We start from the raw sequence: 57671 nt of genomic DNA on the forward strand, positions 1-57671 counted from the left end.
CGCTGCCTTAGAGTAAGGCTAGCATTTTTATGGAGTTTCATAACCAACATAAACTATAAATTTTATACCAAATATTCTATAACCTTAGTAACCAGTACAGTTAGCTATTAGCTTTAAGTATTTAAGAGTTAGGGAGGAGTAGAGTAAGTGAGGGATAAGAAATTGAGTGTTTCAATTTTAAAAATGTTAGTTATTGCACATAGATAAAGAATCATTTGTCAATGGAGCTAACAGCTAATAACTAACAGCTAACAACTTAAAATGAAAGATAAAGTCAGAATTGGTTGTGGAGCCGGATTTTCGGGAGACCGGCTGGAGCCGGCCGTCATACTTGCCGAAAAGGGGGAACTGGATTACCTGGTACTGGAATGTCTGGCTGAGCGGACTATTGCCCTGGCTCAAAAGCGAAAAAGGCAGGATGCCTCTCTGGGATATGATCCTCTTCTTGAGCGACGAATGGAATCTCTGCTGCCGTTACTCAAAAAGAATGGCATCCGGCTCATTACCAATATGGGGGCGGCTAATCCCGTAGCCGCGGCTAATAAAGTATGTGAGATTGCCGATCGGCTCAACCTGTCCGTGACCGTAGCGGCCGTGACCGGCGATGATGTATTCAGTCAGCTGACGGGTGAGGAGACCGCCATAGAAACGGGTAAGCCATTGGCCGATTCGGGACCACTCCTTTCGGCCAATGCGTACCTGGGTACTGACGCTATACTACCCGCCCTAGAGTTGGGAGCCGACGTGATCATTACGGGTCGGGTAGCCGATCCTTCCCTGTTTGTGGCGCCCCTGGTGCATGAGTTTGGCTGGTCGCTGGATAATTTTGATCAGATAGGTCAGGCCACGGTCATTGGTCACCTGATGGAGTGTGCCGGTCAGTTGACGGGTGGCTACTTTGCCGATCCGGGTAAGAAAGATATACCTGACCTGGCTAATCTGGGGCATCCGTTCGTGGATGTGAGTCAGGATGGCAGGGCGGTTTTTGGAAAGGTGGCGGGTACCGGCGGAGCTATCCGGCTGGAGACGGCTAAGGAGCAACTCCTGTACGAAGTGATGGACCCCAGCCAGTACTATACCCCCGATGTAGTGGCTGATTTTACTGGGGTGAAGCTACGGGTAGCAGGCCCCGACCAGGTGGAGGCCACCGGCGGACGAGGATATGGGAAGCCCGAAGAATTAAAAGTAAGCGTCGGGTATGGGGCCGGGTACATTGGTGAAGGGGAAATATCCTACGCGGGTTCCAATGCACTGGCACGTGCCCAACTGGCCGGAAGTGTGATCGAGGAGCGACTGAGGGACCGCTTTGCTGACCTGCGGGTGGACTATATAGGAAGTACCTCCGTACATCGGACCCAACTGGGTACCTGGCCGGAGCCGTACGAAATCCGGCTACGCGTAGCGGGTAGAGCGGCTACGGCTGCTGAGGCCGCTTTGGTGGGTGAGGAGGTAGAGGCCCTGTATACCAACGGTCCAGCCGGAGGGGGAGGCGCCCGAAAATATGTCCATGAAGTAGTAGGCATTGTATCTACGCTGCTGCCAAGGGAGCAGGTACAGCCGGCACTAACCATTCGAAACGTATGAAAAGGAAACTCTACGAAATAGCCCACAGCCGGGCCGGTGATAAAGGCAATACGTTGGTATTGTCCCTGATCCCGTATAAGGAGGAGGATTACCCACTCCTTAAAGAAAAAGTAACAGCCGAAGCCGTAAAGACGCATCTGCAGGACATTATAGCGGGCGAAGTAGAGCGTTATGAACTACCCAACCTGCCCGCGCTGCAGTTTGTGTGCAGGCAGGCCCTGCTGGGTGGTGTAACCACCTCCCTGGCCATGGATACCCATGGTAAGAGCCTGAGCTATGCCTTGCTGGAAATGGAAGTAGAGCCGTAAGCAATAGGCTTTATGCTTGGTGACTTTCATTTTAAATGAATTCAAATTATAACATAATTTATTTCCACTCATCCTGTTGTTTAGCACGTAGTGGCGGCACTTTAGTAGCAAAATAGAAGTACAACCTTTTTAGCCCCAGCGGGAGGTGCTCCTCCGGGGCGGCATTAATCTATTATTTAAGATCATGAAACGTATCAACCCTTACCTGTTCCTATTCGGATGCCTCCTTTCGCTGACCTCCATGGCGGCCAAAGTAGATACCCTCGACATTCAAAGCCAGAAAATGAACCGGACGCTGAAAGCGGCCGTGGTACTTCCCGAAAGCTACCAAAGAGCCAGTAAGCCCTACCCGGTGCTGTACCTGCTCCACGGCGGTACCGGAGGTTTCCGCGACTGGCTCACCAAGGTACCCGATAAGACGCTGCTGCACCGGATGGCCGATCAGTACAACCTGATCATCGTGACGCCCGACGGAGACCCTACCAGCTACTACTTTGATAGCCCACTGGTCAAGACCAGTCAGTTTGAAACCTTCATTACCAAAGAGCTGGTGGAAAGAGTTGATAAAAGCTACCGTACCGTGAAAGACAAAAAAGGCCGTTTGATAGCCGGTTTGTCCATGGGAGGCCACGGGGCTATGTACCTATCGAGCCGCCATCCTGAACTGTACGCTGCGGCTGGAAGTATGAGTGGGGTAATGAATATCAACACTGCGACCTGGAGGGTACCTGCCGAGTTTGCAAAATCCCGGGCCGATTATTTTCTGAAGCTGCTGGGCGAGCGCCAGTCGGGTGAGCACCCGTACCCCGGCTATACCATGGTTACCCTGGTGGATCGGCTCAAAGCCAACGGACTGCCGTTTATCCTGGACATTGGTGTGGATGACTTCCTGATCGATACCAACCGCGACCTGCACGCCCGTCTGTTGGCGAACGGGGTACCCCACGACTACATCGAGCGCCCCGGCGCCCATACCTGGGAGTACTGGGAAAACGCCCTGCCTTTCCAGCTGATGTTCTTCAATAAAATACTAAAAGCAAACGGCGTGGCGGTACAGTAATAGTTGATATACTTTATTGACCTGATGCAGGCAAAAAGAGCTAACGCCTAACCAGCTAATCGCTAAAAGCTATTTATGAAAAGAAGACAGTTTCTTAAAAATACAAGTGCCGCTGGTTTGCTGACCCTGGTTACTCCGGCCGGGATATTCCAGACCCTACGCCATACAGCAAACCTGAGTCTGGAAGAAAGCTTTGTCAATCCGCCCGTGTCGGCCCGTCCGCATACCTGGTGGCACTGGATGAACGGCAACGTCACCAAGGAAGGGATTACCCTTGACCTTGAGGCCATGCAACGCGTGGGAATCGGGGGCTTCCAGAACTTTGATGCCGGTACCGGTATTCCCGAAGGTCCCATCAAGTACCTGAGTCCCGAGTGGCTGGAGCTGAAGAAGCACGCCATTCGGGAGGCGGATCGCCTGGGACTGGAGTTTACGATGCACAACTGTCCCGGCTGGTCGTCGAGCGGTGGTCCCTGGATTACGCCGGAGCTATCCATGCAGCAGATCACCTGGAGTGAAGCCGGGGTGAAAGGAGGAAGTACAACTAAAGTGGGCCTGCCGCAGCCCTTTACCAACCTCAACTTCTACCGGGATATAGCCGTGCTGGCTTTTCCGGCCCTGAAAGGCGGGGCGGACCTGGTTACGCAACTGAGGAGTGCCAGTAGCAGCAAAGGAGCCATTGACCTGAAACAATGGGCGAACCTGGATCAGCAGGGCATAGCTGTTCCCAAGGGTTCAGGTGATCAGCCAGGCTTTATACTGTTGGAGTTTAAAGAACCTTACGAAGTACGCTCGCTGTCCTTTATCGCAACGGTCGCGGCTGGAGGAGGCTTTGGTGGCCCCGGAGGGGGTATCACGCTGGAGGCTTCTGACAATGGTACTCAGTACAGTAAGGTTGCTACCATTTCCAATGGTCAGCAGCTACTCCGCTCCACCGGCGAAGCCTTTTTTGCGGCGGATCTACCGGCTACGAAGGCCCGCTTTTTCCGCCTGTCGGCACCGGATGAGAAGCAGTACCGGCAGATCCGTTTTTCGGGCGCGGCTCGTCTGGACGATTGGCTGAAGAAGGCGAACTACCGCTTCACGGGTAGTGGAGTAACGGAGAAGTTGAGTGATGGTGCCGAGGTAGCGGGCTCAGTGATCCGGCCGGAATCCATTGTAGACGTTACGCAGTACATGGATAAGAACGGGGTACTCAACTGGAAGGCTCCCGCGGGTGACTGGACGGTCATGCGTATAGGCTATACCTCCATGGGTACCCTCAACCGCTCTGCTCCTGATACGGGCGTAGGACTGGAATGCGATAAGTACAGCGCGGAGGCCATTGAGTTTCATTTCAACAAAATGATGGAGAGCCTGCTGCCCACGCTACGCCCGCTGGGAGCCAAGGGTAAGGTAGGCCTCTTGATCGATAGTTACGAGGTAGGTATGCAGAACTGGACGCCCCAGTTCCGGCCCGAATTTCAGCGGCGCATGGGCTATGACCTCATCAAGTACCTGCCCGCTATGACCGGACGTATCGTAGGTAGTGTAGACCAGACGAACCGCTTCCTGTGGGACCTGCGTCGCTCGCAGGCCGACCTGATGGCCGACAACTACTACGGTAAGTTTACGGACCTCTGCCATAAGAATAACATCATCTCCTACACGCAGCCCTACGACCGCGGGCCCATGGAGGAGATGCAGATAGGCTCCCGTATTGATACCATGGTAGGAGAGTTCTGGAACAGCCTGTCGGCCATTTTTCAGAACAATTGGACCATGCGCCGGACCATGAAGCTATCGGCCTCCATTGCTCACGTCAACGGTCAGAAAGTAGTGGGAGCCGAATCCTTTACCGGTGAGCCTGAGTCGGCTCGCTGGCAGGAGTACCCCTTTGCTCTCAAAGGCCTGGGAGATAAAAAAATGACAGAAGGGCTCAACCGTTTCGTCTTCCACCGCTTTGCGCACCAGCCGCACCCAACTGCCAAGCCCGGTATGACCATGGGCCCCTGGGGTATCCACTTCGATCGCACCAATACCTGGTGGGAGCCGGGCAAGGCCTGGCTTACCTACCTGACGCGCTGCCAAAGCCTACTTCAGCAGGGGCTGTTCGTGGCGGACCTGGCTTACTATACCGGCGAACATCCGAACGGCTACACTGAGGTGAGTCCGGAGGAGTTAGATCCCAAGCCACTGGCCGGATTTGACTATGATGTGATCAATACGGAGACCATCATGAGGCGGGGTAGCGTAAAGGACGGGCGCCTTACCCTGCCCGATGGCATGAGCTATCGCATCCTGATTCTCCAGAACCAACAGGGTATGCAGCTAAGTCTGCTGCGCAAGTTACGCGATATGGTTGGTCAGGGGCTGGTACTGTACGGGCCCAGGCCTGAGGCAATTCTGGGCTTGAAAGGAGCTAAACAGGAGGAGCGAACTGCCTTTGAGCAGATTACCAATGAACTTTGGGGCTCCGACGCTGGTACTACTGCACAGGGGCATAGCGTGGGTAGTGGTAAAGTATTCTGGGGGCAGCCTATTCAGGCGGTACTGTATGCCGTTGGCCTCAAGCCTGACTTTACCTACTCGTCGCTCTCCGGTGATGCACCAGTTTCGTACATCCATCGCCGCATCGGGGAGGCGGATGTGTACTTCATCGCCAACCAACGCCGAACGCAGGAAGACCTGGTATGTTCGTTCCGGGTAACAGGAAGACAGCCGGAACTATGGGATGCCGATACGGGAAAGACAACTACAGTACCTGTATTCGAGCAGAAAGCCGGGGAGACTAGTGTACCCGTACAGCTAGGTCCCTACGGTTCAGCCTTCGTGGTGTTTCGATCACCGGCGCCGGCTACCTACCTGCAGGCAGTGCAGCACAACACCGATAAGGTGCCGGCGCTGGGTACCAGTCCGTTCCCCCACATGCCCCGTCAACTCTACCATGAGCGGGCCAATACGTTTACCATGCACTTCTGGGCCAAGCCGGAGTTTAACGCCATGCTCAATCCCCGCGGCTTCCTGGAAAATATTCCCAACCCCTGGACCGACTACTATGCCGTTTATCCGGCAGCGGGGGAGGAGCTCTACGGCAAGGGCTACGCCACGGCCGGTGTGGCGGTAGGTCGTAACGGTGTGGCCGTTTGGGAGAATGGGTCGGGTGTGCCTGTATTTACGCTGGCCGCTCTGGCTTCTATTTCGGGCTGGAGTCACATAGCTGTGGTGTATTCGGAGGGAGTACCTTCGGTGTGGGTCAACGGCCACCTGATTGAGAAGGGTAAAAAGTCTGAAAACAACGTAGTGCCCGGTATGGGACTGGCTTTCCAGGCCGAAGGCGCTTCGTACTACAACGGCGATATGACGGAGCCGGAACTTAATAGATTCGCTTTGGGGGAGGCTGAACTCAGGCAACTGGCTGCTAAGCAACCACCCGTTCGGAATGAGTTGCCCGTGGTGCAGGTCAGTGGTGGAGCCAGGCCTTCCCTGCTGTTCTGGCAGGACGGACTCTACACACTCCGGACCCATACCGGACAGAGAAGTTCCGTTCACATTAAGGCACTACCGAAGCCACAGGTGCTATCGGGTCCTTGGCGAATCTCCTTCCCACCGGATCTGGGTGCTCCCGCGCAAATAACGCTTCCCGAGCTGCAGTCGCTCCATAAACACGAGCAGGCAGGAGTGAAGTACTTCTCCGGTACGGCTACTTATACAAAGCAATTTGAAATACCGGCCAGTACGCTAGTAGCTGGTGCGAATGAGAAGCGCCGGATCTTCATGGATCTGGGGCAGGTAGAGGTGATCGCCGAAGTGAATGTAAACGGAAAGGATCTGGGGACGCTCTGGAAGCGGCCTTACCGGGTGGATATAACGGATGCGGTACGGGCCGGATCTAATACCGTAGAAATCAAAGTAACTAATCAGTGGCCCAACCGCCTGATCGGCGATGAGCAGCAGCCCGACACGGTGAAATATTCATCGGGAGGAGCGGGGCCTTTTGGAGCCTTATCCATTGGAGCCATCCAGGAGCTGCCGGACTGGTACAAGCAGGGTAAACCCAAGCCCAATAACGGCCGCGTAGCCTTTACTACCTGGAAGCACTATACCAAAGATTCGCCCCTGCTGGAGGCTGGTCTGATAGGTCCGGTACAGGTGATCACGGTGGTAGAGAAGCCGGTGGTGTTGGCGTAGATTATTCATAGTTATCAGAATAAATCAGAAAGGGCAGTAGTATCAACCTGATACACTGCCCTTTCTGATTTACGTAAATTTCTATCCCTTACGAGCTGCACGACAGCATGGAGCAGCCCGCTTTCTGACTAGCCCAGTCGGGACGCTTGGCGAAGAACTCATCGAAGTTCCTTGAGTAGGGATCCTTCATCGCCTGCTGTAATTTGACAAACAGTTGATCATCGCCCTTTTCCAGCCCTTCGATAGCCTGATGGAGCAGGTAGTTGCGGAGGATGAAGCGTGGATTGCTCTTTCTCATCAATTCCTGCGACTCCTCTCGCGTACAGGAATTAGCCTCTATCCGCTCCCAGTATGCTTTTAGGGTGTTGAACAGCAGCTCCCGGTCAGTAGCCTTGGGCTCACGGTAGTAGCTCTCCCTGAAATGCTCCACTACCTGCTGCTCCGATTCTACCGCTGTGAGATCCATAAGTAGCTGGAAGAAAATCGCCATATCGGGCTTGAGGGTAGTCAGTACTTTCTCTACCTCACCGATCAGCTCTTTATCCTCTTCCCGAAGCTCATCCAGTCCCAGCTTGTTCGCCATCATGACGTAGAACTTGCCGTAGAACAGGTCACGGTACCCATCCAGAACTTCCTGTAAGGGCTGAGTATTCTCCTGATACAGCGGCGCAATGGCACTGGCCAGACAACCCAAGTTCCAGTAGGCAATGCTATGCTGGCGACCAAAGGCGTAACGGCGGCCCGGCAGGTCGGTGGTATTGGGCGTAAAGTTAGGATCGTAGTCGTCCAGGAACGAGTACGGACCGTAGTCAATAGTCAGTCCCAGGATGGACATATTATCGGTGTTCATCACCCCGTGTACAAAGCCCACCCGTAGCCACTCCACCATCAGGCCAGCAGTGCGCTCCACTACTTCTCTGAACCAGGCGGTGACGCGCTCAATACCTTCGCCCTGGATGTGTGGGTAGTAGCGGCTGATGGTCCAGTCAACCAGCTTTTGCAGGTTTTCGTCCTCCTGGCGGGAGGCCAGCATCTCGAAGTTACCGAAGCGCAGGAAGCTCGGCGCTACGCGCATCACGATGGCTCCCGGCTCCATGGCTGCATTGCCGTTATAGAACATATCTCGTAGTACCTGATCACCTGTACTGACCAGACTCAGCGCCCGGGTAGTAGGTACGCCCAGGTAGTGCATGGCCTCGCTCATAAGGTACTCCCGCACCGACGACCGCAGCACCGCCCGGCCATCGGCCCGGCGTGAATAGGGGGTAGGTCCGGCACCTTTTAGCTGAAGTTCATAGGAGGTACCAATAGGAGCTACCCACTCGCCCAGTGTAATAGCCCTACCGTCGCCCAACTGACCGGCCCAGTTACCAAACTGGTGCCCGGCGTAGCAGGCGGCATAGGAGTACATAGTGGGGGTGACAAGATTACCGGCGAGTACGGCTACTTCTTCATCGGTGGTAGGCTTTTCTACGCCCAGCTCCTGAGCCAGTTCATCCGACCAGGCTAGTAGTTTGGGATTACTAACGGGCGTAGGTACCGCCTTGCTGTATAGCACACCAGGCGTTTGCCGGGGGCGGAGGTTGCCGCTTTCATCACCGGGGAACTCTTCTACAAATTGTTTTTTGTATGTATGTGAAACCAGATTCTGCATCAGTTTATCATTTAAATTTCTGGGGTACAATACCTATCATCAGGTACCGTACCTACTATTTATTTAACAACAATTCTACTATAAAGATTTAGTGCCAAAGGAATATACGCGATGACCTGCCCAAAAGGAAGGAGCCGTGTAAGGGGCTGGCATCAGAATTATGGAAGGTATATGAATAACTGTAATCAGAGAAAGGAGAATCTATGATCACCAATCGGGATACTTATACTACGGGGCGTCTTACGGCCAGACCGCCTCAATCTACTACTAAAGATACCTGGACAGCGGGAGTACAGCCTCTTGATCTGGATGGGGACAAGGATGGATTAGTCTATGTTCCTAAAGGCTATCGTCCTGATCGCCCGGCTGCGCTGGCTCTCATGCTGCACGGGGCTGGAGGCATTGCCGAACACGGGCTGTCGTACCTGAGAAGCTATGCCGACGACAATAACATCCTGCTGATAGCACCGGCCTCACGGTCTTCAACTTGGGATATTATATCATTCAATACCTTTGGGCCGGACGTGCTTTTTATTGATCAGGCGCTGAATCTGGCTTTTGAACGGTATGCCATCAATCCCGAGCACATGGCTATTGGTGGCTTCTCCGATGGAGCCTCTTACTCCCTGAGTCTGGGCCTGACCAATGGTGATCTGTTTACGCACATCATTGCTTTTTCACCCGGTTTCGTTCATACCAAAGAAAAGGTCGGCCAGCCTTCGATATTTATTTCGCACGGTACTCAGGATCCCATACTTCCCATTGATCCCTGTAGCAGGCGGGTGGTACCACAGCTGAGGCGGCAGGGCTACGACACGAGCTATATCGAATTTGCTGGTAAGCATGAGATTCCCCATAACCTCTCAGAGCGAAGTATCCACTGGTTTATACGAGGAGGACTGGACTAAGCTGATCACTCAGCTTAGTCTATCTCCTGTACTGCTCTTCCATTTCCTGCAATACCTCTGCTTTGGGACAGTTAATAGCTTCTTCCATGTCACGGTCTTCGATTTGCTGACTCACCTCACGGGCGTGCTGTACCAGAGCTTTGAAGAGCCGGCGGTGCCATTTGCTTTGGGGCAGGTACTCGGGGTGCCATTGCACCCCGATCATGAAGGCATGGTCGGTACTTTCGATGGCCTGTACGACCTGGTTTTCCTCCTGCGCTACTATATCAATGGTATCGCCCGGGTCTTTCACGGCCTGGTTATGTAGCGCATTCACTTCAAGCTGATCGGCCCGAAGTACACGTTCCAGCTTGCTCCCTGCCTTTATGAATACATTCTTCACCGGGAAAATACTGGCCGGATTGGGCTCTTCGGTATAAAAAGTATTAATGCTTTTGTAAAGGGTACCTCCGAAGTACACGTTCATCAATTGCGAACCGCGGCATATACCCAGCACCGGCAGATCCTTTTTGACGGCCTGATCGATCAGTTGGAATTCCAGATGATCGCGGTCACGGTCCAGACCGAACACTAGTTTGCGGCTGAATACCTTTCGGATAAAGAACAGGGCCGGGTAGTACAGCTGTGTGGCAAAGCGGCCCAGCTTCTGAAAGGGGTTCAGGCGGGGCTGCCGCAGGGTTCTTTGCAGATACTGGTCTATCACGTGGTCCTGTTCGTAGGTACTGGGATCCACGTCGGCCCCACCACCAATGATCAGCCCCTGCAGACCATCGGCCGTTCTGGGGTTGGAGGGGGTGATACGAACCGGTTTGCCACCCGCCAGCCATACCCCCAGGGCCGTAAAAAACCAGGCGGAACCACCACCCCGGTCGGGGCCGGTAATCCCGATGGTGGGGCGGTCACGATTGATTTTGAACTTCTTCTTCAGGATAGCCATTGTTCAGTACGTTTGATCCACTTACCATCAAAACCGATCAGGGTATGTTCTTTCAGGTACCTGTATTCCTGACTCATTTCGGCGAGTCGTTGTGTATCGGTAGCCACCTCTTCAATAAGTACCCACAGATTCCACTCCTGAGCCAGTGACCAGTCTGGCAGTGAAATAGAGCTATTGGGAAGCCGGTAGTGAAATGTACGGCGGGGCTTCACCTTACCCAGATCATCAAACTGGTTCAGTAAGTCAGGATTGATATGTGCAAATACCGGATACATATCCAGAGGCCGGTTGCGGTCAGGATTGTACCGGTGGTAATCATTAATGAGCTCATCCAGATCGGGCTCATAACCGGGAGCCAGTATCAGTTCGGCGTATTTGGCCGGATAGGGTACTATAAACGGACTAATCTTCCGGGCCAGGTCCGTTTGTCCGGCCTCCAGCAGCCAGGGATGCAGCAGGATCACGGCCCGTATATAGTTAAGTAGTGTTTCTGGTTTGGTGTCAGGTACCTCTACATTGATATGGGTACCAAAAGCATTGGTCGGAAAGGCCTGGGTACCTTCTGCCCGGTGCTTATACAATTCGATCCTGAGCTTTTCGACCTTGTCCAGTTCCGTAAAAGGTACCGGAGGGCAGGCTATCTCATAGGGAAGCAGCTTACCTACTATGCCCTCCAGAACGGTCTCTACTCCTTCTTCGAGGGTATATGTACCCAGGTTTACTTCTTCCGGATGAATGTTAAGGGTATCAAATATGGTCTTGTAGCGTTTCTCGGTCAGAAGTACCGAATCAAATTCTACGGTAAAATCACCGATGGAGGTGTTAAGTACTTTATGTCTGAATCGTCCCTCTATCTCGATTTCTCCTCCGTAAAGTTCTCTGATAATTTGTACGGCCTCCTCAATCCCCACATTGGAAAATTCCAGCTCAAAACCAGCTGTTCGTGTTTCTCCTCTTTCGTTATACAACAAGGGAGGTTGCTTAAACTGCATAGATCTATTTTTTAGAATGGGTTGTGTAAACATTTACTTTTCGAAGCGGTTCAGGTAGTAATGTGCTAATCGCCCAGCTTCCTCTCCGTACCGACGTACGGCCTGATTTCTTCCATCCGACTGTATTCAAAAAACAATACCTGAAGCCTGTGCCGGTGAAGGGAATCAGGTGAGAACTACTCACTGAAGCAGGGGGATTTTTGTTAACCAAAATAAAGACTGAATGATTAGAAGAGTATCGCTGCTATTTATAAGTATCTGGTTGCTGGGCTGCTCTAACCGGAGCATCCGGGAAACCGGACTCGTTACGGAACGGGCTATGGTGGTATCGGCACATCCGCTGGCCTCGGCGGTAGGCACCGAGATATTGAAAAGGGGAGGTAATGCCGTAGATGCCGCCGTGGCCGTACAGTTTGCGCTGGCGGTCGTATATCCCGACGCCGGTAATATCGGAGGTGGGGGATTTCTGGTACTGAGGCAGAAGGACGGAAGTACGGCTGCCCTAGACTATCGGGAGAAAGCACCCGCTGCCGCCCATCGCGATATGTACCTTGACGAGAAGGGGGAGGTAATAAAGGAATTGAGCCTGAAAGGGCACCTGGCGGCAGGAGTACCGGGAACCGTAGATGGCATGGTAGTGGCCCACCAGAAGTACGGCAGTATGCCCTGGGCTGAACTGGTACAGCCGGCAGTACAGCTGGCAGCAAAGGGCTTTCCGCTCACCAAAAAAGAGGCAAAAAAGCTGAACGAGGAGCGCAAAGACTTTCTGAAATACAATACCCGCCGTCCTGAATTCATACTCAAAAACCGCTGGAAGGAAGGAGACACCATCAGGATGAAATCCCTGGCCCTGGTCCTTACCCAGATCAGGGACCGGGGCCGGGCCGGTTTCTACGAAGGACTGGTGGCCGATAGTATCGTAGCTGAGATGAAGCGTGGCGGTGGCCTGATTACCCATCAGGATCTGGCCGCCTACCACTCCGTCTGGCGGAAGCCCATTGTAGCCAATGTTGGGGAATACCGGGTGATCTCCATGCCACCTCCTTCCAGTGGTGGTATTGCGCTGGTGCAGCTACTGACCATTTCTGCTGACTATCCGCTGGGAGAGTGGGAGTATAAAACTGCCAAAACCACTCACCTGATGATCGAAGCCGAAAGACGCGTATATGCCGACCGGGCTGTGCACCTGGGGGATCCAGACTTCTACAAGGTACCCGTGGAGGGGCTGCTGGATACAGCCTATATCAAGCGCCAGATGGTGGGATTTTCCCCCGGTAGAGCTACCGATAGTGATGAGGTATCGGCGGGTACACCGGCTCCTGCCGAGAGCCCCAACACTACCCACTACTCCATAGTAGACTCCCAGGGCAATGCGGTATCCGTGACGACTACGCTCAACAGTAGCTTTGGCGCCAAGGTGTTCGTGGCGGGGGCAGGATTTCTGCTCAACAACGAGATGGATGACTTCAGCGTTAAGCCCGGAGCGCCTAATTCATATAGATTAGTAGGGGGTGAGGCCAATGCCATTGCTCCCGGCAAGCGTATGCTCAGCTCAATGACGCCTACCATACTCGAAAAGAACGGAAAGCTCTATATGGTAGTAGGCAGTATGGGAGGCTCTACCATCATTACGACTGTATACCAGATTATCCTCAACGTAATAGCCCATGGTATGCCCATGCAGGGAGCCGTCAATGCGGGACGTTTTCACCACCAGTGGAGGCCCGACTGGGTCCTGTCGGAGTGGGGAGCGCTGGGGTTTGGTACGGGAATACGCCTGTGGCTGATGGGGCATAAGATAGCCCCCAAAGTGAGCGGTGGCATTGGTCGGGCGGCCGGTATACTGGTACGGCCGGACGGCCGTCTGGAAGGTGGAGCCGACCCGAGGGGTGATGACGCTTCGGCTGGTTTTTGAAAGGATGCCTATGCTACACTGGATCGATGTTATCAAGTACGCCAGGTACGCTACTATGGAGCCTACTTATCGGGTAGAGAAGTCGGAGGAGGAGTGGAAGCAGCAGCTCACGCCTACCCAGTACCAGGTCATGCGCGAGAAGGGTACCGAGCCGCCCTACCGCAATGCCTACTGCCGCACCTACGATCCGGGGCGGTACGCCTGCGCCGGCTGCGGTCAGCCACTCTTTGACGCTACTACTAAGTACCACGCCATCTCAGGCTGGCCCAGTTTTACCCAACCCATCACCCGGGGAGCCATCAGGTATGCCTACGACTTCAGCCATCGCATGGAGCGGATAGAGGCCCTCTGCAATAGGTGCGGCTGTCACCTGGGGCATGTATTTCCAGATGGGCCTGAACCGGGCGGATTGCGCTACTGCATCAATTCGGTAAGCCTGGTGCTGATAGGTGAGGGAGGAGTGGAAGATTAAGCGTATATATGATAAGTAGCATTAGAACGGATCCGGATTTTAGTAACAGTAACCATGACCAATGCTATTCCTACACTCCAATGAAACGATTTGCTACTACTGCTAAGATTCAGATTCTTCCACTCCTCCTTGTTTTCCTGTTGACCCAGTGCCTTATACCCATGGTCCGGGCTCAGGATGTCAATAATCTTAAACTCAAAGACTATCGGCCGGTATCTATTTACAAAGTACCTCAGTCCAGGATTGAGAAAGCAAAGTACCCCGCCGTGGACCTGCACGCGCATGACTATGCCAAAACGGACGCGGAGGTAGACGCCTGGGTCAAAACCATGGATGCGGCAGGCATTGCCAGGTCAGTAGTACTGGCTTATGCGACGGGGGAGAAGTTTGATGCCATTGCTAAAAAATACGCCCGCTACCCCGACCGCTTTGAAGTATGGTGTGGCTTTGACTACACCGGCGCCGACCAACCGGGCTGGTCGCAACGGGCCGTGGCGGAGCTGGAGCGTTGCTACAAAATGGGAGCCCGGGGCGTGGGCGAACTGGGTGATAAAGGTCTGGGTGAATTGTATTCACAACCTACACCTGGATACGGTATGCACATCGATGACCCGCGCATGAAGCCCCTGCTGGCGAAGTGTGCGGAACTACGTATGCCCATCAGCATCCATGTGGCTGAAGACGAGTGGATGTACCAGAAGCCCGACTCCACCAACGATGGACTAATGAACTCGGCCAAATGGAACGTGGACATGAGCAAGCCGAACATTCTGGATCATGATCAGCTGGTAGCAACGCTGGAAAATGCCGTACGGGATAATCCCAAAACAACCTTTATTGCCTGTCACCTCGCCAACTGCAATTCCAACCTCACTATGCTGGGCCGTTTGTTCGACAAGTACCCTAACCTGTACGCGGATATCTCGGCCCGCTACGGTGAGTTTGCTCCCATTCCCCGCTTTGCCGGCGCCTTTATGGAAAAGTACAGCGACCGCATTGTGTACGGTACCGATATGGGAACATCAGCGGATATGTACCATACTACCTTCCGGATACTGGAGTCGGCGGATGAGCACTTCTACGAGCACGACCGCTTCGGTTACCACTGGCCTCTGTACGGACTGGCGCTTTCTAACGCTACCCTTCGCAAGATTTACAGTACCAATGCCCGCAAGATTCTTTCCCGTTAAGCAACGTATACGTTTAGAGTGGTAGACCGGCTTTGGAAAGTGTTGATTTTAATCAACGATTTTGTTGCTGCAACAAGAATATCAGCCGGTACTTTCCTATCCTTTATCTTTATTTTTCCTTTTAGATAGCAGAGGCGTGATGTATATATATTGTGCGTAAATGCCTTGTAGATAACGTCTTACCGAATTATTTGTGCTCTTAGTACCGCTACTAACTGTGGATTGGTATATTTATTTTATATACCATTAAAACAGAAAAATACTCCACTTAAGGCTATTGAGGTAGGTAGTTTGACATTCACTGTTAAAACTGATACTTCAAGAAGAGGAGAAATCAGTGAGCAGCTGTCTATTTTCGAACCGGTGAGAAACCTAGTCCGAAAATGGGTGAAAGAGCAGATAAAGAATAGCATATATCCACGCAAAACAAGAAGCAAGATGAAGTTACCTCACGAACTCCAACCCGGCGACCGCTTCTACTATCGCCATAGTATAGGTGAAGAAGTAAAGCTATGGAAAGTAGTCGCCACTGGCCTCAACAGCCTGATTGCTACCAGTGAGCATATGTACAGCAACGTGCCCCTGTACTACGATCAGATGACGGAGCCCGACCGGCATTTTTGCTATGTACCAAACCAGCCAGGTTTGATAACGATTATACGTTCGGCATTTAGTACAAGAGCAGCTGATAGTGAGGTCGCTTAGGTAGCAGATACAGGCATACGTCATGAAACAGAAAATTTACTAGCTGCAGGTAACGTATTCTATCGGATCAGGTACCGGATAGGTACAGCTGATTGTATGGCTTTATTGGGGGGAGGCTAGGAGCGGGACGATGGAATAACCATATGCAGTAGCTACAATACCGGATTAATTATACTATATATAGCAAAGGCTCTACCAGGCGGTAGGGCTTTTTTTGTGCCTGCCAATGCTGTGGAGATAAAGGTGTAGAAAATATAAGGTGCATCTGCACCAAGTGTAGCCGGTAATACACAACCGTAGTTAACCCGATTTTATTTCCAAATTTTTACTAATCTAAAAGTTGACTGTCTATCAGCATGTTAGCGTATAGGGGCTTGTACTTTGTTACTGCGTAAATATACTTATATGTAACTCAGGTATAATACTTATATAAGTAGGATTACCCGTAAATAAATGTTGAACATAAAAGTTTTTGAATATCAGATAATTACCTGAAAGCTAGGATCAGGTAAAGTATAAAAGAGCTGGCAGCGAATAATGGAGCATTCGCTGTAGGATGTTGGAGTCCTGAACCAACCTAAAAAACGGGGGCGTAATTCTGAAAAGCCTTATGAGTAAGAACTATCCACAACACAAAGAACTATGAAAAAGACAATTAGCACACTATGTTTGGCTGCACTTGCCTCTGTAGCCCTTATTGCCTGTGAAAAAGAGGAAAACGCAATGGCACCTATGAATGGTCCCCAGAAAACTCTGGCTAACGCAAAGAATGGCTCTGACAAGGTTACGATCTGCCATGTGACCGGTAATGGCTCTAGCCATACGTTAACCATCAGTATCAATGCCTGGGCCGCCCACGAAGCCCATGGTGATAAAATGGGTGGCTGTGATATGACTGCCACCAAGCAGTAAGTTTGTTTAGTGTTTGATTACGGGTTGGAAAAGTACAGTGATATGATGCCTTGTCATATCCTGTACTTTTTTAATTCGTACCTATCTATTTGCCATGCGTACAGGCCAATCCGACAGCATAGCCAAAACCGGTGTTGAGAGGGTACTGGTAGGAGGGCTATTACTAATCATCCTTACTCCGCTGGTCTTTGATCCCCAGGTGGAGTATGGATTCAGAGTACCCCGCTATATCTACTTTTCTTCTCTGACTATTTTGCTCAGCATAGTAGTCTATAAGGTCAGGAAGTCCATCCAGGGCATCAGGTACAATAGCCTCAGCCTGTGTTACCTGTTGTTTTTGGGCTCGCTTGGTATAGCTCAGGTCGCAGCCTATGATCGGGCTATGAGCCTGTATTCTACCTTTGAGCGGATGGAGGGCCTCTTGTACTACCTGGTACTCATGCTGTTTCTCGTCATCCTGAGTACTATCCGATTCAGCCCCACCGACTGGATCAGACTCTTCACCGCCTGGGTGGTAGTGGCCGTTGTGGTGGCACTGGGCGGACTGCTTCTGGAAGTCGAAGCAGATAATGAGTACCGGATAGCCTCTTCTCTGGGCAATGCCTCTTACCTGTCCCACTACCTGCTCAGTAGCATCATCCTCCTGGGCCTGTTGGCTGACGCCTCTGCTTTCAAAAGGTACTATCTGCTATTCATTACGGCGCTGGTCATTTTACTGGCCGGGCTCTTCTTTACTTTTACCCGGACCACCTATATCGGCCTGCTCCTGGGAGGGCTTACGTTTGTATTGCTGCAATGGAAACAGCTACGCGCATCCTCCATCCCGAGGGACAAACGGGTGGCAGTACTGGCGGTAGCACTGGTTGTACTGGCTGGATGTTTTGGCGTCTACTACTTTGAGCGGCTTGCCTATGCCGTGATCAATACCAGCACGCTCCAGGACCGCCTGCGGCTGTGGCGGATTGCCTGGCAGGGTATCGGGCAGAGACCACTGTGGGGGTGGGGGATTGATAACTTTCCGTACGTGTACGAGAAGTACATGCGCGAGTCCATGGCCCTGCAGAGGGTATGGTACGACCGCAGCCACAATGTATTTCTGGACTGGTTTATCAACGGCGGAGTGCTGTCGGGGCTCTCCTACCTGACTATCTGGGGAGGGCTCCTGTGGTACATCCACAAGACCCACCTGCCTCGCTTTCGGAAGTCGCTGCTGACCGCCTGGTGGGTAGTTTCGGTGCTTTACCTTTTCTTCAACATCGACAACCTGCCCAACTGGATCTTACTCATCCTGGTCACAATCTACGTCCTGAACCATCTGCCCAAGCAGCAGGTACGGGTTGTATCGGCCCCGAAGGCCATACGTATCATCACTGGGGCGGGCCTGGGTGCAGGGCTATGTGTGGCTTACCTGAGCCTGGTACCTACTACAAACGGGTATCTAGTGGTTCGCCAGTACACATTCAGTGATAGTCCGGAAGAAAGGTTAGCACTTACTTCGTATATGTTGGATAGGGCATTTCCGTCTAACTACAATCTGGCTAAGTCAGTAGCTGACTATACCTATACCGTACTCGAAAGTCCTACTTCAGAAGGTTTAGGGAAAGCGTACAGTACTACGGCTTACCGGTTCATCAAGGCCGAAACAGCCAGGCGCCCCCCGTCGGAATACCTGCTTCTGAAAAGGGCCGATCTGGAAACTCTACTTGGTAAGGAAGAAGAAGCTATAACAACTCTCAAAGAAGTAGTACAGGTGAATCCGGGTTTCGCTACAGCTTATCTCCGGATCGGGTATCTATACTTCGGCAAAAAGCAGCACCGGGAAGCGATCGGGTACTTCAGCAAAGCCGGAAAAATCTCCCCCAGCCTGACCGAAGCCAGCCTGATGAAGATCAGGGCCAGGGCTCTGCTGGATGCTGATTTTGATTTTGTCGGTGAGTTAAAGAAATTCCCTGGTGAAAAACTGGTTGATCACGCTCACCTGGTGAGTACTATTTTCAGGGAATCCGGCCGCATGGAGGAGTACTTGGTCTGGATGTGGAAGGGAGCCTACCATACCGACGCCCCTCTGAAGCCCCAGGTACTCTACGAATGGGCCCGGTGTTCCTACGAGGTAGGGAACCTTGGCTCGCTGAAGAACGTACTGGAAATCTACAGCATCACCTTCCACTGCTCCCCCCAATTTTCAGAAGAAGTACTTGCCCTGGCACAAAAGGGCGTAGATCCCTCTGCCAAACTGCTGGAATATAGAGCATACATGGAAAAATAAGCAGTGTGTAAATAAACGGAGAGGTTTGTAGTAAGGGGTTGAAAAACAAGTTAGTAGTTGCCAAAGGTAGGCTATGTGTTAAACATATATATAACAAAACTACGTATTTGGATAGTTACTACTTTAAGATTCACACTACACTCACTCATAATGCGCAATACCGCTCTGGCCCTCATAGGCCTGGTAGGAGCCTTACTTCCTGCCTGTACAGATCATATTACTGATCCTTTGAATGTGCCTCTCCTGGAAACTACCGCCTGGGGCACCGGTGGAACTGGCTTTGCCATTGGCTACGCTACGGCCGTTGACCCCAGCGGAAATGTATACGTGACTGGGATGCTGAAAGGGGAAGTCAAATTTGGGGATCTCACGGTGTCAGGACCAGCGACGGCTTTCACCGATGCCGCTTTCGTAGCCAAATATAGCCCTACCGGTCAGGTACTGTGGGTGCAGCAGGTGGGGCAGGCAGGTACTAACGCCGGACTTGGTATAGCTGTGGATGGTGCTGGAAACGTGTACGTGTCGGGTGTACTAGCAAAGTCAGCTGATTATGCCACACCCGCCGTAGTGGGTGAGGGTACAGTCATAGTGTCTAAGTACACCACCGATGGAAAGTTGCAATGGGCTAAAACAGCCGGAAGTACCGACAGGATTCAGGGGCAGGATATAGCCGTGGACAAATCAGGTAATGTGTACATAACGGGGTTATTTGAAGGTACGGCTGTTTTTGGCGAAACTACACTTACAGCCCGTTCATCCCAGGTGAAGATTGGTGGCCGGGAGGATATTTTTATCGCCAGGCTCAATACAAATGGGGAGTACCAGTGGGCGCGGCGGGCAGGCGGAGGCTCCCTCGACGCCGGCTTCGGCCTGGCGGTGGATGAAAGTGGCGATGTATATACGACGGGTGTTTTCTCGGGGACGACCGATTTTGGAGGACTTAGCCTGAATGCCGGAGGCATAGAAGTACAGCATATTTTTGTAGCGAAGTACAGTGGTAGCAGCGGTGAACTGCGGTGGGCACAGGATGCCGGATCTGGTTGGGGCCGGGGTATTGCGGTGGATGGAGGTGGAGATGCTTATGTAGTAGGTGATCGTTCCATTCATAAAGTAGGTCGTAACGATGGTAGCCTGCAGTGGAGCCAGCGGCTGTCGGGAGGTGATCACTTCTATGGCTCGGATATCACCACCGATGCGCAGGGGAATATATTTGTAACGGGAGCCTTCACCACTACCTTAACACTAGCCGGACAAACCATTACCTCCTCCGGAGGACAGGACCTGTTCCTGGCCAGGCTGCGAAGTGACGGTACTTTAAACGCGTTACACCAGGATGGGGGCAGCAAGGATGAAGTAGCCTACGGCATTGCTCTGGGAGCTCATGGAAATATCACCGTCACCGGCTACTACCATAGTCCTTCCACGCTTGCCGGTAAGGCTTTGTCGGGTACCAATGGAGGCCTGTTTGTTGCACAGTATAACAAATAAACAGCCTACGGATAAGCATCCATAGGCTGATTGATAGGTATATATCCATCCATTTTTATCAGACCTAAAAGCTACACGATCTAGGACTGATATCAACAGTTAAGTCAAGTATAAGCCTAATGTAGAGGAGTTGCAAAGAAAAATAAGCAGGTGGTATATTATGGCTAAAAAATATAATTTTTGATAGGTTATAAAGCAACATTTTATTACTCCCATGACCTGCCCCTACTGCCTAAGTAGCAATTATATTGTTGATGATTCGTGGTTACAAAGAATTTGTGGTCAGCTCCTACGGCAGGAGTACACTTAGCAGTTTTTGGAGATAATGAAGATTTAGCGCATAAAAAATCCCTTCCTGCTGACAGGAAGGGATTTTGTGGAGATGGAGGGATTCGAACCCTCGTCCAGAACAGGGAAACCCTGCGTCTTCTACATGCTTATCCGTGATTCGATTGTAGGGCTCAGACAGGGTTCACGGCGGACCTTCATCTAAGCCTTAGGTACTAGGATCTCGTCGGTTTTCCGTACCACTATACCGACCAGCACTGCATTTCGACGCCCCTGATTCCGTTCGGCAATGCGTGGACCGGAGGGACGATGGCATTCGTCTAATCTATCAGATTAGGCGGCCATAGCGTAAGAAGCTTCGCCTGTTATTGTTTGAAAGGCATTTTTTACAGGAGATACCCTCAACTCCCGACATGCTTACACACAGACCTTCAACCTGCTGTCAAAACCAGTCACCCCCGTTTTGATAAGCAACCAACGGTAGTAGGTCGCACTAGCCGCGGTAGGTTGCAAATATACTACAATTATTAAGGTAGAAAGGTTCAGGAAACAGAAAGATTCCTGAACCTTCCCGCCGGGACTAGAATTCCCAGCGGTAGCTAAGTACCGGCACCAGCCCCAGCTGGTACTGCTGTACTACCTGCCGCTGCCATACATCGTAGTAGCGGAACGATTCGTTCTGGGTACCCGATACGTTCTGAATGTCCAGAGCCAGCGTACGGTTGTATTTCTCCTTATTCTTCTTCCAGTAGATCCGCAGGTCAGGGCGGAAGTAGTCTTTCAGTTTAACGGTAAATGCGTTATTTACTTCATACACCGTGGCCAGTTCACTGCGCGAGGCTTCCACATTGATGGGTGTATCGCGGAAGCCACCAAACCACAGGATCCGGGTGTTGATGCCCCACATCCCGTTGCGGGTGGTCTTGAACTCCTTTCCACCGGTAAAGCTGAAAGTATGGTTACCATTATAACGGGTGCTACGCCGGATACCGTCGCCACCAACGTAGGTGGAGTTGTAGAGGGAGCCCGATACCAGCATGTAGTAGGAGTCCGTCAGGAACTTCTGGTAGGATACCTCAAGACCCACATTGCGACCCGTACCTGCGTTCTTCAGCTCCTGATCTACGTAGGTCTCGACCAGGTTGAGGGTAGAGAAGCTGGGCATCACGCGGTAGCTAACCGCCGGCGAAAGCGTTACTACGGGTACATCGTAGAGCTCCTGCCAGTAGGCTTCGACTTTGAGGCTGCTCGTGTTGGTGAGGTGGTACTGATAGCCCGCTACCAGGTGGTGAGCCTTGGTCAGATCGAGGTAGCGGTTGGGGCGCTCGATCAGCTGGGTATTACTGTTCTTGATAGCCAGGTATACCTGGGGCTGCTGGAGCTGGCTGTGCAGGCCGTACGACAGGCTAAGTACCTGCCGCGGAGTAGCCTGCCACTGCAGGGAGGCCCGGGGCTCCAGGGAGTTGGTCTTGTTGTAGGTATAGCTGAGGTAATGGAGGCCCGCCTCGGAGGTAAGGGTAGGGGTAATGTTCCAGCGCCAGGAAAGGTAAGGCTGTATGACCAGTCCCTGGAGTTGCCCTTCGGCCAGTACCCGTCCCACCGACAGGATCCGGTCGTCCTGGTAAGTCAGGAATAGGCCCGATCTGAGCAGGTTCTTCTCTCCCAGGCGATGCGATAGGGCGGTGGAAAGGGATAGCCTCGTCTTGTCTACCGCATCCTGTTCAATATGAAAACGTTCGGCCGGGTCATAAATAGAATGTACGTAGCCATCGCGCCGACTGCTCAGGGCTGAGGCTACCGCCACAGTACGCAGTCCGGTATTGGGGCCTAAGGTAACGGTATGAGTCATACCCAGGGCACCCATTTTGTTGGTATAATCGATGTCGAAGCCGTCTTTCTGGACTACCCACTCCGTAGTATCGGGTTTGGCTTTGAATAAATTGCTGCTGATCCCTCCAACGCCGAAGAACGTAAACTCACCGGTACGGCGGGTAGGCAGGGTGATGTTGAACGACAGGTCCTGATAACGGATATCTTCCCCGCCAAAATCTACCCCCATAGCTCCCAGCAAACCCGTAAAAGAGTAGCGGTAGTTGACCAGGTAGGAGGCTTTTGACTTTTTGGAAAAGGGCCCCTCCGCCGCCACGTCAAATCCGATGAGTCCGGCCTGGGCGGTAAATTCCCGCTTTTCGTTGTTGCCGGTACGGAGCTTCATATCCAGTACTCCCGAGAGGGCATTGCCATACTCCGAAGGAAAAGCTCCCGACAGGAAGTAGGAAGTACCCAGTAGCTGGGTACTCAGGATATTCACCCCTCCGGCCGTTTGGGTGGGGCGGTCGCTGAAGGTACCGGCGTTGGTAAGGTGGTTGGGGTTTACAATCTCAACGCCTTCCAGCCGCCACTGCATCCCGTTAGGACTATTACCCCGGACCACCAATCCATTGGCCTGGTCGTTGGATACGGCTACTCCCGGGAAAGACGTCGTTACCCGGGCCGGATCGAGGTAGGTGGCCGCGTAGCGGAGCGTTTGCTCGATGGTAATGGGTTGAATGCTGTTGACGGCTACCGGTCGCGTGGTCCGTACTGTCGCTTCCTGCAGCTGCGTGCTCGATGGACTAAGATCAATATCCAGTACCTGTTCTTTGCCCGATTCGACCAGTACTTCCGGAATGGTGAGCGTCTGGTAGCCCAGATAGGTGACCGCTACGGTATAGCGCCCAACGGGTAGGTTATCAAAGCGAAAGGTACCCTGGGGGCTGGAAGTAGTGCCGGTGCCGGATGGGAGCAATTGTACGCTGGCATTGGCAAGTGGCTGATGAGTTTCGGCGTCCGTGATTTTACCTCTCAAGGTGGAAGTAACGGTCTGAGCCCAGCAGGTGGTGGTAGTTGTGTAAAGTAAAAGTAGGAGTAGAAAACGTGTCATGCGATTGGAAAGATAAAAAAATACCTTCGTTACCGGTGTTAGCAGCAACGAAGGTAAAACTTATCTGAACAATCCGGAAGATACTACTGCTGCCAATCGGCAAGTCCGGCGGCAAAAAGCAGGGTAGCCAGTGCTTTTTCGTACTTGGTCCTCAGCGATTCTATCTTAACCCTGAGTTCGTTGAGCTTGGATTCGCGGGTGTTGACCAGGAAGAGTGAGCTTTCGCCAATGTTGTACTTACGAACTTCAGCGTTAAGCAGCAGCTCCTGGTTCTGGACGGCACGCTGCTGTACCAGGATCTGATCTTCCAGCAGCTTTACTTCATTATAGGCCACGTTAATCTCATTGTTTACCTCGCGCCGGGCCTGCGTTAGCTCCAGGTCATTCTGCAGTTGCTTGATCCGGATTTGCTGCAGCTTCCCTCTTTCTTTCCGGAAGAGGAGCGGGAAGTACAGGTCAACGCTGAACTTATAGTTTTCGTCGAGGTACGGAAAGCCCGACTTGGTTTCGCTTCCGTTAAATGATAACCCCCGGTAGAGCGTGGAGGCATTGATATTGACACTTGGCTTGAGCATCTCACGCCCGAGCCGCTCATCAATACGTAACTGCTGCCTTTTGATCTCAAACTTGATCAGATCGGGGTGGCGGAGCCGGGCCTGCTGCAGTAGGTCATTCAGAGTGGCATCCGTCAGAATCCTGCCGGCTGTCTGCTGCGGGATGGCATCTTCGGGCAGCTCAAGAGGTACCTGCTGATTCCCCCACAGGTGGTTGGATAGCACCAGCCGGGCATTCTGCAGGTCCAGGACGGCCTGACTGTACTGGACCTGCCGATCCTGTAAAGTGACCAGGGCTTCGGTAGTATCAATGGCCGCAATATCACCAATAAGAGCCCGCTGACGGGTAGCCTGGAAGCGCGTTTCGGCCAGTTGGTAAAAATCCTGAATGAGCCGGTACTGCTGGTAGGCAAAGTACCAGTTCCAGTAGTCTTTGGCGGCAGTCAGTACTATTTTATTGATCGCCTTTACCCGCTCCGCATCAGCAATGTCCTGAAACAGTACGGCCTGCCTCAGGGTAGCCCGGCGGTAGTCGATCAGCATGCCCTGACCCAGTGGTACGGTCAGGCCCAGGTAGGTAATACCTTCCGGACCCGTACGAATATCATCACTGAGCGTAACTCCTACGTTGCGGTCGTACCCAACTTTGAGGTCGGCACCGCCCAGCCACACCGGTACTTTCAGGAAAAAGTCGCTGCGGTTGAAGTACTCGCGGTTTTTATACACCTTCCGGTCAAATGTCCCCTGGATACTGGGATCCAGTCCACCGCGGGCTATGAGCAGGTCGCGGCGGGCACTTTCGGCAATCAGGTCGCTCTGCTGTACCACCGGGTGGTAGTTGATCACCTGCTGAAAAAACTCCCGGTACGTATATACCCGCGATGTGTCGGGTATCTGCGCCTGCGTGAGGTTGCTATATAGTATGCCTGCTAGAAGTAGCAGATAGCTGTATCGTGACATGGTCTATTTCATTTAGCCAAACAGGTTCGGTCCGAGCCGTCCTTACTATTTCTTTCCTTCTTCCTTGGGCGTCCCCGTAATTTTATCCAGCTGCTTTTGGTTCAGATCGGGCGGGAAGCCGTTGAGCTGGCGCCAGATTTCGTACCATACAGGTACATCGTTCAGCATTACCCAGCCGTATACACCCGACCCGAGGCGTATAGCTTCCGGCCACTCTTCACCCGGTTTGGGAGACACCAATAGCCGGAATTGTCCATTGGCACTATTGACCTGATCCACCACCTGCACAATACCTCCGAAGGTACCGATTGAAGCCTCCGGCCATCCGGCAAACTGTAGCGCCGGCCAGCCGTCAAATTCCAGACGCACCTCCCGGCCAATGTTTACGAGTGCTACGTCGGTAGGTCGGATGTACAGCTCCACGGCCCGGTCAGGATTATGGGGTTGTAGCGTAGCAACGGATTCGCCATCCTTGATCGTCTCACCGATACCAGCCTTAAGCGTACGTACTACATACCCGGATTGGGGAGCTTTGACGATATACCGATCTTGCCGTTCCTCAATGCTTGAAAATTTATTCGCCAGCTTGCTTAGCTCCGACTGCGCATCGGCCACGCTGGACAGGGCGGTACTCCGGTCTGAGATGGCTTTGGAGATTTTATCCTGATACTCGGCCTGTAGTGAGCCCAGCTCAATGCGGGCGTTGATCAGCTCCTGCCGCGATATGCCCAGTTTGTTCTCCTGGGAGATCAGCTTGGCGTAGTCTTCCTGAAGCTTAAGGCGGCGCGTTTCCAGATCGGTCAGCGAGAATAATCCATCCTTATAGCCCACCTCGTAGCGCTGGAGGCGGCTCTGGGCGATCTGGTAGTTGGTGCGCTGAGCTATCAGGTCGGTACTGTCGTTAGCCACCTTCAGCCGGGCCTGATCTACCTTGTTACGGGCTTTCTGCAGGCTGAGCTGCAGGCCCGAGCGGAGGGCTTCTATCTGCTGATCCAGAGCTACTACCTTGGCTTCGTAGCTGGTGATAGCTGATCGTTTGGCTTCGATCTGCTCCTGGGTACGGCTCAGTACCTGGGGGTCCAGGTACTCATCCTTGATTTCCGAAAGGGCCAGGATGGTATCTCCGGCCTGCACCAGATCTCCCTCATTCACATACCACTTCTCGATGCGGCCGGGAATGGTGTTCTGGATATTCTGGGGACGGTCGGTAGGACTGAATGCGGTCACGTTGCCGGTACCACGGATATTCTGCTGCCAGGGCAGAAACAGCGTGACTACGACGATGACCATAATCACCCGCATCATCCGGGCGAAGCGAATACCTGTACGGGGGGTACTAAGGGTACTGAGTGCCTGGAGATTATATTTTTGTATTACTTCGTCGTTGACTCGGTGACGAGATATATTCAGCATAGTTAGGTTTGTGTTTGTCCGTTCAAGTTTCAGTCTGGGCCTACATCGATACCATTTCGTGGTTGATCAACTCCTGAAACTGCTTGTTCTGGCTTACTTCCTGGTAGTTGCCAATGGTCACGATACTGCCTTCGTAGAGAACCATTACCTTATCACACAGCTTCATCTTGTCGGGATTATTCGACACTACGATGAGCGACCAGGGGTTCTGTTTGTCCGTCAGGAAACGCACAATCCGCATCCGTTCGGACCTTTCGAGGCTCTGCAGGTCATTGATCATCAGCAACCGCGGGCGATTGATGATCGACCGGGCAATGGTGACCTTCTTGATAAAGCTTTCGGAGAAGCGACGGCCGCCGGGTACCATCATGGTATTGATTCCCTCGGGTTGTTTGCTTATAACTTCATTTAATTTCAGCGCATTGATCACCCATTCCAGATCAGCTAGCGTTACTTCCTTACGTCCCAGGGTGATGTTTTCCAGGATGGTACCTTCAAAGATGTCGTCGTTGGTGACGTTCTTCTCAATGTAGGTACGGAGGCTGTTGACGTTGAGGTCGCGGAGCGAAATACCATTGTACATGACTCCTCCTTCGTAGTTGGGCAATAGACCCGATAGTACTTTCAGGAGGGTGTCTTTTCCTGATCCGTTGTTACCGGTTATACACAGGCTCTCGCCGGCATTGAGCGTAAAAGATACATCCCGTAGCGCGTACTTGGAGTGCTCGTCGTACTGGTAGCTAAGGTTAGCTACCTGCAGCGACAGCCCTTTGGTCGCTTCCGTTGGTTTAAAGTTGAATCCTTCGTCCTTTTCGAGTGGCAGATCAGTCACTGTCGCCATTTTTTCAACGGCCGTCAGAGCGTCAAAAATCACATCAATACTCTGGATCAGCTTCTCGACGGAGTTGGTCAACAGCACGATCACGATCTCCGAAGCCACAAACTGACCGAGCGAGATCTGGCGGTTTACTACCAGGATGGTACCCAGTATGAGCAGACCTCCGATCACCGTAGTCTTGAAGCCTACGGCGTTCCAGAAAAAGGTCAGCAGTACCTGGAAGTGATTCTTGCGGTAGTTGAGGTAGTTGTTGACATACCCGTCCATTTTGTCAATGGGCAGGTTGGATGACCCGGCCAGCTTGAAGGAGTACAGCGATCGGGCGATATCTTCCAGCCACTGCACTACCTTATACTTGTACTTGGACTCCACCAGACTGGTCTGTAGACCTTTGGGACCGTTGAAGTAGATGATAAGCGCCAGAATACCGAACGTCAGCAGCCCAAAGGCAATAAAGAACGGGTGGTAAAATGACAGGAGAAGGATACCAAATATAATCTGTAACACGGCTCCCGTAATGTCGATCAGGATCTTGGGCAGGGCTTTCTGGACCGTCAGTACGTCAAAAAAGCGGTTCATGAGCTCAGGCGGATAATAGCCCAGCAGTGCGTCGGACCGGATACGGGGGGTGCGGTAGGTAAACTCATACGCCGCCTTGGCAAACACCCGTTGCTGCAGTACCTCCACCAGCGACACCTGATAGATCTGCAGGATACCCGTTAGCAGTACCCCCAGGATCACAAGCCCTACCAGCAGGTACACCGAGCTGAATATCATACCTCCCGAGATCAGGTTGATGATGGCCTGGAAACCGAGCGGGATAGAGAGCGTAATGATACCGATAACGATGGCGTACAGGTAGATGTACCCGATATCCTTCCGCTCGTTGATCAGGAGTCGGTACAGCCGCTGTACGGGTGTCAGTGGTTTTTCTGCTTCACCCGGCTTTGGTTTTATGCTTACCATCGTCTCCATCGGGAAGGCTGTAAAGTACATGGCCTGGCCATTCTTGGAGGTATCGGGCATATCCTTAAAAACAACCGGATTACGTACCGACGATGGCGCCTGTGTGATGCGACCCTGGCCTTCAATACGCTCGCGCAGTGGAGTACCCTTGACCGTTTTTCCTCCGATTACAGGTACTATCTGCTGGCCATCCCGCTCCAGGTACAGAATAGGGTACCCCGACTCATTCAGGAGCTGATCCAGGCCGGAGGGAGCTATATGACTACTGACAATGGTAAGGTTATACTTATGGGCCGTGGCAATAAGATCACTTATAAACCGTGGCAGTTCGTCGGGCGAATAGGTAATGGAGTAAATACCATCGGGGATCGAGTAAGGTTTGTCCTTAGCCTTTCCTAAGGCTTGACTAAGCTGACCACAGATGGTATGAATAAGTTTAGTATCCATTTAGAACGTTATAATACCTTTTATTACTTGCCGAATCGTCCGTTAAGTGGTAGTGATTCAGCTTTTGAAAAGCCAGCACCCGCAGCTGACCTGGCGGGTGGGCGAGCTGCCTGATTTATGTTGTATCAGCCAGCGGCTTGCACTACTTAACAACCAATTAATGCACCATCGGTTTGGGCGATCCTGCTACGGCCAGATATAGATAGCGGCCAGGCAGTAGTGTATCAAATTGGTAGTATCAGTATGATGCAAATATACAGCTACTTTTTAGAATGATAGTAAAGCTATCTAATAAAAATATTTTACTATCATCGGTGATAGTTGTATTACAAATTTCTGCTACCTTTGTTCTCACAACACAACCCATGCAAACGGCTGTTTCTAATGGAATTACAGATCAGGATAAAAATGAATGAGCATCTTTTCTTGCGGGATCCGGAGTCTTCGGAGCTTGGCAGAAAGATCGTGCGGCAGAGTATACTACTTATACATGAAATAGGTTTTGAAGATTTTACCTTTAAGAAGCTGGCAGTAGCCATCCATACCACCGAAGCCGGTATATACCGGTACTTCGAGAACAAGCACCGCCTGCTGGTGTACCTGGTAACCTGGTACTGGAACCTGCTGGAATACCAGGTACTTTACCAGATCAACAACCTGACCGATCCGGAAATGAAAATCCGGAAGGTGATTGAGCTTTTATCGAAAGAGATAGATGAAAATATAGGAGGAAGTGACATCAACCACAAGGTCCTGTACCAGATCGTAATTGCCGAAAGCAACAAGGTGTACCAAACGAAGGAAGTAGGAGAAAATAACAAAGCGCAGGTATACAAGCCTTACAAGGACCTGTGTACCCTCATCGCCAACCTGTTTACTGAGTATAACCCCAGCTATGCGTTTCCAAGGTCGCTGGCCAGTACCCTGGTAGAGATGGCACACTTTCAGTACTTCTTCATGCACCACCTGCCATCACTGACCGACTTCGGGAAGGATAAGGATACCCGCAAGCTGCACGAGTTTCTGGAGGTACTGGTATTCTCCAATATCCGGAACGGCAAGTAATCTATTTCAGCAAAAAGCAGTGGCGGACAGCTTAATGAAAAGCTGTCCGCCACTGCTTTTTGTATAGTACTCCACTCAGGCTAGCTCGTATTTGATGCTTACGGTCGTAGCCTTTGATTCGGTCTTTCTGCTTTCCAGGTACAGCGCCAGGGCCAGTAGGGTCCAGCCCAGGGCGGAGTGGATACCCAGGATAAGGCCCGTGGCAGTAGTACGTCCCAGCAGCAGCATGGAGATGACCAGGACCGGGTACCACAGGGCCGGCACCAGCGGAACGTATCGCCTCCAGCCACTGAGTCCCCTGGCCATGAAGGCCGTGATGCCAATAGGAAGCATCAGGAAGTTGCTGATGGGCCAGCAGGCATCCAGATAGAAGAAGTAGGCAGGCTTGTATTCGGGCGAAACTAGCTGGATGACGTTGGACCAGTTGGCAAGGGTTAAAGTACCTAGAATCACCCACAGGATACCTTTACCAAAACGCGTAGTACCGGTAACCTTCAGCCGTTGCATACACACGATGCTGCACATCCAGGCGCACATGTAGATGAGGCCCCACAGACCGGTAAACCAGGAGTTGGAAAGATGAGGATAACGACCTTCGATGTAAAAGCCTAACCAGAGGGTAGGAGCGCCCAGCAGGGCGAGTAGAGCAAGTGATGAGTTTTTCATGGCTATTAATTGTAAAGGTGAATTATAGAGTTGAAGAATGGTATCAGGCGGTCTGCAGTATGGGAGATGTGTCGTGCCCGCTTTTCTCACTCTGTCTGTACAGGATCAGGTTCATAATACTCCATACAACAAGTGAGTATACACACCCGAGGTACAGCGATCCCTCCACTTCGCCCCAGGCAATCTTCGAACCCAGCGCCACCGGCAGCCAGAATCCCTGCACCAGGGGTATGTACCGGTACCAGCCCGGGAGGCCTTTGGCCAGGGTCACCATAATACCTATCGGCAGCATCAGCAGATGGCTCAGCGGCCAGAACAGGTCCAGGTAGAAGAAGGCCTCTGGCTTACCAGCGGGGTAGATAATCCAGAATAGATTGGAAATATCGGCAATGGTAAGGGTACCGATGAGTATCCAGAGCAGTGCTTTGCCCAAAGTACTGGTGCCCGTGGCTTTTAGTCGTTGCATACATACTATTCCAGCTATCCAGGTAGTGATGTAGGTAATACCCCACAGTCCCGTAAACCAGGAGTTGCCGAGGGCGGGGATGTGATACTCTGCCAGTACACCCAGAGTCATGGTAGGAGCGCCCAGCAGGGCCAGGAGTGAAAGTGTTTTGTTTTTCATGGCTACTTGTTATTTATGGTTATTGGATAAAATGGTTTCGGTGAAAGGTCAGGCACCCAGCCACTTCCGGAACTCGGGAGCCCGGTCGCGGCTGACCAGTAGTTCGTCCTTGATGGCAGGTTTGAGGTCTACCTTGTACTTGCCGTTGAGGTGTACATAGATGTGGTGGATGGACCGCCGGGTAGCCAGGTACTTGCGGCTGGCCCTGAAAAACTGCTGCGGGTCCACCTGTTGCTCTATTTCTTCCAGCGGGTAGTCCAGCGCGTAGTAGCGGCCATCGTGGGTTTTGAGAAAGGTAACCCGGTCTTCGCTGTAGAAGTAGGCTACGTCCTCGATACTCACCGATATCAGGTGCTGACCCTGGCGCACCAGGTAGTGTTGCCTAAAGATGGGGGTGGCCGGCAGGGACGTACTTCGTAGTTCCTGAATCAGCTGATTGACGTTGAGCGCCGGACCGTTACTGTACACAGCCTGCAGCTGACGAAACTTATTCAGACTGTTCTGCAGGTCTTCGAGCTGGATGGGTTTGAGCAGGTAGTCGATGCTGTGTACCTTGAATGCCTTCAGAGCAAACTCATCGTAGGCCGTCGTGAATATGACGGGACAGGTCACCGTTACTTCATTGAATATCTCAAAGCTCTGTCCGTCTACCAGCTCGATGTCCATCAGGATCAGGTCCGGCATGGGGTGCTCGTTCAGGAAGCGAACGCTCTCTTCGATGCTATCAGCTACTCCTATGATATGGGCGTCAGGAGCGGCTCGGCGTACCAGTTCCTGAATGCGTTCGGAGGCCACGGCCTCGTCTTCAATGATAAATAGTTTCATGCGGGTAGGGGAGTTAAGAGGGGTACTTTGACCGTAAAGTTGGTTTCGTCGTTGAATATCTGCACCTGGGGCTGGTTCAGGAGGCGGTACTTGGTCGTGATGTTGTTCAGGCCCATGCCATTGGAGGGAGCCGCCTGTCGCTTGGGCTGGAAGTTATTTTCGACCACCAGCCACTTTTCTTCGGATCTGATCTCCACCCGCAGGGGCTTCCGCACCGATACCTGATTGTGCTTCACGGCGTTTTCGACCAGGATCTGAAGGGTCAGGGGTGGTATCTGAAGCTGCTGTGCACTTTCGTCTACCCGTACGTCGAGGGATATGCCGGTTCCAAAGCGGGTCTGCAGCAGAAAGAAGTAAGCCTCCGTAAACTGTAGCTCCTGGCTGAGCCCGATCAGTTCCTTTTCGTTGCTCTGCAGCAGGTAGCGGTACACCTTCGACAGCTCGGCAATAAACTTCACCGCCCGGTCGGGATCGGTTTCTACCAGCCCGGTGAGGGTATTGAGGCTGTTGAACAGGAAGTGAGGCTTTACCTGATTTTTCAGAGACTCGAGCTGTACCAGCAGGTTTACCTTTTTGAGTTGTTCGGCTTCCTGCGTAGCCGTATTCCAGGCCTTTACCAGAAACAGCAACTCGTAAAATCCTCCGATAAGAATGCCGTACAGAAAGCGGTCCAGGAACCCGAACAATATAAATACATAAGGCGGATGCGCCTCAAAGTCCAGGTAAAAGTACAGGGCCATGGTGAGCGCGTACAGCAACCCGTTGGCAGCTAACAGATAGAGCGCTTCTACCAGAAATCGCCAATCCGACGATTTGGAAATGGGAGATATCTTATGAAAATACACCACCACCGCCCGGCTGACTTCCCACATCAGGATGGCCGAAATAAAGGTGAAGATGAAATTGTCCCGCACACCTTCCCAGCTGAAAGGTACTGTTCCCGCCAGCATCTCACTGCTGTAAAACCCGAAGCGGAGTGCCGTTATCACGGCAATTCCTATGATGCGTACGCGGTAGTTGTCGGTGAGTTTCACTTGTGAGCTTTTTGCTGTGTTTGTTGATTCAAAATAAGTTACAGAATTCCGGTCTGCCAATGAAGATCCTACTGACTGACCCATTGAGCTGACTCACTGGTAGAATCAGTATACCGACCCGTACGTAAAGAGGTAGTGATCCGTAGTGGTAGCCTCTTTTATGGATAAAAAGGCGTATAGGGATATATGAATACTTCCTTGTAGCTTTGCAGTTCCCGCCAAAGCGTCGAAATAGCTATGCAAGGCGGCGATACCACATTACCAGTAGCCACTATATGGAAGCTCACCAAATAGAAGAATATTTTAAAGGATTACAGGATCAGATCTGCGCGGCCCTCGAACAGGAGGACGGCGTAGGTCAATTTGAAGAGGATCAATGGAAGCATCATTCGGGGGGAGGAGGCCGCACCCGGCTGATCCAGAATGGTGCCGTCATCGAAAAGGGGGGCGTTAACTTTTCGGGAGTACGGGGGGAGGTACATCCGCGACTGCGGGCTCAGATGGAGCTACCCGAGCACGAGGAGGCGCATTTTTTTGCCACCGGTGTTTCTATTGTGATGCACCCGCATAGTCCACGGGTACCCATCATCCACATGAATGTACGGTACTTTGAGCTCAGCAACGGTACCAGCTGGTTTGGCGGCGGCATTGACCTCACGCCCCACTACGTAGTAGAGGAGGATGCCCGCTGGTTTCACACGCAGCTGAAAGACGTATGCGACCAGCACGATCCGGTCTTTTACCCCGAGTACAAGCTATGGGCGGATGACTACTTCTACATCAAGCACCGTGAAGAAACCCGGGGGGTGGGAGGTATTTTCTTTGACTACCTTAAGCCCTGTGCAGCGGGGGAGGAATCAGCGGTTGGCAAGCATACCAAAGATCAGCTGTTTAATTTCGTAAAGGGAGTAGGAGAGAGCTTTGCCCCTATATATACCACGCTGATGCGTAAGCACCGGGACGAGGCTTTCGGGGAGCGGGAGAAACAGTGGCAGTACCTGCGCCGTGGTCGGTACGTGGAGTTTAACCTGGTGTGGGACCGGGGTACTAAGTTTGGTCTGGAGACGGGAGGGCGTACTGAGTCCATCCTGATGAGTCTGCCGCCGCAGGCCCAGTGGGCGTACAACTACCTACCCGAAGAAGGTACCCCCGAGGCCCGTACCATGGAGTTGCTTCAGAAAGGAATTGACTGGGTCACCCACGAGTAACGGATCAGGCGGTAATCCAGCCCGATTGGATGGAGGAAAGATCCCAGTTGGTAGTACCTATGTAGTGAAGGTGGCCCTGGTTTACGGTAAGGGGAGAGGGAATATTGTTGTGGTAGAGACTACCCGTTCCCAGGCCCTGGGGCAGAGCGTTATCATACTGAGCCGTGAACTGGGCAATGGCATTAAGGCCAATGTTGGATTCGAGGGCGGAGGTAATCCACCAGCCAATGGATAGCCGCTGGGCTATCTCGATCCACTCCCGGCAATGCTGAAATCCTCCCAGTAGCGTAGGCTTCAGGATGATAAATGGAGGCTGGATCTTTTTGAGCAGGCTGAACTTCTCCATGTAGTCAAACTTGCCGATGAGCTCTTCGTCCAGGGCTATATCTATCGGAGAGCTGGTTGACAGCCGGGTAAGCAGGTCGTACTGTCCCGTACGGATGGGTTGTTCGATGGAGTGCAGTTCAAACTCCGCCAGGCGCTGGAGCTTCTCGGTTACCTCGCTGGCGTCAAACGCACCGTTGGCATCCACGCGTAGCGTGATCTGGTCGGGGGTGTAGCGGGAGCGGATGGAGCTTAATAGCCGACACTCCTGCTCAAAGTCAAGCGCGCCGACTTTCATTTTGAGGGTAGTAAAGCCATGGTCCAGCTTATCTTCGATCTGATGCGCCATGAAATCTTCGCTACCCATCCAGATCAGTCCGTTAATGGCTATGCCTTTTTCGCCCCTCGTAAACGCATTATTAAAAATAACCCGGGTACCTCCGTTCATGAAATCAAGTAGTGCCGTTTCTACGCCAAACCTTACCGAAGGCAGGTGGTCAGGGATGACCTGCTGGAGTATGATGGGCAGGTTGAACGGGAATACTTCCAGATCAAGGCTATTGAACAGCTTGCACACAGCGGCCAGCTGTTCTTCAAAGTCAGGCAGGTCATCGACACTCAGCCCTTTAAGCGGTCCGCACTCACCGTACCCTTCTATGCCTGGTTGCTCTTCGTCCGATATTTTGATCAGCCATGAAGTTTTCTTAGTAAGTACCCCGCGGGAAGTACCTGCTTCGAATCTAAAATCCAGGTTATATGGCTGGTATTCAATATTTAATGACATGAAGGGCAAGAGTCAGAGTCTAAAACAAACCTCAATTATATGAAAAATAAACGTAACAATAGTACTTCGGAGGGCCAACATCACAGAACGGTTACACTATTGCAACCGGTCGCCTGGCTCTACGAGGGTATTACTGCGCTACGTACTATACTATATGATCAGGGGGTATTCTCCTCATTTACACCTGCTCAGTTTACAGTATCGGTGGGAAACCTGACTGTCGGAGGGACGGGAAAGACGCCCATGGTCGAGTACCTGATTCGTTATTTTAAAGATAAGCAAAAAATAGCTACGCTGAGCCGGGGATACGGCAGAAGTACCCGAGGATTTGTACTGGCTGATCCGGATGCAACAGCCCGTACTATTGGTGATGAGCCTCTGCAGTACTTTCAGAAATTCGGGGAGGAAGTAAAGGTGACGGTCTGTGAGAACCGGGCCGAGGGTAGCCGGCAGATCAGTACCCTGTTTCCCCACATAGGGCTGTTGCTGCTGGACGACGCCTACCAGCACCGGGGCATTCGACCCCATGTCAACATCCTGCTCAATGATTACAACCGTCCTTTCTACCGGGACCACCCGTTTCCGGCCGGGTACCTGCGCGAGGGACGGAGTGGGGCCAGCCGGGCGGATGCCGTCGTAGTGACCAAGTGCCCCGCCCGGCTGGCCGCCGAAGCTAAGGAAGAGATCAGGCAGCGGATCAGCCGCTATACGCGCCCGGGCACGCCGGTCTTTTTTGCATCGGTGCGTTATGAGCAGCCGGTGGGGTACAGTAGTGGCGCCAAACATCCTGTCGAGGTAGTGGCCCTGGCCGGTATAGCGCGGGCGGAGCCATTTCTGGACTACCTCCGTGATAATTTTAAGGTACTAAAAGAAGTTATATACCCGGACCATCACGATTACGGACCGTCTGACCTCGAGAGCCTCCTGAAATACGTAAAAAAAGGTACTTTTGTGGTTACGACCGAAAAAGACAAGGTCAAGCTTTACCCTCTGGCTACGGCAGCCGGGGTAGCCGATCAATTCCTGTATCTGCCCATCCGTATGGATTTTGGGACGGATCAGGAGCCATTCGCGCAATGGCTGGATGAGGCTATCCAAACACCCATGCTGGAAGCCGCCCGGGGAATTAAATGATTGTATGAAAAGGAACCGATACCTACTGCTGTTATTGTTCATTGGTCTGTTGCTAAGTACCGCGTCACGCGGGCAGGGACTGCCGGGAGGCCTCCGGCTTCCGGGTGGAAGGCCCGGTGGTGGTGGAGGAATGCCCGGTGGCGGTGGTGGGGGACTCGGAGGAGGTGGCTCACGGGGTGGAGTACAACTCGACGACAGTACCAGAAACATCTACGGCCCCAATACAGCCCTGCATTTTTTTGAGGACGATATACTCAACAACCGTGACTCGGTTCGCTACCGGGTCGATACCACTCTCACCAATTTTCACCGCTGGACGTGGGTGGATCGTTCGTGGGAACGGCTGGTGGATCTGGGTAATCTGGGTACGGCTACCCGCAATGTATTCTTCCAGCCCCGTACCGAAGTAGGAGCCGAGCTGGGCTTCCGGGCGTATGATCCGTACGCGATCCGGGCCGACGAAGTACAGTACTTCAATACCCGCTCACCTTTTACGGATATGACCTTCTTCATGGGGGGGCGTGGCCGCAATATAGTCCGGTTTGGCTTCAATCAGAACATCAACCCCCGACTGAACGCCGGCTTCCAGTTTCAGCGCTTTACCTCCAACAAGCAGTACGGTGTGTTCAGTGCCCTCAACTCCGAAGCCAATCTGGCTCAGAACTGGACCTTTCTGGCCCATACCAACTATACCTCCAAAGATAAGAAGTACATACTCCTGGGGCACTTTCGCCACCTGAATCACCAGGTCAAAGAGCAGGGGGGACTTCTGACGGATAGCACAGGCGCCATCGCGGATATTTATGAATACGAGGGGCCTGCTCGTCTGGAGGACAATACCCGCTCGTGGGAGCGCCGCAACGTATTCCACCTGTACCACCAGTACCGGCTGGCCAACGGCTTTCAGCTGTTCCAGCAGGCCGAGTACCGCCGCGTTATCAACCGCTATGATGATACTGATCCGCAGCGCGGAGCCACCAACGGCGTGTACCCTTCCCCGATATTTGACCAGGATACAACCCGGCAGGAAGTAGACTACCGCATCCTGGAAAACAAGATGGGAATCAAAGGGGTATTCTCGGGCTTCAACTACCGGGCTTACCTGCGGCAGCGTATCTATACCATGAAGGGTTCCTATAACCTGACCGATTCCACGTCGGCTAGCTACCGGCTCGGCCCCCGCTTTGAGAATATCCTGGGGCTGTGGGTGAGCTACTACCTGAAGGACTCTACCCAGCACCTGACGGCCGAAGCGCAGCACCTGCTGGGTCGTGACTTCCTGCTCCGCGGTGAACTATCGACCCGCTGGATACGGGCCGGGTACCAGACCGCCTTCTGGACGCCCGACCTGATCATGCAGCGGTACGTCAGCAACCACATGCTGTGGCGGAACAACTTTAACCTGACCGGGGCCAATACCCTGTACGGTTCTATTCCCCTGCGGCTGGGCCGGCTAACGCTGGAGCCCGAAATGCAGTACCACCTGGTCACCAACTACGTGTACTACGACAGCACCGCCCGGCCCCAGCAGCTGGGAGGTTCGTTCAGCCTGTTGCGCATGGGTACCGCCATGCGCTGGACGGCCAACCGCTGGAATGCTTCGGCCCTTGCCTTCTATACGGTCAACTCCAACCCGGATGTCATACGCATTCCGCCACTGTTCTTCAGCGGGCAGTTGACCTACGACTTTGTTTACGCCAAGGTACTGTTCATTCAGCTGGGTACGGCCGTTCACTACAAGTCGTCCTACCTGGCCGATGCCTACATGCCCCTGACGCAGCAGTTTTACCTGCAGAACAACTTCATGGTAGATCGCTACGCCGTAGTGGATGTATTTGCCAATATGCGCATCAACAGGGTCCGGTTGCTCCTGAAGATGTCGCACCTCAACGAAGGCCTGGGCGTACCCGGCTACTTTACCACGCCCGGCTACCTGGGACTCCGTCGTACCTTTAGCTTTGGTATCAGCTGGCCGTTGTTTGATTAATTGAGCTACAGGCAGTAGGCAGTAGGCTGTATGCAATAAGCAGGTGATAAAATCAACATCTATCTGGTGCAGGAGCGGGATGAGAAGAATAAGTAATAAGTAATTAGAAAATCAAAAGCCTAAGGCATACAGCCTATAGCCTAAAGCTATAAATATATGTCACTTACTACCCTGGGACTTGAACTACCCACTGATCCGCGGTGGGTGAATATTGCCGAGATGCAGATCGGAGAGATCCTGATTGACCACGCGTACTGTGAGCAGAAAGCGGCTTCTTCCTGTATATCTCTCATTGTATACTATCCCGAAAAGACCAGGCTGGTGGAGGTACTTACGCCCATCGTAGCGGAAGAGTGGGGGCACTTTCAGCGGGTAATCAAAGAACTCCGCAAGCGCAACATTCCCCTGGGGCACCAGCGCAAAGATGAATACGTAAATCGCCTGCGGGAAGTACTTTATAAGAAGGGGGATTTTAACCGGGCCTTCCTGGACAAGCTGCTGTTCTGTGCCCTGATCGAGGCGCGCAGCTGTGAGCGGTTTAAGTTATTGTCCAAACATATCAGTGATGAGAGCCTCCGGAAGTTTTATCATGAACTGATGGTATCTGAAGCCGGACACTATCGTACCTTTATAGAACTGGCCGAAGAGTACATGCCCCACGAGCAGGTACGCCAGCGGTGGAAAGAACTCCTGGCCGCCGAAGCCGAAATCATTAATACTCTTGAGGCACGCGGTGACCGTATGCATTAATAAGTAGTAAATTTGTAGAAGCAAATATTTATAGTACCCGTGCGGACTCAGCTTCCGCCTACGCACCATAACCCTACCCGATACTGAACATGACTACCTTCCTCCATCTTGTAGCAGAGCATATATTAGAGCGGCATGGTTCTTCCATGGAAAAGGTCGCCATCGTGGTACCTACCCGGCGGGCCGCCTTTTATGTGAAGCAGGAGCTGGCCAATACCACCCAGACGCCCCTCATCAGCCCAATGGTACAGGCCATTGACGACTTTGTGGAAGGTATCTGTACCCTGGAAGTAGCCGACTCAGTGAGTCTGCTCTTTGAACTATATGAAACCTTCAAGGAGATAGACCCACAGGTGCAGTTTGACCGGTTTATGGGCTGGGCGTCGGTACTGATGAGTGATCTGGATAAAATAGATCAATACCTGGTCGATACCGATTACCTCTTCGACTACATGTCGGAGGCAAAGGCCGTGGAGCGCTGGCAGAAAGACCTACCGGAGGGGCGCAATCTGCCGAATACGGGAGGTACCAAGCAGTACTTCTCACTCTTCGAAAACATCAAGAAAGTATACGCCGCCTTCCGGGCCAGGTTGTTCGATAAAGGACAAGCCTACCGGGGAATGGCCTACCGCCAGCTCGCCGAGCACGTCGACGAGCTCCTGCTGGGCCGCACCGACTACGAGATGATCTACTTCGCCGGGTTCAACGCCTTTACGGAGTCCGAGAAGAAGATTATTCAGAAACTCGTGAAAGCCAGCCGCGCCGAGGTACTCTGGGATACGGACCGGTACTACATGAACGAGAACACCGGAGTAGAAGCGGGTATCAGCCTGCGGGAGTACCGTGACAATGCCACCTTCGGAGGCTGGAAGTGGATGGGAGAGGGACTGATCAGCTCGGCCAAGACCATCACTACCTACGCGGTACCCAACGCTACCTTACAGACCAAAGTAGCCGGACAACTCTACGCCGATATGAAAGCGGGGGATGAACCGGAGGCTCCCGTGCCGACTGCCATCGTACTGGCCGATGAGAACCTGCTCCTGCCCATGCTGTACTCGCTGGACGAGGGGATTACGGACCTGAACGTGACCATGGGGCTTTCACTGCGGAACTCCATGCTGTACACCCTGATCGACTGTGTATTTGAGCTGCAGCAGAATGTAGCTGAATTCAAGACCAAGGATGGTCGCACGCTGCGCATCCCCAAGTTCAACCATAAGTCCATCACCAAGGTACTTAACCACCCGTTTATCCGGCACTACGAGCAGATCGCCATGGTACCCGGCGCCGACGGACTGACCGCTATCCAGCGTACCCTGCGGGAGATCAACGAAAATAACCGCGTTTTCCTGAGTGGCGATGAGCTCTCTACCATCGCTGATGGTCAGGACCTTGGGTTATTCAAGGTACTGTTTACCCGCTGGGCCAAGGACAATCCCAGGCAGGTACTCAGGACCTTCTATGATCTGATAGATTTGCTGCGGGAGGTATACCGTGATTATAAGAACGCCCTGGAGACAGAGTACCTGTACCTGTTTTATACGCTGCTCAAGCAATTTGAGCAGACACTCGAGAGGCGCTCTGAGCCCCTGACGCTGCGTACGTTGCGCTCGTTCCTGTACGAGCTCATCCGGCAGACGCGCATCCCGTTCAGTGGGGAGCCCATCAGCCCGTTACAGATCCTGGGTATGCTCGAGACCCGGGCGCTTGATTTTGAGCGGATCATCATTCTGTCACTCAACGAGGGCGTACTTCCCCAGGCCAAGAAGCAGAATTCGCTCATTCCCTTTGACATTGCTCAGGAGGTGGGGCTACCTACGCACCAGCACCAGGAGGCCGTGATGTCATACCACTTTTACCGGCTCCTTCAGCGGGCTAAGGACGTACATATGCTCTACGTAAGTACCAACGACTCGCCGGGTGGAGGCGAAAAGAGCCGCTTTGTGCAGCAGGTGGAGTTTGAGCTGACGCAATACAACAAGGCCATTCAGGTCATAAATAAAGTAGTGGAGTTTGAGGAGCGGCAGGTGGAGAAACTGAGCGAGGAGGTCCTCAAGGATGAGCCCATGCTGGCATCCATCCGGATGCAGCTAGGTACCAAGGGCCTCTACCCAACCCACCTCAACCAGCTAGTCCGCTGCTCCATGCAGTTCTATCTGAAACATGTCGTAGGGGTAGAGGACAAGGAAGAGATTGAGGAGGACCTGGGCATGGATAAGATAGGTACCTGGCTCCACGCCAGCCTCGAGCGCCTCGACCAGGAGTACTTCCTCCTGGGTATAGATCCTACCGAGGAGCAGATCAGGGCCGTACTCCGGGAGGAATTTGAGCAGCTATTCCGGGGGTACGTGACTGAGGAGGGACTCAACCGCATCTACTATCAGATCGGGGAGCAGCAGATCCTTACTTTCCTGAACCACCAGATGGCTGCCCAGCCGCGCCGGAGGGTCATTGCCGCCGAACAGCCCCTGCGCGCGGAGGTACAGTTCGAGATAGGAGGGAGTCCGGTCACGATACAGATAGGCGGAAAGATCGATCGCGTGGAGCTGAGCGATGACGGTACCCTGTACGTGATGGACTACAAAACCGGCAGCGTGCAGCTGAGTGGATCGAGGAGCCTGTCTGACCCGGCCAAAAAAGAGCAGATACTACTCACGGATACGGATATCAAAGCGGGCTACGAGCGGCAACTATGGCTGTACAAGTACCTTATGTATAAAAAGATGGTGGACGGCTCTGGCCTGGTGATTAATGATGTGACGTACCCCTCCGAAAGCTACCGGATTCAATCGGGCTTCTATTCCTTCCGGGATCCGACTAGTCTCAAAGCCAGTCAGCTGGACCTGGTTGAAGATGGTGGGGCGGAGCCCTTCATTGCGGAGTCGGAGCGGCTGCTCAAAGAGCTGGTTAGTGGCTTGCTGAACCCGGAAGTACCCTTCCGGCAGACGCAGGACCTCAACGTATGTGTCTACTGTGATTACCGCGGTATCTGTGGCCGGTAGGTGCCTAGTTCTGGAGCAGCAGAGCCTCCTGGATAACTTCCCGTATGGCTTCCTCTCGAAACACAAAATCATCGTAGGTCTTAAACTCAATGGAGCGGACGGTTTTTCGGCCCCGCTCCAGTAGTACTCCTGCCTCATTGCCTAGCAGGTGGCCCTTCGTGAAACCTATTTCTACGCAATTCCACTTTTTGATGTAGGCGAGGTAGCACCACGATGAGCCCCGGTAGTAATAGAAGGGAATACCCCAGTTTAGCTTGCAGGTGATGTTGTCCTCCGACAGCAGGATCACCTTGTGCAAAGCGTATAAGGTTCTACGTATTTGGGGATTTTGTTGGACAAAGTAATCTTCAGCCGTCATTTCTAAAATAACGTTGCTTCCGGTAAGAGCAGATAATGGCTAATATAGTAGTAGTTACAAAGGCCATAGTTGTCAATAAAATAGCTCATAATCAACAAAAAGTTATCAAGTGGTCGTTCTTGTTATTTTTTGATTAGGGCCTATTCCAACCCTACTGGCACACTCTTGGTCTTTTATACATGAAAGACGAAGGTATGACAGCAGTACTTATGCGAATCGTTATGGGAATTATCTGGCTGGTAGCGCTGGTTGTTACCTGCCTGGTGATGGTAGTACTTCTGCCATTTATTCTGCTATTTGTCCGTAACTGGCCTCAGCTCTTTTCCTCGCTGGGCAGCAAGTACCGCCTGCGTACTTCATTGATGAGAAACTTCTTCTGAGTAGTGAAGCTATCCGGATGCATGGCTCCGAATAGCTCCTGCCACTCCTGATAGCGATCAGGCTCCGCCTTCGCAAAAGCCTGCGCGTTTATTTTTTTCTGCTTTAAGTATTCCAGAAATTCCATTGCTGTTATTTTTCCTGTTGGGTTTAGATTAATCTACCCGCACGACCAGCCCCTTGAGGTAACTACCTTCGGGGTGAAAAATATTGACCGGATGGTCGGGACCCTGCGTAAGCTGATGTAGTACCCGCACAGGACGCCCTACTTCCATTGATGCTGCTACAATGGTATTATAAAACAGCTCCCGGTCTACCACCTGTGAGCACGAGAAGGTAAACAGCAGTCCTCCCGGCTTTACCCGTTTGAGACCTTCGGAGTTTAGCCGCTTATACCCCTGTACAGCCCGGTGCCGTGCCGACAGACTTTTGGCAAAGGCCGGTGGATCCAGTACTACGATATCATACTGCTCCTCTTCGTTTTTGAGCCATTTCATCACATCCTCCGTAATGGCATGGTGACGCTCCTGCCCCTCATTAAGGGCTACATTATTCTCACAAAGTACCATGGCTTTACCCGAAATATCCACCGAATGTACTTCGGCCGCGTCGGCCGTGAGACCATATACTGAGAATCCACCCGAGTAGCAGAAGGCATTCAGGACCTTCTTGCCAGCCGCGTAGTGAGCCAGCAGGTTGCGGTTTTCGCGCTGATCCAGAAAGAAGCCCGTCTTCTGTCCCTTCTCCCAGTCTATCTCAAAGGTACGGCCGTACTCTTCCACCTTATGCGGCAGGGCCACTTCGCCGTACAGGTAGCCATTCTGGATGCCGGAGGCATACGAACCGGGAAGGGTTTCTTTGCTCTTATCGTAGATCGCTTTTAAGTCTTCTCCGATTACATTCTTAAGGGCCTCGGCCAGTTCATGCCGGGTGCGGTGCATGCCTATGGTATGTGCCTGCAGTACGGCCACTCCATTGTAGTAGTCGACAATCAGGCCGGGTAGGCCGTCGCCTTCGCCGTGTACCAGGCGGTAGCAGTTAGTAGCGGGCAGTTCGAGTTGCTGGCGGGCCTCGTAGGCGTTGCGGAACTTGCTTTCCCAGAACTCGGGTCCGATGTCGGTAGGGGTGTGGGTCAGGATGCGTACCTTGATGCTGCCGTCGTGGTAGTGGCCAATGGCCAGGAACTGCCCCCCGGAGCCAACTACCTGTACCAGGTCACCGTCCTGCACCTGTTTATCTGCTTTGGCGATAGCCCCCGAGAACACCCACGGGTGCAGGCGTTTAAGGGCTTCTTCCTTTCCTCTGTGTAAAATGATACGCGGTAATTCGCTATATGATGAAGTGTTGTTAGGAGTCATTTCGGGATTTATCAATTAAATTCGGCCTTCTGCAGCCTTATAGCTGTAAGTAATCATACAAAATTAGTTAAAAATTAACCCTAAGCTTACTTATCTATGGCATACAATCGCCGTTTCTTTCTGAAAGCTGCTGGTATGGCTGCTGCCGGTTCACTGGCCTGGCCACTTGCTTCCTGTTCCAATTCGGGTAATTCCAGCGAAGGAGGAGCCACCGCCGAAGGAGATTCTACTACCACAGCTGGCCCGGCTACGGTCGCTGCCGCCTCTGAATTTGGTATCCAGTTGTACAGTGTGCGCGACCTCATCGGCAAGGATCCCAAGGGCGTGATCAAGCAATTGGCAGGCCTGGGCTACAAAAAGGTCGAGAGCTATCAGGGAGACCAGGGGGTATTCTGGGGAATGACTCCAAAAGAATTCAAGGCCTATATGGATGAGGTAGGTATGACAGCCGTAAGTACCCACGCTGATACTACCAAAGATCTGGAAAAGCTGGCTGGACAGGCCGCCGAAGCCGGACTCAGCTACGTGCTTCAGCCATACATAGGCGCGCAGAAGTCGCTGGACGAGTGGAAAAGAAGGGCCGAGGAATTTAACAAACGGGGTGAAATCTGTAACCGGGCTGGTGTCAGATTTGGCTACCACAACCACGACTACTCGTTCCAGACGCTGGACGGACAGATGCCCCAGCAGATCCTGCTGGACAACACCGATCCATCGCTGGTAATGTATGAGCTGGACCTGATGTGGATTGTAGCCGCTGGGGTAGATCCCGTTGAGCATATGACCAAGTACGCCGGCCGCTACGAGCTGTGCCATATCAAGGATCTGCAGCGCGAGCCCAAGCCGCATTCGGTTAACCTCGGTCAGGGTATCATAGATTTTGCCAAGATACTGCAGGGAGCTGCCGACAACGGCATGAAGCACTATATCGTGGAGCAGGAAGAGTATCCTGAGTCAGTAATGGCCAGTATGGATCAGAATGCTCAGTACATGAAGCAACTCACCGGAGCCACTAAGGTGTAATATCGTCCGCCTCGGGCCTTACCCGCAGAAGCCGCCGCAGCCACCCTTGTTGCTCGGCGGCTTCCTGTTTTTTATCCTCCTCCGTAAACCGTAGCTCCGACAGGGGAGCCAGATCAGGCTGACCGGCGTTGATCCAGGCGGTATACCACAGATCGGCCACCATACGCACTGAGGCTCGCATCTGCCGCTCTACCTGCCCCTGCAGCAGCTGGTGGTACTTTCTGGAAAACTCCGCTGAATACGTCCGTACCAGTACCCCGTTGCGGGTTTCGTAGCTGTACTTCCGGTCGTCGCTGAATTCCTGACTGAGCTGTCTTTCCAGGAGCAGCACCGTATCCGTGGCCGCGTGTGTACGGGCTACGGCTTCCCATATGGCTCGGGCCGGATGTTCTATATAGGTAGCAGGACCGGTCCACAGCTCGAAGTGGGAGGCAAAGAGCTCCGGCAGGCGCGACTCCCAGAAGCCATGAATGCCTTCCTGCCCGGTGAGTTGTCCGTTGTAGTTGCGTGTCGTATGTAAGGGTACGTGAGCATCGGCCACATAGTGCCCCAGATCCGCCGAAATTCGCAGGATACGCCGGGCATCTTTGGCCTGGAAGGCTTCGGTGAGCTGGTACGTGGCGGTCTGGATGTACCAGGGTACTATGCCGTGCTTACGGAGGCTGTCTTCGCCGAATTTTTCCTTCGCCGCTGACCAGTACAGAGGCAGTACCTGCAAAGCACTGTCACCGTACACATCCAGATCTATATAATGGCGTTCGGCTTCACCGACTACGGCGTACCTGCGCTGATCGGGGTTGACGGCGTTATCGGCCAGGTACCCAATGTGTTTCTTGTAAAAGACCAGCATCTCGGGCGGCAGACGGTATACCGCCAGGCGATTGATATGACGGTGAGCCCAGAAGCCCCAGTGGGGGCGGAAGCCAAAAGAAACTAGAGAAAGCAGGAGCAGGAGGGCAAACAGGGACAAGCGATTCAAAAAAATCTGAAATTTTCTCTTCAAGCCACCCATATTTGGGAGAACCGGTACCAAAGAAAATTTCGAACCTTTATTTTCTCTCATAACTGCCATATTTGCTGAAACTGAAAGTTTTATAGGCAAAAGCTTCTCAGTCAAAATCCTGTTTTTCCGTTTTACACATTTTTTAAGGCTGGCCTATATAAAAAAGAGTAGCCTCTTCTTCTACCAGATGAATTATTCATTTACAGGTCTCCAAATTTTATTTCTTCCTTCGCCAGTATTTATCATTTATATTTTTCGAAGTAGCTATTTTACAAAATTAGTAACATTTTTTGTTAGAATAGTTCAATATTTAAAAATCTTTATACCTTTGTGAGGTAAATAATACACAACACTCATTTCCAGCAGTCAAGATTAAAAAATGAAGCCTAAAAATAAATTTTTCGGATACATGGTCCCGGTCTTTGTACTGGGTGTATTTATGCTGATAATCTACGGAGCCTATACTCCCCACCAGAAAGCCGGGATGCAGCGCGTAGTATGTGTGAAGTTCAAAGCCGATGCCACCCAGGCCGACATTGACAAGCACCTGCGCGAGTTTGCCGGCCTGCGCCGGGAGATACCCGATATAGTAGGCTACTCAGCCGGTCGTGTACTGGATAACGAAGGTACCAGCGGCGAGTTTGATGTAGTACATTACATTACGTTCCGAAACGAAGAAGGCATCGCTTCTTTCACCAGCCACCCCAAGCGCCAGGCCTTCGTTGCTTCCAACAAAGCACACTGGGAAAATGTGCTGGAAGTCAATTCGGACATTGAGAAGTAAAAAGAAGAAGAGGATTAGTTAAAAAAAGAGCCGCTCTATGAGTCGGCTCTTTTTTATGGGTGTATCTGGATAGTTACCAGTCTATTTCGGCTTGTCCTCGGGACCTGAGGTACTCATTGGCCTTGCTGAAGTGCTTCGTACCAAACCAACCTCCCCATTTGGCTGCCATGGGAGAGGGATGGGTCGCTTTAAGTACATAGTGTCTGGCCTCATCGATGATCTTACCTTTCTCCTGCGCGTACTTACCCCACAGCATAAACACCAGCCCTTCCTTCTCGTCGTTGAGGTGCTTGATGACTGAGTCGGTAAAGGTTTCCCAGCCTTTGCCCTGATGCGAGCCGGGATCTCCTTCCCGCACGGTCAGCGTGGCATTAAGTAGTAGTACTCCCTGTACAGCCCACCGTTCCAGATTTCCCGAAGTGGGGACGGGCTTGCCCAAATCGTCCTGTATTTCCTTGAAAATATTCAGTAACGAAGGAGGCTTCCGCACCCCATCATTGACGGAGAAACTAAGTCCGTGCGCCTGCCCCTGTCCGTGGTAGGGATCCTGCCCCAGAATGACTACCTTGCAGGTATCGAAGGGGCATTTGTCGAAAGCATTAAATATCAGGCGTCCGGGCGGGTACACCTTCTGGGTTTCGTATTCTTTTTTAACAAATTGAATCAGGTCCTTAAAGTATGGTTTTTCAAATTCGGGCTGAAGTCGGTTTTTCCAGGATTCTTCGATTTGGACGTTCATGGGCTGGAATAAAAATTGAGAGTTAAAATTAATAGGAATGGAGGCTTGTATTTATAAACTTAGCTTCACTATTTTCGTTTAACAAAAAAATCTCTTCCTACGCTGTATGGTATCTGAAGTGACTGAGGGTGTAAAGGTGACCGTCCTGACTGAGTATCAGCCGGACTACTCAAGTCCGCGTCAGGCTCATTTTGTATTTACGTACAAGGTAGTAATAGAAAACCACAGCGAAAATACAATTAAACTGCTGCGTCGGCACTGGCTTATCTACGATTCGAACGGCACCGTCCGCGAAGTGGAGGGGGAAGGCGTGGTAGGGCAGCAGCCTGTACTGGAGCCCGGTGAGGTACACGAGTACGTATCGGGCTGTAACCTGCGTACCAACCTGGGTAAGATGGCCGGTACCTACCTGATGGAGCGGGTACTGGACGGCCGACAGTTCCGGGTGGTGATTCCGGAGTTCACGCTCATCGTACCTTATCGCCTCAATTAACCCGTACATTTGTTTATCCTACCAATCAGCCGTTTCTTTGCCGGTAGTGTTAATTAAACGTTTGTAGTCTCCTTGGTTATCTCTTACATCAAGTACCTGCTTCGCTCTGGTAATGAGCATTCTATACATTCGCCTTTTGTTTACGATCTGTATACCAAAGTAATCCGTCCCAGAGACCAGCACCCTGATTATGCTCAGCTGCGGACTCTCCGGAAGCAGATGCTGGCTTCCACCGAAGAAATAGAAGTGCTGGATCTGGGAGCGGGCTCGCGCGTCAACCGCTCGAATAAACGGAAGGTACGTCAGATTGCCAAAAATGCCGAAAAGCCCGAGCGTTTTGGGCGATTGTTCCACCGGCTGGTACGTCACTTACAGCCCGCTACCGTACTCGAGCTGGGTACTTCCCTGGGTCTTACCACGCTGTACTTTGCCAAAGCCAATCCTGAAGGAAAAGTAATCACCCTGGAAGGCTGCCCCGAAACGGTACGGCTGGCGCGTACCAATTTTGATAAAGCCGGCGAATCAAAGATTAAGGTAGTTACGGGTAATATTGACGAAACCCTGGGGCAGACGCTGAAAGCGCTGGATCAGCCGCTGGACATGGTGTACTTCGATGCCAACCACCGGTACGAGCCTACCGTCAGGTACTTTGAGACCTGCCTGCCCCATGCCTCCAACGAGAGTCTGTATATTTTTGATGATATTTACTGGTCCGACGAGATGACCCGGGCCTGGGAGTACATCAAGGCACATCCGCAGGTGACGGTAACCGTAGATCTGTTCTGGATCGGGCTGGTGTTTTTCCGGAAAGAGCAGGTAAAGGAAAACTTTGTTTTGCGTTTCTGACCAATTTACTGCCCCTACCTGCCGTTATTTTACCAAAGATTAGTTTCTTTGAATATCTACGCGTGCATCTCCATACCTGATTATGAAAAAGATATACTTCTACGGCCTGCTGCTGGCGGCTACCGCGTCCGCGGTAGTGAGCTGCAAGGAAAACACTCCCGCAACTGAGCCGGCTGAGTTAGCCACCTATGACCTGATTCAGGACCGGATCCTTACACCTACCTGCGCCACGGCAGGCTGCCACGCCTCCGAAAGTGATAATTCATTCAGACAGCATAGCCTGGTACTGGCCAAAGGCAAATCCTACGAGAATCTGATCAATAAACTCTCCAGCCAGCCGGATGCTAAGAGCGAAGGCATGATGCGGGTAAAGCCGTATAACTCCAACGAGAGCCTGCTGTACCATAAGCTCAACTGGGACACCTCTCACCACGGCGGCAAGCAGTACGGGTTGCCCATGCCCATGGGAGGGGAGCCTCTGAGTGTGGGCCAGACGGAATTTATCCGCCGGTGGATAGAAGCGGGAGCACCGCGTACCGGCAATGTAGTGGATACTACGCTGCTCAGTGATAAAACTCCCGCGAACCAGGTTGAATTTGAAGGGCTAACAGCTCCGGCTGCCGGGCAGGGCGTACAAATGCGACTGGGACCTTTTGAGGTAGCGCCCAACTTTGAGCGGGAGCTGTTCAGTCGTCGTATGGTGGGCAATAATGAAGAACTATATGTACACCGGGTGGAGATAAAAATGCGCCCCGGTAGCCACCACTTTATTCTGTACGATTTTGCTGATAAGTCGAAACTGCCGGCGCTTAATGACCTGCGTGACCTCCGCAATGCCAATGGGGGAATCAACTTCGGAACCTTTGCCTCCATGCAGAACCATGTCTTCTGGACCGGCACCCAAACGCCCAGCCACGACTATACCTTTCCGGAAGGAGCGGCTCTGCGGGTACCTGCTGGCGCCTCATATGATATGAATTCGCACTATGTAAACAAGACGGATCAGACGATGCGGGGAGAAGTACATGTTAACCTGTACACGACTCCGAAAGAAAAGGTAAAGCACGTTGTAGAATCACTGAATCTGGCCAATGAAAACCTTAACCTGGCGGCCGGGCAGCGTACCACGGTGTCTAAGACATTTACGTTCAAGAAGCCCATTAAGGTACTGATGCTGACATCGCACACCCACAGCCGGGGTGAGAAGTTTGTGATCAGGATCAATGGAGGGCCTCGTAATGGGGAAGTTGTATATGAAAGTACCGATTGGGAACATCCGCTGATCAAGAACTTCCCGGCGCCTATTGAACTGAAAGCGGGCGAAGGCCTTACCTCCGAGATTACTTATAATAACACCACCAACCAGACCATCCGATTCGGGCTCACGAGTGAGGAGGAAATGGGAATCATCTTTGGCTACTACTACGAAGAGTAGCCAAAGATGATCTGATTATTCTTATTATTCTTCCTGGGGATCATTTCTGTTTTTCCGCTTGAACAGGTTACGGAGGCGGTTGCCTCTTCTTTCTTTCTGCTCTTCTCTTTCCTGACGGCGGATTTCCTGTTGCTCCATACGCTCCTGGCGGCGCTCCGGATTCCCCAGATTAAAGGGGAGTGATTCCAGAACCCGGTCAAAGAAGGAGTCATCCTCCTTGGGCGGATCGGGTATATAAGAGGCACAGCTGAGGAGTTCTTCTATTTCAGGAGTTATAGCCTCGAACTTGGTACCTTTTATAACAGACGCTTCATCATCTTTGACCAGTCGCGAAACAAAGTCTCCCCAGACCGGTAAGGCGGTGCTGGAGCCCTGGCCGAGTTCGAGGGTACGGAAGCGCACCAGCGGACTTTCGGCACCTACCCACACACCCGCTACCAGGCCAGGTACAATACCTATAAACCAGCCATCGCTCTGATTCTGGGTGGTACCGGTTTTGCCGGCAATGTCCAGCCTCAGGCCAAACTCCGACTGCAGACGCCGGGCGCTGCCATCCTCTACCACCGCTTTCATCATGCCGAGCATAAGGGCTGCGTTTTCGGCAATAAGTACTTTCTTACCGCGTTCGGGTCTGTTCTGACGTAGTACCCGTCCCGTCCGGTCGACGATGCGGGTTACGTAGATGGGCTCGCTGCGCCGTCCCTCATTGGCAAAGGCCGTATAGGACGTTACAATCTCAAGCAGGGAGATATTAGCCGTACCCAGTGCTATGGAAGGTACCCGTGGAAGCTCACTCCTGATACCCATATTACGCGCCAGCCGGATGGTGGGATCTACCCCAACTTTCAGGATCAACTGGGCCGAAATGGTATTCAGTGAGTTGGAGAGCGCCCCTTTCATGGAGTACTTACCACCGTATCGGTTGCTCGCGTTCTGCGGGCGCCAGTCTTCGTATTCCTTATAGGTAGTAAGTACATTGGGGAAGTACGTACAGGGCTCGATACCACGCTGCAGGGCAGCCGCGTATACAATAGGCTTAAAGGTAGAGCCTACCTGCCGCTTGGAGAGCACGTGGTCGTACTTGAACAGATTGTGGTTGATTCCGCCTACCCACGCCAGTACGTGACCTGTTTCGGGGTTCATCGCCACTAAGCCGGTGTTCAGGAAACGCTGGTAGTAGGCCAGTGAGTCCATAGGGCTCATGGTCCGTTTGACGGGGCCGTTCCAGCTGAACAGGGTCATGGGTACCGGCTTTCTGAATACTTCCCGTATCTCTTCATCCGATAGTCCCTGCTCTTTCAGTACCCGATATCTTCGGGATACCCTTAGAGCATTATCAAGTACTGTCTTGTCGTTGCCCCAGGGGGTACGTCCTTTCCAGTGTTCGTTGAATTGCTTCTGCAAAGCTGCCATGCGGGCACGTACAGCGCGCTCGGCGGCCTGCTGTACCCTTGAATCAATGGTAGTATATATCCTCAGACCATCGGTGTACAGGTTATACGGATCACCGTTCGGTTTGGTCTGGTTGGAGCACCACTCGGCCAGTTCCTGACGTAACTGCTCCCGGAAGTAGGGGGCGATATTTTCGTTTTGTACCTTTTGCTCACGGGTCAGCTTCAGGGGGAGCTTCTTGAGCGATTCTGCCTTCTCGGGAGTAAGGTATTTGTACTTGGCCATCTGGTTCAGTACCACGTTACGCCGGAGCTTGGCCCGTTCGGGACGGTTAATGGGATTGTACGAGGTAGTGGCCTTCAGCATCCCGATAAGTACCGCCGCCTGCTCAGCTTTGAGCTTACTGGCAGGTACATTGAAGAAGTACCGGGAGGCTCGTTCAATACCGAATATATTACCTCCAAAAGATACGGTATTCAGGTACAGTTCCAGGATTTCTTCCTTGCTGTAAACCATTTCGAGCCGACGGGCCATGATCATTTCCCGCAGCTTGTTGATGGGCATCTCGAGGTACCGGTAGTCCCGTCGCGGGTAGAGGTTTTTGGCCAGCTGCTGGGTGATCGTACTACCACCCCCTGAGCTTTCGTCCTGCATCATGAGCGTCTTGACGGCCACCCGACCCAGGCTTCGCATATCTACCCCCCGATGTTTATAGAAACGGACGTCTTCGGTTGCTACGAGTGCCTTAAAGGTTACCGGTGAGATCTGATTATAGCTGACATTGGTACGGTCATAGATAAAGTACCTGCCGAGCAGTACACTGTCAGCCGAGTACACCTCCGAGGCGGTATCGTTACGTTTGTCCCGTAATTCTTTACGGGATGGGATCTCACCAAAAAATCCCATCCAGACCGCAATAATGAAGGCAACGCAGGCCGTACCAAACAGGATGGTAAATCCGACGATGGTAAAGAAGGTGATTCGAAGAACATCTTTAAACTTGACCTCCCTCCAGTTATAGGTCCGGATACGGTGAGGTAGTTGCCTCCAGTAGGAAACAGAAAATAGATTTTGCAGTCGCTGGTAATTCTTTTGCCAAAATGTCCTTGCCAAGGTTTAAGTAGTTTGTTGTACTTGTGGATTATGCCGGATCAGATAAAAAAGCTATGCCCGGTGTAGTTACAACTAATTAGCGGGCAAAAAGTCTGTGATACTCGTATAGGGCTTAGGTTTTTGGTCTGAAGTAGTGAGGTTTCTCTTCTACCTTACTCTCATATAGTTCGTAGCGGTACGCCTTTCTGATGGGCCTGATCGGTTTGCGCTGGGTATCACTAAGTACCTTTATAAACGCTCCCCCGTAGTAAAAAATGATAGAGGAGTAGAAAACAAACAGCATAATGAGTACTATGGACCCGGAGGCTCCGTATATGGTGCTGATATTGTTGTAGGTAAGGAGCCAGCGGAGTATGAGTTTTCCGCCATTGAGCAGCACCGCCGTAAAGAACCCACCCATCAGGGCCAGATTCCAGTCCGGGCGACCATCCGTCAGGTACCTGAACAGTATACAAAACCATATGGTGACAATAGCGATAAAAAACAGCTCATTGATCAGGTAGTTGACTATCATGCTGTTGTCCGGGAGCAGGAATACAAGGTAGTTGCCAATCAGAGCCATCAGCCCCTCGGACAGTACACCTATGATGAACAGCAAGCCCGCCAGCAGAATAATCCCCAGGGACCGCAGCCGCAGCTTAAGCCTGAATTTCAGGCCGGGTTTGTCCTTGACCCGGATACTCCATATCTGATCAAGGGAGTTTTTAACGACGCTGAACAGGGTGGTGGCTATCACCATCAGAAACAGGAAGCCACCCAGGGCCACGTACCATTCCTTGTTAAGTGCCCTTATGTTTTCGATCACCAGATTGATCTGGGCCGCCCCTTCCTTTCCTATAATAGCTCCAATGTCTTTGATTAGTTGCGAACTGAGGGTAGTAGGGTTAATGATCAGCCCGAAGAGCTGAACCAGGATGATGAGAATGGGAGGTAAAGCGAACGTGGTAAAAAAGGCCGTAGCCCCGGCCATCCTGAGCGGGTCGTTCTGCTTAAGCACAATCAGGGCCTTCTTCATCAGCCTTAGCAATCGGCCCGTACCCGTAGCTGACTTTTTTACGACTCTTTTGATTCTGGCCAACGTACCGAATGGATGAGTAAAAGAATGAACTATAATGGGTTACATGCTTAACTACCAATACCGGCTCTATTGTTTGAATGATCTTTGAAACGGGGAGGGTGAAGTAGTAGGTACTGAGCAGGTAGCTGAGGGTCAGGAGTGGTGGTGACATAGTGGTATGTTTTTTTTAGGAACCAATCCAACACCATTATTTAAATCATCATAAAATGAAAAAGAACTTATTAAACATAATGCTGGTAGCCACTTTGCTTTCAGCAGCCGCGTGTAGAAATACAGAAAACGATAGCAGTGGAAACCATGAGCTGGCTCAGGATCTGGAAGGACAGGAGACCACCATGTTTCATGACGATACAACCGGCGGTAGAATGAATACCGGTAAGGAAGCCGGAATGGGAGACGCAGACAGAATGAGTGATCCCGATTTTGCCAGAAATGTAGCCGAAAGCAGCATGATGGAAGTACAACTGGGACAGCTGGCTCAGCAGAATGCCAGTTCACAGGAAGTACGGCAGTTTGGGCAGATGATGGTCAAAGCGCATACTGCACTTAATCAGGAACTCAAACAACTCACCCAGGGAAATGGTATTGATATGCCTGGTTCACTGAGCCAGCAGGGAATGAACAAGTATACTGAAATGTCCCGGTTGAAAGGAGTTGAATTTGACCGTACCTATGCTACCATGATGGTAGAGTCGCATCAGAAAACAATGCAGATGCTGATGGATTATTCCGAGAAAACGGGACCAGGTACTGTTGATGGTTCACCCTCAGTTACCGGAACTCCCCAGGGAGGGAACACAGCTGCCGGTGGTGGTGGAAACACATCTAGTGCAGGTAGAAATACTACCAGTGGTAGTGGGGCTGCATCTGCTGCCAATGCAGGTGGTACCGATGCTAAGAACAGAAATAGTACCATGGCCGCCAATGACCTGAGAAGCTGGGCTGTGAAGAACATCCCGACCATACAGATGCACCTGGAACACGCGCAGAGATTGCAGAAGTCAGTAACTTCAAATGTAACCCGTAAGGGTGATGAGCTTACTTCGGAGCGTCAGGGTGCACAAGGTGCACAGGGTAAGCGTCAGTAGTTGGTAATCATATCATAAATAGTAAAAAGGGAACGCTGTACATGCAACGTTCCCTTTTTTAGGACTAATCTAATAAAAAGGAGCTGCACCAGTAGTGCAGCTCCTTCACTGTATATAGGATGGATCAATATCAGATTCCTACTTGGCGATGTCAATCTGTACCTGCTTACCCTTGATGGTATTACCATCCATGGCACGTAGTACGGCACGGGCATCACGCTCAGGTACATCTACAAACGTGAACTTGTCGTAGATATCGATAGCACCGATAGCTTTGCCCGGAATGTTAGCTTCACCGGCAATAGCACCTACGATATCACGTGGCTGGATGTTATCCTTACGTCCCAGACTGAGGAACAAGCGAGTCATACCTGGCTCAGCGGAAGTACGGGGAGCATTGCCACGGTCACGTGGGCCCTCACTACGACGATCACCACGAGGGCTGTCTGAACGCTCGCCCCGGCGACCATCACGGTCACGGTCAAAACGGCTGCCACGATCCCGGTCGCCAAAGCGATCACCACGTTCGCCACGCTCACGACGGTCACTGTTGCGCTTTTCTTCCCAGGCCAGGTTACTGTCGGCGTACTCGTTCTTCTGAACACCCATGATCTGCTTGGTCATTGCCGCTACTATCTGCTCAGTAGAGAAGCCACTGTGGCGTAGTGTATCCAGTACATCGTGGTAGAGTTCAAGATCTCCCTCCTGAATGGCCGAAGAGATATTCTCGATAAAGCGAGCCTTACGTACTCCAACGATATCTTCGTACGAAGGAATAACTCCTTTTTCGATCTTTACTTTTGTATAGTTCTCGATCTGACGCAGACGGAATTTCTCATCACGGGCTACCAGCGAGAATGCCTTACCAGACATACCTGCACGACCCGTACGACCGATCCGGTGTACGTAGTACTCCTCGTCCAGAGGGACATCGTAGTTGATAACAGCATCCAGACCACTTACGTCAATACCACGGGCTGCTACGTCGGTAGCTACCAGTACCGTCGTAACCGATGCTTTAAACTTACTCATTACGTTGTTACGCTGCTGCTGACGCAGGTCACCATGCAAGCCTTCGGCTGCGTAGCCACGCAGTTGCATCTCTTCCACGATTTCGTCTACCTTACGCTTGGTATTACAGAATACCAGCAACGACTGCAGGTGGTACATATCGATCAGGCGCGTCATTACTTCTACCTTGGCCTGTGGCTTTACTTCAAAGAAAACCTGCTCGATGTTCTGGTTGGTCAGCTCATTACGAACTACCTTCACCAGTACGGGGTCCTTCTGGAAACGCTTGGTGATCGACATGATCGGCTTCGACATGGTAGCCGAGAACAGGATCGTCTGACGCTCCTCGGGCATTTCGGCCAGGATGCTTTCGATGTCCTCGCGGAATCCCATATCCAGCATCTCATCCGCTTCGTCCAGTACCATCATACGTACTTCGTCAAAGCTGAGGGTGCCACGCTGCATGTGGTCCATCACCCGACCGGGAGTACCTACTACGATATGTACACCTCTCTTAAGCGAACGGATCTGGCGCTCTATGGAGTCACCTCCGTATATCACTTCAATGCGTAATCCACGGACATATTTGGCAAGACGTCCGATTTCTTCGGATACCTGCACGGCCAGTTCACGGGTTGGACACAGGATCAGGGCCTGTACCGCGTTACTCGATGTATCGATGCGCTCGAGCACCGGGATACCAAAAGCGGCGGTTTTACCCGTACCTGTCTGGGCCTGGCCAATAACATCATAGCCCTGTAGAACGGGAGGAATACCCTGGGCCTGAATAGGAGATGGCTTCTCAAAGCCCATCTCTGTTACGGCTCTCAGAATATCCTCCGATAGCCCTAACTCGGCAAATGTTTCAGTTGTCATTATATAAAAATTAGTATTATTCTAGGTATTAAACTTGGATCAAGCAGCACTATACGCTTACAGCAAAGCCTAAAATTATTAGACCAGTATAGCCTTACAGCCATATAGTGCTACCAAAAATTTCAAAAAGAGGGATTGCGCAATGTCCACCACAATACATCCGTGGGGCTCTGCAAGACGAAATCGGAAGGACCAGTTAAAATCAGGTTAAACTGGTGGCGAAACTGTCGCCTGACCCGGAGTAGAAGCAGAGAACTGAACGGATGTTCGTTCTATCTATTTTTGCAAAAGTAAGAAGAAGTATTTGTATTGCAAGCTGTGAAGGGCTATTAATTGTAA

45 protein-coding genes and 1 other RNA gene are annotated in these 57671 nt (G+C 52.0%); 24 read left to right on the top strand and 22 right to left on the bottom strand.

From position 1 onward, the window contains the following. Positions 1 to 261 precede the first annotated feature (261 nt). The 4 genes from JTN23_RS10940 to JTN23_RS10955 all read left to right on the top strand — a co-directional run bounded on the left by JTN23_RS10940 (position 262) and on the right by JTN23_RS10955 (position 7122). Positions 262 to 1584 carry an acyclic terpene utilization AtuA family protein gene (locus JTN23_RS10940; protein ID WP_247234840.1) on the top strand — a complete coding sequence of 441 codons (1323 nt, stop codon included), beginning with the start codon at positions 262 to 264 and terminating at the stop codon, positions 1582 to 1584. Continuing rightward, positions 1581 to 1892, top strand: coding sequence for an AtuA-related protein (locus tag JTN23_RS10945; RefSeq protein WP_247234842.1), 312 nt, complete (start codon positions 1581 to 1583; stop codon positions 1890 to 1892). Before JTN23_RS10940 ends, JTN23_RS10945 begins: the two co-directional genes overlap by 4 nt. A 184-nt stretch (positions 1893 to 2076) precedes the next feature. Then, entirely contained in the window at positions 2077 to 2952 is an 876-nt protein-coding gene (locus JTN23_RS10950; protein WP_247234844.1) for an alpha/beta hydrolase, read from the top strand. Between the two features lie 75 nt (positions 2953 to 3027). Further along, positions 3028 to 7122, top strand: coding sequence for a glycosyl hydrolase (locus tag JTN23_RS10955; protein WP_247234846.1), 4095 nt, complete (start codon positions 3028 to 3030; stop codon positions 7120 to 7122). Between the two features lie 88 nt (positions 7123 to 7210). On the opposite strand, the gene JTN23_RS10960 is transcribed toward JTN23_RS10955, so the two are convergent. Then, positions 7211 to 8776 carry a protein adenylyltransferase SelO gene (locus JTN23_RS10960; RefSeq protein WP_247234848.1) on the bottom strand — a complete coding sequence of 522 codons (1566 nt, stop codon included), beginning with the start codon at positions 8774 to 8776 and terminating at the stop codon, positions 7211 to 7213. 203 nt (positions 8777 to 8979) lie between these two features. Between JTN23_RS10960 and JTN23_RS10965 the strand changes: the two genes are divergently transcribed. Continuing rightward, positions 8980 to 9684 carry an alpha/beta hydrolase gene (locus JTN23_RS10965; RefSeq protein WP_247234850.1) on the top strand — a complete coding sequence of 235 codons (705 nt, stop codon included), beginning with the start codon at positions 8980 to 8982 and terminating at the stop codon, positions 9682 to 9684. A 19-nt stretch (positions 9685 to 9703) separates the two neighbouring features. Here the strand turns inward: JTN23_RS10965 and JTN23_RS10970 are convergent, their stop codons facing one another. Beyond that, complete coding sequence (locus tag JTN23_RS10970; protein ID WP_247234852.1) at positions 9704 to 10621, bottom strand: gamma-glutamyl-gamma-aminobutyrate hydrolase family protein; 918 nt, start codon at positions 10619 to 10621, stop codon at positions 9704 to 9706. Then, positions 10609 to 11613 (bottom strand): amidoligase family protein, encoded by a 1005-nt coding sequence (locus tag JTN23_RS10975; RefSeq protein ID WP_247234855.1) that lies wholly within the window; start codon positions 11611 to 11613, stop codon positions 10609 to 10611. The genes JTN23_RS10970 and JTN23_RS10975 overlap by 13 nt, the downstream gene beginning before the upstream one ends. A 223-nt stretch (positions 11614 to 11836) precedes the next feature. Between JTN23_RS10975 and ggt the strand changes: the two genes are divergently transcribed. From ggt to JTN23_RS11010, 7 genes are all read left to right on the top strand, one after another. Further along, positions 11837 to 13528, top strand: coding sequence for a gamma-glutamyltransferase (gene ggt / locus JTN23_RS10980; protein WP_247234857.1), 1692 nt, complete (start codon positions 11837 to 11839; stop codon positions 13526 to 13528). Positions 13529 to 13538: 10 nt separating this feature from the next. Beyond that, positions 13539 to 14000, top strand: a complete 462-nt coding sequence (msrB, locus tag JTN23_RS10985) for a peptide-methionine (R)-S-oxide reductase MsrB (RefSeq protein ID WP_247234859.1) — start codon at positions 13539 to 13541, stop codon at positions 13998 to 14000. A gap of 80 nt (positions 14001 to 14080) precedes the next feature. Beyond that, the gene (locus JTN23_RS10990; protein WP_247234861.1) at positions 14081 to 15190 is read left to right on the top strand and encodes an amidohydrolase family protein; all 1110 of its coding nucleotides are present in this window, start codon (positions 14081 to 14083) and stop codon (positions 15188 to 15190) included. Positions 15191 to 15628: 438 nt separating this feature from the next. Further along, positions 15629 to 15895, top strand: a complete 267-nt coding sequence (locus JTN23_RS10995) for a hypothetical protein (RefSeq protein WP_247234863.1) — start codon at positions 15629 to 15631, stop codon at positions 15893 to 15895. A gap of 669 nt (positions 15896 to 16564) precedes the next feature. Next, positions 16565 to 16807: a hypothetical protein gene (locus JTN23_RS11000; protein WP_247234865.1), complete on the top strand. Its 243-nt coding sequence runs from the start codon at positions 16565 to 16567 to the stop codon at positions 16805 to 16807. A gap of 94 nt (positions 16808 to 16901) precedes the next feature. Continuing rightward, complete coding sequence (locus JTN23_RS11005; protein WP_247234867.1) at positions 16902 to 19073, top strand: O-antigen ligase family protein; 2172 nt, start codon at positions 16902 to 16904, stop codon at positions 19071 to 19073. Positions 19074 to 19223: 150 nt separating this feature from the next. Continuing rightward, entirely contained in the window at positions 19224 to 20561 is a 1338-nt protein-coding gene (locus JTN23_RS11010) for an SBBP repeat-containing protein (RefSeq protein ID WP_247234869.1), read from the top strand. A 374-nt stretch (positions 20562 to 20935) separates the two neighbouring features. Here JTN23_RS11010 and ssrA read toward each other — a convergent pair. The 5 genes from ssrA to JTN23_RS11035 all read right to left on the bottom strand — a co-directional run bounded on the left by ssrA (position 20936) and on the right by JTN23_RS11035 (position 28950). Beyond that, positions 20936 to 21309, bottom strand: a transfer-messenger RNA (tmRNA) gene (ssrA, locus tag JTN23_RS11015). 120 nt (positions 21310 to 21429) lie between these two features. Further along, complete coding sequence (locus tag JTN23_RS11020; RefSeq protein ID WP_247234871.1) at positions 21430 to 23697, bottom strand: TonB-dependent receptor; 2268 nt, start codon at positions 23695 to 23697, stop codon at positions 21430 to 21432. Positions 23698 to 23855: 158 nt separating this feature from the next. After that, positions 23856 to 25286, bottom strand: coding sequence for a TolC family protein (locus JTN23_RS11025; RefSeq protein WP_247234873.1), 1431 nt, complete (start codon positions 25284 to 25286; stop codon positions 23856 to 23858). A gap of 45 nt (positions 25287 to 25331) precedes the next feature. Continuing rightward, complete coding sequence (locus JTN23_RS11030) at positions 25332 to 26699, bottom strand: HlyD family secretion protein (RefSeq protein WP_247234875.1); 1368 nt, start codon at positions 26697 to 26699, stop codon at positions 25332 to 25334. A gap of 40 nt (positions 26700 to 26739) precedes the next feature. After that, entirely contained in the window at positions 26740 to 28950 is a 2211-nt protein-coding gene (locus tag JTN23_RS11035) for a peptidase domain-containing ABC transporter (protein WP_247234877.1), read from the bottom strand. A 408-nt stretch (positions 28951 to 29358) separates the two neighbouring features. Between JTN23_RS11035 and JTN23_RS11040 the strand changes: the two genes are divergently transcribed. After that, positions 29359 to 30015, top strand: a complete 657-nt coding sequence (locus JTN23_RS11040) for a TetR/AcrR family transcriptional regulator (RefSeq protein WP_247234879.1) — start codon at positions 29359 to 29361, stop codon at positions 30013 to 30015. A 75-nt stretch (positions 30016 to 30090) separates the two neighbouring features. Here the strand turns inward: JTN23_RS11040 and JTN23_RS11045 are convergent, their stop codons facing one another. Genes JTN23_RS11045 through JTN23_RS11060 form a run of 4 tightly spaced genes read right to left on the bottom strand, consistent with a single transcriptional unit; the run spans position 30091 to position 33165 of the window. Next, on the bottom strand, positions 30091 to 30681 hold the full coding sequence (locus JTN23_RS11045) for a hypothetical protein (RefSeq protein WP_247234881.1): 591 nt from the start codon (positions 30679 to 30681) through the stop codon (positions 30091 to 30093). Between the two features lie 43 nt (positions 30682 to 30724). Beyond that, positions 30725 to 31306 carry a hypothetical protein gene (locus tag JTN23_RS11050; protein ID WP_247234883.1) on the bottom strand — a complete coding sequence of 194 codons (582 nt, stop codon included), beginning with the start codon at positions 31304 to 31306 and terminating at the stop codon, positions 30725 to 30727. Between the two features lie 48 nt (positions 31307 to 31354). Then, entirely contained in the window at positions 31355 to 32131 is a 777-nt protein-coding gene (locus JTN23_RS11055; RefSeq protein WP_247234885.1) for a LytR/AlgR family response regulator transcription factor, read from the bottom strand. Then, positions 32128 to 33165: a sensor histidine kinase gene (locus JTN23_RS11060; protein WP_247234887.1), complete on the bottom strand. Its 1038-nt coding sequence runs from the start codon at positions 33163 to 33165 to the stop codon at positions 32128 to 32130. Before JTN23_RS11060 ends, JTN23_RS11055 begins: the two co-directional genes overlap by 4 nt. A gap of 275 nt (positions 33166 to 33440) precedes the next feature. Here JTN23_RS11060 and hemF point away from each other — a divergent pair, with 275 nt between their 5' ends. Next, positions 33441 to 34373: an oxygen-dependent coproporphyrinogen oxidase gene (hemF, locus tag JTN23_RS11065; protein ID WP_247234889.1), complete on the top strand. Its 933-nt coding sequence runs from the start codon at positions 33441 to 33443 to the stop codon at positions 34371 to 34373. A 4-nt stretch (positions 34374 to 34377) separates the two neighbouring features. On the opposite strand, the gene JTN23_RS11070 is transcribed toward hemF, so the two are convergent. After that, the gene (locus JTN23_RS11070) at positions 34378 to 35481 is read right to left on the bottom strand and encodes an o-succinylbenzoate synthase (protein ID WP_247234890.1); all 1104 of its coding nucleotides are present in this window, start codon (positions 35479 to 35481) and stop codon (positions 34378 to 34380) included. A gap of 39 nt (positions 35482 to 35520) precedes the next feature. Here JTN23_RS11070 and lpxK point away from each other — a divergent pair, with 39 nt between their 5' ends. The 4 genes from lpxK (at position 35521) to JTN23_RS11090 (ending at position 42357) form a co-directional block, all read left to right on the top strand. Continuing rightward, positions 35521 to 36615, top strand: coding sequence for a tetraacyldisaccharide 4'-kinase (gene lpxK, locus JTN23_RS11075; protein WP_247234892.1), 1095 nt, complete (start codon positions 35521 to 35523; stop codon positions 36613 to 36615). Between the two features lie 4 nt (positions 36616 to 36619). Then, on the top strand, positions 36620 to 38602 hold the full coding sequence (locus tag JTN23_RS11080) for a putative porin (protein ID WP_247234893.1): 1983 nt from the start codon (positions 36620 to 36622) through the stop codon (positions 38600 to 38602). A gap of 156 nt (positions 38603 to 38758) precedes the next feature. Next, complete coding sequence (locus JTN23_RS11085) at positions 38759 to 39352, top strand: MiaE family protein (RefSeq protein ID WP_247234894.1); 594 nt, start codon at positions 38759 to 38761, stop codon at positions 39350 to 39352. A gap of 89 nt (positions 39353 to 39441) precedes the next feature. Beyond that, positions 39442 to 42357: a PD-(D/E)XK nuclease family protein gene (locus tag JTN23_RS11090; protein ID WP_247234895.1), complete on the top strand. Its 2916-nt coding sequence runs from the start codon at positions 39442 to 39444 to the stop codon at positions 42355 to 42357. 4 nt (positions 42358 to 42361) lie between these two features. On the opposite strand, the gene JTN23_RS11095 is transcribed toward JTN23_RS11090, so the two are convergent. The 3 genes from JTN23_RS11095 to JTN23_RS11105 form a co-directional block, all read right to left on the bottom strand. Next, positions 42362 to 42715, bottom strand: a complete 354-nt coding sequence (locus tag JTN23_RS11095) for a DUF1801 domain-containing protein (RefSeq protein WP_262918506.1) — start codon at positions 42713 to 42715, stop codon at positions 42362 to 42364. 313 nt (positions 42716 to 43028) lie between these two features. Then, entirely contained in the window at positions 43029 to 43220 is a 192-nt protein-coding gene (locus JTN23_RS11100; protein WP_247234896.1) for a hypothetical protein, read from the bottom strand. Positions 43221 to 43248: 28 nt separating this feature from the next. After that, positions 43249 to 44451: a class I SAM-dependent rRNA methyltransferase gene (locus JTN23_RS11105; protein ID WP_247234897.1), complete on the bottom strand. Its 1203-nt coding sequence runs from the start codon at positions 44449 to 44451 to the stop codon at positions 43249 to 43251. A gap of 96 nt (positions 44452 to 44547) precedes the next feature. Here JTN23_RS11105 and JTN23_RS11110 point away from each other — a divergent pair, with 96 nt between their 5' ends. Then, positions 44548 to 45474, top strand: coding sequence for a sugar phosphate isomerase/epimerase family protein (locus JTN23_RS11110; RefSeq protein WP_247234898.1), 927 nt, complete (start codon positions 44548 to 44550; stop codon positions 45472 to 45474). On the opposite strand, the gene JTN23_RS11115 is transcribed toward JTN23_RS11110, so the two are convergent. Continuing rightward, positions 45464 to 46453 (bottom strand): zinc dependent phospholipase C family protein, encoded by a 990-nt coding sequence (locus JTN23_RS11115; RefSeq protein ID WP_247234899.1) that lies wholly within the window; start codon positions 46451 to 46453, stop codon positions 45464 to 45466. The genes JTN23_RS11110 and JTN23_RS11115 overlap by 11 nt on opposite strands. 433 nt (positions 46454 to 46886) lie before the next feature. Between JTN23_RS11115 and JTN23_RS11120 the strand changes: the two genes are divergently transcribed. Further along, on the top strand, positions 46887 to 47261 hold the full coding sequence (locus tag JTN23_RS11120; RefSeq protein WP_247234900.1) for a Dabb family protein: 375 nt from the start codon (positions 46887 to 46889) through the stop codon (positions 47259 to 47261). 73 nt (positions 47262 to 47334) lie between these two features. On the opposite strand, the gene ung is transcribed toward JTN23_RS11120, so the two are convergent. After that, entirely contained in the window at positions 47335 to 48000 is a 666-nt protein-coding gene (ung, locus tag JTN23_RS11125; RefSeq protein ID WP_247234901.1) for a uracil-DNA glycosylase, read from the bottom strand. Positions 48001 to 48106: 106 nt separating this feature from the next. Between ung and apaG the strand changes: the two genes are divergently transcribed. The 3 genes from apaG to JTN23_RS11140 all read left to right on the top strand — a co-directional run bounded on the left by apaG (position 48107) and on the right by JTN23_RS11140 (position 50774). Continuing rightward, positions 48107 to 48493 (top strand): Co2+/Mg2+ efflux protein ApaG, encoded by a 387-nt coding sequence (gene apaG, locus JTN23_RS11130; RefSeq protein WP_207508814.1) that lies wholly within the window; start codon positions 48107 to 48109, stop codon positions 48491 to 48493. A gap of 72 nt (positions 48494 to 48565) precedes the next feature. Then, entirely contained in the window at positions 48566 to 49339 is a 774-nt protein-coding gene (locus tag JTN23_RS11135) for an O-methyltransferase (protein WP_247234902.1), read from the top strand. Between the two features lie 82 nt (positions 49340 to 49421). Beyond that, positions 49422 to 50774: a monooxygenase gene (locus JTN23_RS11140; RefSeq protein WP_247234903.1), complete on the top strand. Its 1353-nt coding sequence runs from the start codon at positions 49422 to 49424 to the stop codon at positions 50772 to 50774. A 24-nt stretch (positions 50775 to 50798) separates the two neighbouring features. On the opposite strand, the gene JTN23_RS11145 is transcribed toward JTN23_RS11140, so the two are convergent. From JTN23_RS11145 to JTN23_RS11155, 3 genes are all read right to left on the bottom strand, one after another. Beyond that, positions 50799 to 53279: a transglycosylase domain-containing protein gene (locus tag JTN23_RS11145; protein ID WP_247234904.1), complete on the bottom strand. Its 2481-nt coding sequence runs from the start codon at positions 53277 to 53279 to the stop codon at positions 50799 to 50801. Between the two features lie 112 nt (positions 53280 to 53391). Then, positions 53392 to 54294: a YihY/virulence factor BrkB family protein gene (locus JTN23_RS11150; protein WP_247234905.1), complete on the bottom strand. Its 903-nt coding sequence runs from the start codon at positions 54292 to 54294 to the stop codon at positions 53392 to 53394. Next, positions 54269 to 54508 carry a hypothetical protein gene (locus JTN23_RS11155; RefSeq protein WP_247234906.1) on the bottom strand — a complete coding sequence of 80 codons (240 nt, stop codon included), beginning with the start codon at positions 54506 to 54508 and terminating at the stop codon, positions 54269 to 54271. Before JTN23_RS11155 ends, JTN23_RS11150 begins: the two co-directional genes overlap by 26 nt. A 55-nt stretch (positions 54509 to 54563) precedes the next feature. Between JTN23_RS11155 and JTN23_RS11160 the strand changes: the two genes are divergently transcribed. Next, positions 54564 to 55445: a DUF4142 domain-containing protein gene (locus tag JTN23_RS11160; protein WP_247234907.1), complete on the top strand. Its 882-nt coding sequence runs from the start codon at positions 54564 to 54566 to the stop codon at positions 55443 to 55445. 138 nt (positions 55446 to 55583) lie between these two features. Here the strand turns inward: JTN23_RS11160 and JTN23_RS11165 are convergent, their stop codons facing one another. Beyond that, a complete protein-coding gene (locus JTN23_RS11165) occupies positions 55584 to 57332 on the bottom strand; it encodes a DEAD/DEAH box helicase (protein ID WP_247234908.1) in 1749 nt (582 codons plus the stop codon). Positions 57333 to 57671 lie beyond the last annotated feature (339 nt).

This window comes from Telluribacter roseus (genome assembly GCF_017355915.2).
Lineage (GTDB): Bacteria > Bacteroidota > Bacteroidia > Cytophagales > Spirosomataceae > Telluribacter.

Coding starts and splice junctions, on each gene's coding strand:
- JTN23_RS10940 (WP_247234840.1), top strand. CDS start 262: ATGAAAGATAAAGTCAGAATTGGTTGTGGAGCCGGATTTTCGGGAGAC.
- JTN23_RS10945 (WP_247234842.1), top strand. CDS start 1,581: ATGAAAAGGAAACTCTACGAAATAGCCCACAGCCGGGCCGGTGATAAA.
- JTN23_RS10950 (WP_247234844.1), top strand. CDS start 2,077: ATGAAACGTATCAACCCTTACCTGTTCCTATTCGGATGCCTCCTTTCG.
- JTN23_RS10955 (WP_247234846.1), top strand. CDS start 3,028: ATGAAAAGAAGACAGTTTCTTAAAAATACAAGTGCCGCTGGTTTGCTG.
- JTN23_RS10960 (WP_247234848.1), bottom strand. CDS start 8,776: ATGCAGAATCTGGTTTCACATACATACAAAAAACAATTTGTAGAAGAG.
- JTN23_RS10965 (WP_247234850.1), top strand. CDS start 8,980: ATGATCACCAATCGGGATACTTATACTACGGGGCGTCTTACGGCCAGA.
- JTN23_RS10970 (WP_247234852.1), bottom strand. CDS start 10,621: ATGGCTATCCTGAAGAAGAAGTTCAAAATCAATCGTGACCGCCCCACC.
- JTN23_RS10975 (WP_247234855.1), bottom strand. CDS start 11,613: ATGCAGTTTAAGCAACCTCCCTTGTTGTATAACGAAAGAGGAGAAACA.
- ggt (WP_247234857.1), top strand. CDS start 11,837: ATGATTAGAAGAGTATCGCTGCTATTTATAAGTATCTGGTTGCTGGGC.
- msrB (WP_247234859.1), top strand. CDS start 13,539: ATGCTACACTGGATCGATGTTATCAAGTACGCCAGGTACGCTACTATG.
- JTN23_RS10990 (WP_247234861.1), top strand. CDS start 14,081: ATGAAACGATTTGCTACTACTGCTAAGATTCAGATTCTTCCACTCCTC.
- JTN23_RS10995 (WP_247234863.1), top strand. CDS start 15,629: ATGAAGTTACCTCACGAACTCCAACCCGGCGACCGCTTCTACTATCGC.
- JTN23_RS11005 (WP_247234867.1), top strand. CDS start 16,902: ATGCGTACAGGCCAATCCGACAGCATAGCCAAAACCGGTGTTGAGAGG.
- JTN23_RS11010 (WP_247234869.1), top strand. CDS start 19,224: ATGCGCAATACCGCTCTGGCCCTCATAGGCCTGGTAGGAGCCTTACTT.
- JTN23_RS11025 (WP_247234873.1), bottom strand. CDS start 25,286: ATGTCACGATACAGCTATCTGCTACTTCTAGCAGGCATACTATATAGC.
- JTN23_RS11030 (WP_247234875.1), bottom strand. CDS start 26,699: ATGCTGAATATATCTCGTCACCGAGTCAACGACGAAGTAATACAAAAA.
- JTN23_RS11035 (WP_247234877.1), bottom strand. CDS start 28,950: ATGGATACTAAACTTATTCATACCATCTGTGGTCAGCTTAGTCAAGCC.
- JTN23_RS11040 (WP_247234879.1), top strand. CDS start 29,359: ATGAATGAGCATCTTTTCTTGCGGGATCCGGAGTCTTCGGAGCTTGGC.
- JTN23_RS11045 (WP_247234881.1), bottom strand. CDS start 30,681: ATGAAAAACTCATCACTTGCTCTACTCGCCCTGCTGGGCGCTCCTACC.
- JTN23_RS11050 (WP_247234883.1), bottom strand. CDS start 31,306: ATGAAAAACAAAACACTTTCACTCCTGGCCCTGCTGGGCGCTCCTACC.
- JTN23_RS11055 (WP_247234885.1), bottom strand. CDS start 32,131: ATGAAACTATTTATCATTGAAGACGAGGCCGTGGCCTCCGAACGCATT.
- hemF (WP_247234889.1), top strand. CDS start 33,441: ATGGAAGCTCACCAAATAGAAGAATATTTTAAAGGATTACAGGATCAG.
- JTN23_RS11070 (WP_247234890.1), bottom strand. CDS start 35,481: ATGTCATTAAATATTGAATACCAGCCATATAACCTGGATTTTAGATTC.
- lpxK (WP_247234892.1), top strand. CDS start 35,521: ATGAAAAATAAACGTAACAATAGTACTTCGGAGGGCCAACATCACAGA.
- JTN23_RS11080 (WP_247234893.1), top strand. CDS start 36,620: ATGAAAAGGAACCGATACCTACTGCTGTTATTGTTCATTGGTCTGTTG.
- JTN23_RS11085 (WP_247234894.1), top strand. CDS start 38,759: ATGTCACTTACTACCCTGGGACTTGAACTACCCACTGATCCGCGGTGG.
- JTN23_RS11090 (WP_247234895.1), top strand. CDS start 39,442: ATGACTACCTTCCTCCATCTTGTAGCAGAGCATATATTAGAGCGGCAT.
- JTN23_RS11095 (WP_262918506.1), bottom strand. CDS start 42,715: ATGACGGCTGAAGATTACTTTGTCCAACAAAATCCCCAAATACGTAGA.
- JTN23_RS11100 (WP_247234896.1), bottom strand. CDS start 43,220: ATGGAATTTCTGGAATACTTAAAGCAGAAAAAAATAAACGCGCAGGCT.
- JTN23_RS11105 (WP_247234897.1), bottom strand. CDS start 44,451: ATGACTCCTAACAACACTTCATCATATAGCGAATTACCGCGTATCATT.
- JTN23_RS11110 (WP_247234898.1), top strand. CDS start 44,548: ATGGCATACAATCGCCGTTTCTTTCTGAAAGCTGCTGGTATGGCTGCT.
- JTN23_RS11120 (WP_247234900.1), top strand. CDS start 46,887: ATGGTCCCGGTCTTTGTACTGGGTGTATTTATGCTGATAATCTACGGA.
- ung (WP_247234901.1), bottom strand. CDS start 48,000: ATGAACGTCCAAATCGAAGAATCCTGGAAAAACCGACTTCAGCCCGAA.
- apaG (WP_207508814.1), top strand. CDS start 48,107: ATGGTATCTGAAGTGACTGAGGGTGTAAAGGTGACCGTCCTGACTGAG.
- JTN23_RS11140 (WP_247234903.1), top strand. CDS start 49,422: ATGAAAAAGATATACTTCTACGGCCTGCTGCTGGCGGCTACCGCGTCC.
- JTN23_RS11150 (WP_247234905.1), bottom strand. CDS start 54,294: ATGAAGAAGGCCCTGATTGTGCTTAAGCAGAACGACCCGCTCAGGATG.
- JTN23_RS11155 (WP_247234906.1), bottom strand. CDS start 54,508: ATGTCACCACCACTCCTGACCCTCAGCTACCTGCTCAGTACCTACTAC.
- JTN23_RS11160 (WP_247234907.1), top strand. CDS start 54,564: ATGAAAAAGAACTTATTAAACATAATGCTGGTAGCCACTTTGCTTTCA.
- JTN23_RS11165 (WP_247234908.1), bottom strand. CDS start 57,332: ATGACAACTGAAACATTTGCCGAGTTAGGGCTATCGGAGGATATTCTG.